The following is a 49712-nucleotide window of genomic DNA, read 5'->3' on the forward strand; positions in this document are numbered from 1 at the left end:
GCTGGTCGGCTCTTCCGGTGCGATCCTTTCCTACATCATGTGCAAGGCGATGAACCGCTCCTTTGTCAGCGTGATCCTGGGCGGCTTCGGCGGCACCTCCGGTCCGGCGATGGAGATCGACGGCGAGCAGATCGCCATCGACGCCGACGGCGTGGCGGCGGCGCTGGAGGAGGCCGACAGCGTGGTGATCATCCCCGGCTACGGCATGGCGGTGGCGCAGGCGCAGCAGAACGTGGCCGAACTGACCCGCCGCCTGCGCGCGAAAGGCAAGACTGTGCGCTTTGCGATCCACCCGGTCGCAGGCCGCCTGCCGGGCCACATGAACGTGCTCTTGGCGGAGGCCAAGGTGCCCTACGACATCGTGCTGGAAATGGACGAGATCAACGAGGATTTCCCGGACACGGATGTGGCCATCGTGATCGGCTCCAACGACATCGTGAACCCTGCGGCGCAGGAGGACCCCAACTCCCCGATCGCGGGCATGCCGGTGCTGGAATGCTGGAAGGCGAAACAGGTCTTCGTCTCCAAACGCGGCCAGGGCACCGGCTATTCCGGCATCGAGAACCCGCTGTTCTTCAAGGAAAACACCCGCATGTTCTATGGCGATGCAAAGCAGAGCCTCGATACGCTGCTAAACCTCGTTGCGGCCTGAACACTCGAACGAAAAGGACTTGGACATGGATAATCAACTGAAGCGGCCGAACGCCATGGATGCCTACTGGATGCCGTTTACGGCCAACCGGCAATTCAAGCAGTCGCCGCGCATGGTCGCTGCCGCGGAGGGCATGTATTACACCACCACCGACGGGCGCAAGGTGATGGATGGCACCGCGGGCCTGTGGTGCGTCAACGCGGGCCACGCTGCGCCGCGCATCACCGAGGCGGTGCAGAAACAGGTGATCGAACTGGACTATGCGCCCGCCTTTCAGATGGGCCACCCCAAGGCGTTTGAGCTGGCCGCGCGGCTGGCGGAGCTGGCGCCGGGCGATCTGAACCATGTGTTCTTCACCAACTCCGGCTCGGAATCGGTGGAGACCGCACTGAAAATCGCGCTGGCCTATCACAAGGCCAAGGGCGAGCAGGGCCGCACCCGGCTGATCGGGCGCGAGAAGGGCTACCACGGGGTGAACTTCGGCGGCATCTCGGTCGGCGGCATCGTCAACAACCGCCGCCATTTCGGCAGCCTGCTGACGGGCGTCGACCACCTGCGCCACACCCATGATCCGGAGCGTAACGCCTTTACCAGGGGCCAGCCGGAGCATGGCGCGGAGCTGGCAGAGGACCTGGTGCGGCTGATCGAGCTGCACGGGGCGGAGACCATCGCCGCGGTGATCGTCGAGCCGATGGCAGGTTCCGCCGGGGTGATCCTGCCGCCCAAGGGCTACCTGCAGCGGCTGCGCGAGATCACCCGCGAGCATGGCATCCTCTTGATCTTCGACGAGGTGATCACCGCCTATGGCCGCCTGGGCCGGGCCTTTGGCGCGGATTACTACGGCGTCGAGCCGGATATGATCACCACCGCCAAGGGGCTGACCAACGGGGTGATCCCGATGGGCGCGGTGATGATCAGCAGCGCCATCCACGATGCCTTCATGACCGGCCCGGAGCATATGATCGAGCTGTTCCACGGCTATACCTACTCCGGCAACCCGGTGGCCTGCGCCGCGGCGCTGGCGGCGCTGGACACCTACCGCGAGGAGGAGCTGTTCGAGCGTGCGGCGGCGCTGGAGGACTATTGGTCCGATGCCCTGTTCAGCCTCCAGGGGATGCCGCATGTGAAGGATATCCGCTGCTCCGGCCTGGTCGGCGCGGTGGAGCTGGAGCCGGTTGCGGGGGTGCCCACCAAGCGCGCCTTCGACACCTACCTGCGCGCCTGGGACAAGGGGGCGCATCTGCGCACCACCGGCGACATCATCGCCATGTCGCCGCCGCTGATCATCGAAAAGACGGAAATCGACGAGCTGATCGGCATTCTGGCCGAATCGCTGGTCGCGTGAGGACCTGCCCCAGCCTTGCGCTCGAATGGCGCGCGGGGCAGGGGCGGCAAAGGGAGAGAGACATGAAAGACGTGCAAAGCAACGCCCGCATCAACGGCAGCCGCCTGTGGGACACGCTGATGGAGATGGCGCAGAAAGGCCCCGGCCTGCGCGGCGGATGCAACCGCCAGACGCTGACCGATGCCGACAAGGAAGGCCGCGACCTGTTCAAGCGCTGGTGCGAAGAATCCGGCATGACCGTCGGCGTCGACAGCATGGGCAATATGTTTGCCCGCCTGGAAGGCACCAATCCGGATCTGGATCCGGTGATGATGGGCAGCCATCTGGACACCCAGCCCACGGGCGGCAAATACGACGGTGTCCTCGGCGTGCTGGCAGGGCTTGAGGTGGTGCGCTCGATCCGCGATCAGGGCATCCGGACCCGCCGCCCCATTGTGGTGGTGAACTGGACCAATGAGGAAGGCACGCGGTTTGCCCCCGCGATGCTGTCCTCCGGCGTTTTTGCGGGCGTTCACACCCAGGACTGGGCCTATGCGCGCGAGGATGCGGACGGCAAGAAGTTCGGCGAGGAACTGGCCCGCATCGGCTACGCGGGCGACGAGCCGGTGGGCAACCGCAAGATGCACGCGATGTTCGAGCTGCACATCGAGCAGGGCCCCATTCTGGAGGCCGAGGGCAAGGATATCGGCGTCGTCACCCACGGCCAGGGCCTGAATTGGCTGCAGGTCACGCTGACGGGCCAGGAGGCGCACACCGGCTCCACCCCGATGCCGATGCGCCGCAATGCGGGCCTGGGGGCTGCGCGGATCACGACCCTGGTGCATGAGATCGCGATGAGCCACCAGCCGGATGCGGTCGGTGCCGTGGGCCACTGCGACTACTACCCCAACAGCCGCAACATCGTGCCGGGCAAGGTGGTCTTCACCATCGACTTCCGCTCGCCCAGCTTCGACACCCAGGCGGATATGGAGCGCCGCCTGCGCGAGGGTGCCGCGAAAATCGCCGAGGAGCTGGAACTGGGCCTGGAGATCGAGCAGGTCGGCCATTTCGACCCGGTGACATTCGACGAAAACTGCGTCTCCGCCGTGCGCCGCGCGGCTGAGCAGCTGGGCTATTCGCACCGCAACATCATCTCCGGCGCCGGCCATGATGCCTGCTGGATCAACAAGGTGGCGCCGACCGCCATGGTGATGTGCCCCTGTGTCGATGGCCTCAGCCATAACGAGGATGAGGAAATCAGCCGCGAATGGGCTGCGGCGGGAACGGATGTGCTCTTGCACGCCGTGCTGGAAACCGCAGAAGTCGTGGAGTGAAGACTATGACGACAAGAACCGTGATCAAGGGCGGCACCATCGTTGCCGCCGACCGCAGCTATGCCGCCGATGTCGCCATCGAGGATGGCAAGATCGTGCAGATCGGCACCAATCTGAATGGCGACAAGGTGCTGGACGCCGAGGGCTGCTATGTCATGCCCGGCGGCATCGACCCGCATGTGCATCTGGAGATGCCCTTTATGGGCACCCATTCGGCGGATGATTTTGAATCCGGCACCCGCGCGGGCCTTGCCGGCGGCACCACCATGGTGGTGGACTTCTGCCTGCCCACCCCCGGCCAGTCGATGCTGGAGGCGCTGGAGGCCTGGCACGCCAAGTCCAAACGCGCCTGCGCGGATTACTCCTTCCACATGGCAGTGACCTGGTGGAGCGAGCAAGTGTTTGACGAGATGCAGAAGGTCGTCGATCTGGGCATCAACTCCTTCAAGCACTTCATGGCCTACAAGGGCGCGCTGATGGTGGATGATGACGAGCTGTTTGACAGCTTCCGCCGCTGCGCCGCCCTTGGCGCGCTGCCGATGGTCCATGCGGAAAACGGCGACGTGGTGGCCACAATGCAGCAGAAGCTGCTGGCAGACGGCATCCGCGGCCCCGAAGGCCACGGGCTGTCGCGCCCGCCGGAGGTCGAGGGCGAAGCCACCAACCGCGCCATCATGATCGCAGACATGGCCGGCGTGCCGCTTTATGTCGTGCATACCTCCTGCGAGCAGGCGCATGAGGCGATCCGCCGGGCGCGCCAGAAAGGCATGCGCGTCTATGGCGAGCCGCTGATCCAGCATCTGGTGCTGGACGAAAGCGAATACCGCCACCCCAACTGGGACCACGCCGCGCAGCGGGTGATGTCGCCGCCGTTCCGCGACAAGGCGCATCAGGACAGCCTGTGGGCGGGTCTGCAGGCAGGTTCGCTGCAGGTGGTGGCGACCGACCACTGCGCCTTTACCGTGGATCAGAAACGCACCGGTATCGACGATTTCACCAAGATCCCGAACGGCACCGGCGGGCTGGAAGACCGGATGCCGGTGGTGTGGAGCGAGGGGGTGAACACCGGGCGGCTGACACCGAACGAGTTTGTGGCCGTGACCTCGACCAATATCGCGCGTATCCTCAACATATACCCGCGCAAAGGGGCGATCGTGGAAGGCTCCGACGCCGATCTGGTGGTGTGGGATCCGAAGAAATCCAAGGTGATCTCGCCCGAAACCCAGCAGTCGGTGGTGGAATACAACGTCTTCGCGGGCCGCGAGGTGACCGGCCTGCCGCGCTATACCCTCAGCCGCGGCGAACTGGCGGTGGACGACGGCACCGTCTGCGCCACCCCGGGACACGGGCGGTTCGTCGAGCGGCACGCGTTCCCCGAGGTCAACAAGGCGCTGTCCAAGTGGAAACAGCTCACCGCGCCGCGCCAGGTTGTGCGCTCGGCCGAGAACATGCCGGCCTGCGTCTGATCATGGTCCCCGGCGCAGGCCGGGGACTTTTGCATGTGCTGCCTGCCGCAGAAGCGGGCCGCAACAAAGCCAAATAACAGGGAGGAAACTCAAAATGGCTGATGTAACCAGCGGGTATTCCGCGTCCGGCGCCGACGCGCCGCCGCGGGTGGATCTGACCGGGATCGACCCCGAACTTTACAACGAGGACCAGCTGCCGACGACGGCGGCGGAACGCACCTGGGACTGGCTGGCAATTGCCGCGCTCTGGGTGGGCATGGTGGTCTGTATTCCGACCTACCTGCTGGCGTCCTACCTGATCGGCTCCGGCATGAGCTGGGATCAGGCGGTTATGACCATTCTGGCCGCCAACGCCATCGTGCTGATCCCGATGGTGCTGGTGGGCCATGCCGGCACCAAATACGGCATCCCCTTCCCGGTGCTCTTGCGCTCCTCCTTCGGGCCGACCGGCGCCAAGATCCCGGCCGTGGCCCGCGGTATCGTCGCCTGCGGCTGGTTCGGCATCCAGACCTGGGTCGGCGGCTCCGCGATCTTTGTGATCCTCAACACCCTGACCGGCGGTGCGCTGGCGGGCGAGGCGCTGCCGGTGCTGGGCATCAGCGCGGGCGAGTTCATCTGCTTCCTGGCCTTCTGGGCGCTGCATCTCTACTTCATCGCCAACGGCACCGAGTCGATCCGCTGGCTGGAGACCTATGCGGCCCCCTTCCTGCTGGCGATGGGCCTGGCGCTCCTGGCCTGGGCCTATGTCAACGCCGGCGGCTTCGGCGAGATGCTGTCCACCCCCAGCGCCTTTGATCCGGGCCAGCCGCAAGAGGGCCAGTTTTGGGTCGTCTTCTGGCCGAGCCTCACCGGCATGATCGGCTTCTGGGCGACGCTGGCGCTGAACATCCCCGACTTCACCCGCCACGCCAAAAGCCAAAAAGACCAGCTGGTGGGCCAATTGGTCGGCCTGCCGATCCCGATGGCGCTGTTTGCCTTCATCGCCTCCGCCGTGACCTCGGCCACCGTGGTGATCTATGGCGAGGCGATCTGGGATCCGATCCAGCTGTCTGAGAAGATGGGCGGGTTCTCGGTGATCATCGCGCTGTTTGCGCTGATCGTGGCGACCCTGACCACCAACCTGGCGGCCAACGTGGTGGCGCCTGCGCACGGGTTCTCGAACCTGGCGCCGAGCAAGATCAACCTCAAGCGCGGCGGCTATATCACCGCAGGTATCGGCATTGCCATGTTCCCCTGGGTTCTGGTGAACCACATCATCGGCTGGCTGATCGCCTATTCGGCGCTCTTGGGTCCGATCGCGGGCGTGATGCTGGCGGACTACTACCTGCTGCGCAAGACCAAGCTGGAAGTGGCTGACCTGTTCAAGATGAACGGCATCTATTCCGGCAGCAACGGCACCAACTGGGCCGGTGTCTGGGCGCTGGTGATCGGCATCCTGCCGAACCTGCCGGGCTTCCTGGCCGGTGTCGGCATCACTGCGGGCACCTCCGACTTCTTTGCCACGATCTACACCTACGCCTGGTTCGTGGGCCTGTTCGTGGCCGGCGCCGCCTATCTGGTGCTGTCGAAGATCCTGAACAAGTGACCTTTGGCCGGGGCGGTGCCTGCCGCCCCGGTTCCCCTTTCAGACAAGCGGAGCCCGCATGCCCAAAGCCTATTGGATTGCCCATGTCACCGTGACCGATCCGGATCCCTACAAACTCTACGCCGAAGGCGCGACGGAGGCGTTCAAGACATTCGGCGCCCGCGTTCTGGCCCGCGGCGGCGCCTGCGAGCAGATGGAGGGCGACGGCCATCCGCGTAACGTGGTGATCGAGTTCGACTCGATGGAGGCGGCGCTGAGCTGCTACAACTCGCCGCAATACCAGGCCGCCAAAGCGCACCGTGAGGGCGCGGGGCTGGCCAATATCGTGATCGTCGAAGGCGCGCCCGGCTAACCGGGCGTGCGCTTGCACCGGCTGCTTGCCGCCCTGCGTGACAGGGCGGGCAGGCCGCCGGTCAAGCCATTGTTTTCCTGATTAAATCCAGCTGCCCGGCTGTGCGCTGCTATGATCGCCCGGAAAAATTGTCAGCTGACAATGCCGTCAGCCCGGTTTGCGCCATGGCGATGCTCAGCTCTTCGCTCAGGGCCGCCCACAGCTGTTCCAGCCCTGCCTCCCCCCGTGCCGCAATGGCAAACTGCAAAATCCGCCCCAGGAAGGTGAAGTCCGCCCCGGCCGACAGCGCCTTCAGCACGTCCTCGCCCGACCGGAGGCCGCTGTCGTAGAACACCGGGAATTCCGGCCCCAGCGCGGCCCGGATTTTCGCGAGCATCTCTATCGGGGCCGGTGCCGCCTCCAGCTGCCGGGCGCCGTGGCTGGAGACCTGGATCGCGTCCACGCCCGCCGCCGCAAGGGCGCGCGCGTCCTCAACGTCCAGCACGCCCTTGATCACCAGCTTGCCGGGCCAGAGGTCGCGCAGCCGTGCCAGCGTGTCCCAGGTGGCGCGCGCCCGGCTTTCGGTGCGGTCGAAGTCATAGCCTTCCATCTGGAAATTCGCCATCACCGGCTTGCCCTTCAGCAGCGCCGTCAGCGACCAGCGCGGGTGCAGGGCAAAGTCGAGGAACTGCCGCGGGCCGATGCGGAACGGCATCTTGAAGCCATGGCGCAGCTCGCGCGGGCGGCGGCCGACCTCGGGCACGTCCACCGTCAGCACCAGGGTTTGATAGCCGGCCGCGCGGGCGCGCTCCGCCAGTTTGAAGGTGCCGCTGCCGTCGCCGCTGAAATAGAGCTGGAACCAGGCATAGCCCTCTGCCGCCTCCAGGATGGTCTCCAAAGGGGTCGAGGCAACGGTCGAGACCCCATGCGGCACCCGGTGGCGGGCGGCCAGCCGGGCCAGCATCAGGTCGGCGCCGGGGGCGGCGAGGTTGCACATGCCCATGGGGGCAATCCCGAAGGGGCGGTCCGCCTCGGCGCCGAAGACGCGGACCGCCAGCGAGCGGCGGCTGACATCGCGCAGGATGCGGGGCCGCAGGGTGATGGCATCCAGGGCCGCACGGTTGCGCGCCGCCCCGGTTTCCTGCCCGGCGGCCCCGTCGATATAGTCAAACACCATCCAGGGCAGCCGCCGCCGGGCCAGGCGGCGGGCGTCTTCGGCCGAATGGATGGCGCCTGCACCCATCAGCCGGCCACGGCCTTCATGAAGCGGTCGCGGATCACCACCGGGTCCATCGTGATCACCGGCATCTTGGCGTTGCCGCTGTCGCATTTGACCACCAGAACCGTCGCCTCGCCGCTGGCCAAAGCCTCCTCCAGCGCAGGGCCGGTGTCCTTGTCCTGCACCTCCACCACCCGGGCGCAGCCGGCGGCGCGGGCCATGCCGGCCAGATCGGTGCGCTGGCTGGTATAGGTCGGCTGATCGCCGGTGGAGCCATAGGAGCCGTTGTCGATGATCATCAGGATGTAGTTGCCGGGCGCGTTGTTGCCGATGGTGGGCAAGGTGCCGAGGTTGGTCAGGATCGAGCCGTCACCGTCGATCACGATCACCGGTTTCGGCTGCGCCAGCGCCAGCCCCAAGCCGATGGAGGACGCCAGCCCCATGGTGCCCAGCATGTAGAAATTGCTGGGCTGGTCGTCGATAGCGTGCAGCTCTTGCGACGGAATGCCGATGTTGCAGACCACCAGCTCGTTGCGCAGGATCGGCGCGATCTCTTTCAGGATTTCGGAACGGATCATTGGTCGCCATAGCCTCCCCAGAAATTGGCGTCGGTCAGGATGGCAACGGGCTTGTTGCACATGAAGGTGTATTTCAGGATGTTGTCGAACTCCTCGACATCTTTCTGCCAGTGAAAGTGGTAGGCGGGGATGTTGAGCTGCGCCAGGAGCGCCTTGGTATGCACCGCCATTTCGACCTGGCAGGCCACCGGCTCGCGCAGCTCGCCGCGGTAGGAGATCAGCATCGGCAGCGGCATCCGGTAGTACTGGATCAGCGTCGCCAGTGTGTTGATGGTCACTCCGATGGCAGTGTTCTGCATGATGATGGCCGGGCGCTTGCCGCCCATCCAGGCGCCGGCGCACAGCCCCATGCCCTCGTCCTCCTTGTTGGAGGGGATATGGAAGATGTCGTCGCGCTGGTCGATCTCCTCGATCACGCCGGCCAGCTGCTTGCAGGGCACGGTGGTGACGAAGGAGACGCCGTTGGCCGCCAGATCGTCAGCGATCCTCTTGTCGATATTCATGGTTGGTTGCCTTTGCTTCGGGTGTCTTGTTTCTCGGGGTCAGGAGGTGCGGCAGACATGCACGGCGCAGGGCGCGTGGCGGACCACGCGGGCGGCAGTCGAGCCGAGGAAAAAGTCGCTGAGGCCCGGTTTGTGGGAGCCGACGACGATGCAGTCCATGCCGTGCTGCTGCGCGTATTCGACGATGGCGCGGTAGGACCGGCCCTTGACGATCTCCGCCGTGACATTGGCGTGGCCTGCGGTTTTCAGGGCCAGCGCCTCGCGGGCCTTGTCAAAGCCGTCGCGCACGGTGTCTTCGTCCAGGTAGGCGGTGACCGAACTGTGCGGCGGCTCATAGACATGCAGCGCGGTGATCTGCCCGCCGGGGTTGCACAGGGTGGCGGCGGCCTTGAGCGTTGTTCCGGACACCCCGTGATCCAGGGCCATGGGAACCAGGATATTGTCATACATCGTTGCTCTCCGTTTGTTAGGGGCGCGGGCTCAGGCCCAGGGGTCGAGGATGATCTTGGGTGCCGCCACCGCGCCGCTGCGCAGGTCGCGGAAGGCAGCGGCGCCGTCCGACAGCGGCCGTGTTTCGGGCCAGTCCAGCGGGCCGAGGCGGCCGTCAAAGATGGCCTGCGCGGTGTCGCGGAAATCCTGCGCGGTGTAGGTGTAGGTGCCGATAAAGGTGATCTCCTGCAGGGTCATGCGGCGGATGTCCAAGCCGCCCGCATCCTCGCCCAGCCCGGCATGGGCTATCACCCCGCCGGGCGCGGCAGCGGCAGAGGCGGCGGCGCGGGTGGCGGCATAGCCCACTGCGTCCACCACCAGCGGCACCATGCCCTGAAACTCCGCCACCGCCTGCTGACTGCAGCGGTCCGCCAGAAAGGCCCGGCGCGCGGCGTTGGGTTCCTGGACCGTGACGTCCTCCACCCCCATCGCGCGCAGCGCCAGCGCCGCCGCCAGCCCGATGGCACCGCCGCCGATCACCAGCGCGCGGCGTTCGGTGTCCGGGTGCAGCGCCTCCAGCGCCAGCCGGGCGGCGTGCCAGCTGACCGCCAGCGGCTCGGCCAGCGCGGCCTTTGCCAGCGGTACCGCGTCCGGCACGGTGACAAGATTGCGCTCCGGCATTGCCACGAACTGGGCGAAGGCGCCCTCGCGCGGGGGCATGGAGATGATTTGGCGGCTGGCGCAGAGGTTTTCGCGCCCCGACGCGCAGGCCGGACAGCTGCCGCAGGTCACCAGCGGGTTGATGGTCACCCGGCGGCCTGCCTGCGGCCCGTCCTCTACCACCCCCGCGGCCTCATGCCCCAGGATCAGTGGCGCGGGCCGGCGGTTGTCATGGCCCAGATAGGCGTGCATGTCGGAGCCGCAGATGCCGGAGGCATGAATGCGGATCAGCTGCTCGCCCGGCCGGCCCGCGGCCATCGGCACATCGCGGACCGAAAGCGTCTCAACCCCTTCATAAACCAAGGCTTTCATTTCGCGGTGAACCCCCCGTCAACCATCAGGATTTGCCCGGTAACATAGGCCGAAGCCTCGGAGCACAGGAACAGAAGCGGCCCGTCGAGATCCTCCAGCCGGCCGTTGCGGCCGATGCAGGTCTGCGCGGCGTTGCGGGCGGCGCGGGCGTCATCCTCGAACACCGCCTGGGTCAGTTCGGTCGGGAAGAACCCCGGGCCGATCGCGTTGGCGGTGATGCCGTGGGGCGACCAGGCCTCTGCCATGGCGCGGGTCAGCTGGCCGATCCCGCCCTTGCTGGCGCCATAGGCGATGCCGCCGGGAAAGGCGCGGGTAGTCTGGAGCGAGGCGAAATTGACGATCCGCCCCCAGCCCCTCGCCTTCATCGCAGGCACCAGCGCCTGGCTGAGGAAGAAGGGCGCCGAGAGGTTCAGCGCCAGGGTGCGGTCCCAGCCTTCCGTGGTCACCTCATCCGCAGGCTGCCGCGTGTTGACGCCGGCCGCGTGGATCAGGATGTCCGGCGCGCCGAAGGGGGCCGCGACGGTGTCCCGCAGTGCCTCCATCGCGCTGCGGTCCGCCACATCCGCGACTGCGTAAGCCGCGCTTGGTCCGATTTCTGCACAAAGGCTTTCCAGCGCCTCCGCCCGGCGCGCCACCGCAACCACCTGCGCCCCGGCGGCGGCCAGCGCGATGGCCGCGCGCCGCCCCAGCCCGGAGCTGGCGCCGGTGATGCAGGCGGTGCGGCCCGTCAGATCGAACAGGGCGCGCGGGTCAGCCATTGGCGGTCAGGTCAAAGGTTTCGTCCGGGAAATACTTGGCCAGCCGCACATCGGCGGCGCGGGCGTGGCCCTCCATCCCTTCCAGCCGGGCGATCCGGGCGGTGGCCTCCGCCACCGGTTTCGAGCCTTCGCGGGTGGCGCGCTGCCAGGTGACGATCTTCATGTATTTGTGAACGCTGAGGCCGCCAGTATAGCTGGCTGCGCGTGAGGTCGGCAGCACGTGGTTGGTGCCCGCCGCCTTGTCCCCGTAAGAGACCGTGGTCTCCTCGCCCAGAAACAGCGAGCCGTAGCAGGTCAGCTGCTCCAGCCACCAGTTCAGATCCTCTGCCTGGACGGTCAGATGCTCGGGCGCGTATTCGTCGGAACAGGCCGCCATATCCTCGCGGTCTTTGCACAGGATCACTTCGGCATAGTCGCGCCAGGCGGCGGCGGCGTTCTCGCGGTTCACCTCAGGCAGGTCGTCGATCAGCCCCGGCACCAGCCGCATGACTTCCTCGGCCAGGGCGCGATCATCGGTCACCAGCCAGACCGGCGAGTTATAGCCATGCTCGGCCTGGCTTACCAGATCGGTGGCGACGATATGGGCGTCGGCGGTGCTGTCGGCCAGGATCAGGCTGTCGGTCGGGCCTGCGATCATGTCGATGCCGACGCGGCCGAACAGGATGCGCTTGGCCTCCGCCACGAACTGGTTGCCGGGGCCGACCAGGATATTGGCCTTGGGCAGGCCGAAGAGGCCGAATGTCATGGCCGCAACCCCCTGCACGCCGCCCATCGCCATGATCTGGTCCGCGCCGCAGATATGGGCGGCATAGACGATGGCGGGGGCCACGCCGGTGCCCGGGCGCGGCGGCGAGCACGCGGTGATGTGCTTGCAGCCCGCCACCTTGGCGGTGGTCACGGTCATTATGGCGCTGGCGATATGGCTGTAGCGCCCGCCCGGCACATAGCAGCCCGCCGCATCCACCGGGATCACCTTCTGCCCGGTGATGAAGCCGGGGCAGATTTCGGTTTCCACGTTCTGCATCGTGCTCTTCTGCAGTTCGGCAAAGCGGCGCACATTGTCATGGGAAAACCGGATATCGGCCTTGAGCTTCTCCGGCACCAGGGCGCAGGCGGCTTCGATCTCCTCTGCCGTCAGCAGCACGTTGCCCTCGTAGCGGTCAAACTTGGCCGCGTATTCCAGCGCCTTGGCGTCGCCGCCGGCCTCGATGTCGTCCAGGATGCCCTGCACGGTCTTGTGGGTCTCAGACGCATCCGACTTGGGGGTCAGGGCAGCCTTTTTCAGGTATTCACGGGTCATTTTCAGGGGGTCCTACTTGTAGATGTCAGGAAGCAGCGTGGTCGAGATCGGCGGGATGTAGGCGATCAGCAGCACCACGATCAGCATGGTCAGAACAAAGGGGATGGCACGGGCGGCGATCTTGAGGATGGACTCGCCGGTGATGCCGGAGACGACGAACAGGTTCAGGCCCAGCGGCGGGGTGATGAAGCCGACCCCCAGCGCGGTGATCATCATGATGCAGAACTGGATTTCGTTCATGCCGATGTTGTCGGCGAGCGGCTTCAGGATCGGTGCCAGGATCACGATATTGGGGGTCGTTTCCATCACGCAGCCGGCGGCGATCAGGATGCAGATCATCAGCAGGATCAGCACCGAGGGGTCATCGGTCAGCCCGGTCACCGCGGCCACAAACCCCTGCGGCACGCCCATGATCGCCAGCGCCTCGGCCAGCGGCGCGGAGAAGGCGATGATCGGCAGGATCACCCCGTTCACCTTGGCAGAGCTGACCAGCATCGCCGGGAAATCCGAGAGCTTGAGGGTGCCCAGGATGAAGCCCATCAGGATGGTGACGACCACCGCCGTGGCGCCGGCCTCTGTCGGGGTCAGGCGGCCGGAGAAGATGCCGTAGAAGATGATCCCCGGCACGATGAAGGCATACCAGCCGGATTTCAGCGAATGCCCCAGGTTGCCCAGCCATTCACCGAACCCCATGTTGCCGCCGGTCTCATAAGTATAAAGCCGGTTCATGATGATATTGGTGACCAGGATCGACACCAGAATGGCAATCCCCGGGATCAGCGCGGCCAGGAACAGGGTGGAGGCGGAAATGCCCAGCACCAGGCCGATGATGATATAGGCGATGGAGGGCGGGATCAGGATGCCGGTGCAGGCACCCGCCGCGACCAGCGCGCAGGCATAGGGGCGGGGGTAGCCGCTTTCGACCAGCCGGGCGATGGTCATCCGCCCGACGGCGGCAGCGCCGGCGGCGTCAGAGCCGGAGATCGCCGCGAACATGCCGCAGACCAGCACCGTGGCAGAGCCGAAGCCGCCCCGCGTCCAGCAGGTCAGCGCCTCTGCCACATCGAGGAATTTCTTGCTGAGGCCGGTGCGCACCAGCACGTCGCCGGTCAGGATGAACAAGGGCACCGCGGTCAGCGCAAAGGCGTCGATGCCGGTGAACAGGCTTTCGCCGATGGCGCTGAGCGGCAGGTCGCCCGACATCACCAGCATGGTGATCGCCGCCGCCCCGATTGCGGCCCAGACCGGCACCGCCAGCGCAATCAGCGCCACGAACATGATTACCGGCAGGTAGAAATCCCAGCCCAGTTCGACCGTTTGGTTGAGTGTGTTCCACAGCATCGCTTAAGGCCCCTCAATCAAACAGCTTGTCGCCTTCGAAGACGGGAGTGCCGTCACGAAGGCTGCGCCAGTCGCGCAGGAAGGATTGCAGCAGGCGCCAGACCATCAGGGTGAACCCGGCGGGCACCGCCATCAGGAACCACACCATCGAAACCCGCAGCCCGTGGCTGACCGATCCGAATTTGGCGGAGACCAGAACCGTCTCGAACGACCAGTAGAGCGCGACCAGGGCCACGATGAACATCACCAGATCGCCGAAGATGTAGAGCAGCGCCTTGGGCCGGGGGCCGAGGTAGTGCATCAGCACATCAATGCGGATATGCGCGCGCTCCTTGACCGCGGCGGCGGCACCGATCCAGGCCAGGTAGATGAAGGAATAGCGGACGATCTCCTCGCCCCAGATCGAGGAGAAGGCAAACAGCTCGCGCCGGATCACCTCGATCGCCATGGTGATGACCAGCATCACGTAGAACACCAGGAGCAGCCAGCGCTCCGCGTTCTTGTCTATCGTTCGCAGGATCTTCATCGCTGTTCCCGGGGTTCAGGCACGCCCCCGCAGCCAGCCCGGCGGGCTGCTGCAGAAGCGGCGGTTTCGGTGGCGGGCGGCGGCCGGTGTCCGGCGCGCGCCCCTGCAGCGGTCAGGCGTCGTGGACGAAGTATTTGCCCTGGGTGCCTGCGGCCTCCTCCAGCTTGGCGAAATTGTCCATCGACCCGGCCAGCTCTGTCTTGAAGGAATCCCATTCGCTGCGCTGGTAGCCGCCGGCCTCCTTCCACTCCGCCAGCTGGTCATCGCTGAGCGAATGAAACTCGACGCCTGCCTTGGTCAGTTCCGCCATTGCATAGGCGCGGGCGGAGGGCACCTTGGACAGGTTCTGATGCGCGGTCATCTCCGACCCCCAGATCACGCCCTCCTGCACATTGGCGGGCAATGAGTTGAACCATTCCAGATTGCAGGAATAGACCTGGCTGTCCGGCACCGCCTGGGTGAAGGTCACATGGCTGAGGATGTCCTTGAAACCAAAGACATAGAGCGCCCCGACCGAGGGGTCGAGCGCATCCGCCACCCCCTGCTTGATCGCTGAGGGTGTTTCGCCCCAGGCCACCGGTGTCGGGTTGGCGCCGACCATGCGGTAATACTGCTGCAGCATTTTCGAGCCCGGCACCCGGAATTTCACCCCCGACATGTCGCCGGGTGACATCACCGCGTTGCCGCCCTTGCGCACCGCCACCACACGGGGGTCGATGTTCACATAAAACAGCGCCTTGAAGCCGGCGGCCTCGACCTTGGGGTGGACTTCGGCAGCCCAGAAGTCAGAGTTCACCAGATTGGTGAAACGCTGGTTGGAGCCGCAGAGATAGGGCATGTTGATCAGGTCAACGGTGGAGGCGAAGGGCGCGAAGTTCGACAGCGAATGCTGCGCCGCCTGGATGGTGCCGCCCTGCACCTTCTGCACCAATGCGCCGCCCGCGCCGAGCTGGCCGCCGGGGGCGAGCTTGACGTAGATCTTGCCGTTGGTGGCGTTCTGGATGTTTTCCTTCAGGTCCAGCTGCATGATCGGATAGCTGCGGGAGGCGCCGAGCACATAAGCGGTCGCCACGGTCATGATATGCTCCGCCGCGCGCTCGCGCTCTTTCTCTTCCTTGGCAGTCTGCGCGGCGGCCTCCGATGACCACAGAACGCCGCCCGCACCCGCCACCAGCGCCGCGGTGAAGGAGCCGGTTGAGGCCAGTTTCAGAAAATTGCGGCGCTCCGCAGATTTGGGGCCATCCTTGTCAGTCGTCATTGTCTTCCTCCCTTGGAAATCCGTCAGCTGCCGTTGTTTTTCTTGTGGTCAGCCTCGCGCTTGAGGATCGCGGCCACGAACAGGACCGAGGCCGCAAACAGGACCAGCATCTCTCCCACGTCGTTCAGAAACCCGCCGCCGCCAAACGCGCCCAGGGCGACATTGGCAAAGAACACGGCAAAGACGGCAACGGCAGCGAGGAGAAACATCGTTTAATCCCGTTTTTTGATCCCAACACCATTTGTAAGCGCTTACATCATTAATGCAAGCGCTTACATGAGCGGATGGCAATGGCTGCGATTTGTGCTAAGACAGGGGCCAATGGAATGGCAGGCATGATATGGGAAAAACCCGCTCAGCTCCGACACTTACCGATGTTGCACGGGAGGCCGGCGTCTCGACCGCGACGGTGTCGCGCTGCCTGAACACGCCGGAACGGGTGATCGAATCGACCCGCCAGCGGGTCCTGCAGGCGGTCGAATCACTGGGCTATACCCCGAATTTTGCGGCCCGGGTGATGGCGGCCAAGCGCAGCTTTACCATCGGGGCGATCATCCCCACCATGGACAATGCGATCTTTGCCCGCGGCCTGCAGGCCTTTCAGGACGAGCTGCGGGAGCGCGGCTATACGCTGCTGGTGTCCAGCTCGGCCTATGATCCGGAGGCCGAACGCGAGCAGATCCGCACCCTGGTTGCGCGCGGTGCGGACGGGCTGCTGCTGATCGGGCACGCGCGCGACCCGCAGATTTACGAATACCTCGACCGGCATCAGGTGCCGTCGCTGGTCGCCTGGTCCTATGTGCCGGAGGCCAGGCGGCCCTCGGTCGGGTTCAGCAATGCCTGCGCCATGCGCGCGCTGGCGGAGAGCGTTCTGGCGGCGGGCCACCGGCGGATTGCGATGATTTCAGGCCTGACGGAGGGCAACGACCGGGCGCTGAGCCGGGTGGAGGGTGTCAGGCAGGCATTGCAGGCGGCCGGCCTGGGGGAGGGGGCGTTGACCCTGATCGAAACCCCGTATGAAATCGACAAGGGGGCAGAGGCGTTCCGCCAGCTGATGGCGCTGGAGCCGCGCCCGACGGTGGTGATGTGCGGCAACGACGTGCTGGCGGCGGGCGCCTTGCGCGAGGCGAAAGGGATGGGCATCGCGGTGCCGGAGCAGGTCTCCGTCACCGGGTTCGACGACATCGAATTGGCGGCAATTGTCAGCCCGGCGCTGACCACGGTGCATGTTCCGCACCGCGAAATGGGCCGCAAGGCCGCGCGGGAGCTGGTGGCGATGGTTGAAGGCACATCGGCAGGGCAGCCGGAGTGCATCAGCACGCATGTCGTGACGCGGCAGTCGCTGGCTGCGCCGCCTGACCCGTCGTGAAAACGGTCAAAATCAGCGGTTGAACAGGATAACCGCGCGCAGCGGGCGCTGTCCGGGCACATGTGGACACCGGCAAGCGGGCCTGCCGGTGTCCTTTGCATGTCTGGGGCTTGCCGCCCGCGCTTACTCCGCCGCGATTGCGCGGTTGCCGCGGTCTTCCGGCTGGAACGGCGACCATTCAAGTTCGCCGTCATAGCGCCAGGCCAGCTTGCCTTCGCTGTCCATCGCAATCAGCGACAGCCAGCGGTTGTCGAACAGCGCCCTGACATTGGCGTGCCGTTTCAGCACATCGGTCATCGCCTCGCGCGGGGCTTCGATGATGACGGTCAGGCGCAGCGGGTCATGCTGGAAGCCGTCGCCGTCATGCACCGACTGCCAGGGCAGCCCGGGGCGCAGGGCGCCGCCGTTGCCTTCCAGCACGCCGATGCCGCCCGCCACATTGTGCAGCAGCTTGTTGCCGCCGCCGAACAGCTCCGGCGCCACGGTGGAGCCGTAGTACTGCAGACTGATCCAGCTCGCGACCTGCACCGGGGCGGTCATGATCAGCTCCAGCACGCCAAAGCCCGCGTCGGCCTGCCAGTCGTAGTTGTGCAGGAAGGTGTTGCCGGACAGGTCCGCGCCCTCGGTCCGCTGGCGCGGGGCGGCGATCAGCGCCTGGCAGCCGGCCAGACCCCATTCCGGGCGCAGCTCGGCCCAGTCGCTGGCCCGGCGGGCGATGTCCGCCTCCCCCTTGGCGCGGGGCAGCCTGGCGGCGCGTTCGCTGCGGGCCAGCCGCCCGGCGCCGTCCAGCCAGCGCTTCAGCCGGGCGACATCCGCCTTCCACTCCTGCCCCGGCAGATCCTGCTCATACAGTGTGACCGCATCGGTGGTGGTATGGTGCAGCGCCGGCAGGAACAGCGTATCGGCGGGGATGCTGATGCCTTCGCCCCGCAGCCCCTCGCGCACCTGGGCGTCATTCAGCAGCCCGGCCAGCAGGCGCGCGTTCACATCGCCGGCATGGCCGCCGCAGGCGCCGCACTGCAGGGCGCTTTCGTGCGGGTTGTTGATGACGTCAGCGCCGTGGCCTGCCAGCATCACGATCCGCGCGAAATTCTCTGTCAGGGACATCGCGGCCAGCACGGATTTGGCCATGCCGATGCGGGCGTCCAGGCCGATTGCAGGGTCAAGCTGCGGGGCGGGTTCGGACTTGGCGCCAGCCGGGCGGCCAAGCGAGTCCCGCAGCAGCTTGCTGACATACAGCGGGCCGGTGGCCTCGACAAAGGCAAAGGAGGAGACCGCCGCCAGTTTGAACCGGCCCCAGGCGCGCTTGGCCCGCGCCGCATAGCGCCGCTTCCGGTCGATGTCGTCCGCTTCGGCGGCCTGCGAGGTTACACCGGGCTGCAGCAGGACCGGGCCGCGGATCTCGGTCACGTCCGAACCGGCGGCGCGGTGCGCGCTGGCAAGGCCGAAGAAGCCCGCGAAGCCGATGGTTTCGATCCCGGCGTCCTGGGCTTCCAGCATCCGGCGGAACACCTCGGAGCGCACGTCGATGCAGAAGGCGGCCTGCACCGCAGGGCGTCCCTCAGTCCGGCGCGGCTGGCGGGAGGCCAGGACAGTGGAAAGCTTGCGCTGCTGCGCCCGCTCGGCGGCGTCCTGTAGCACCGCGTCGATCACCAGATCCCGGCTGGGGGTCACCGGCATTTCGTGCTGTGCGGCAACCTCCGACCAACGCTCGGCACTCTCGTCCTTGTAGAGGTGGAACAGCGCCTCGTCGAACACCATCCGGATCGCCAACAGCTCAGCCGCGGTGTTGTCCGCCTGGCCGTCCAGTTCCGCCTGCCACAGCAGATAGCGGGCATACTGCGCCCAGCCGCCCAGTGTGATCAGCCACCTGTGGTAGGCGGTCTCAGCGGCCTCGGCCGACACGCCGAGAGTTTCGGAGGCGCGCCCGATTGCCCGCCAGTGGGACCGATTGGTGGCGGCAACAAAGGCGCCAAAGCCCTTGAGGCCGTGGATTTCCGGGGTCAGATCGCGGGAGGCGAATTCGCGCCAGGCGCTGAAGGCGCCGCCGGTGCGGTTGGGCTGCCACAGGGCCTGGCCCTGATCAAAATGGCTGCACGCCCAGGCGCCGATCCGCTCCTCAATCAGGCCCGGCCAGTCGATGCCGGACACATCCGCCGCCAGCTCCGCCACTGTGGGCAGGGCGCGCAGCGGGGCGCTTTCGGTCCGGAGCGCGGCCTTGACGGTGTCCAGATCCGGCAGGCCAAAGCGGCTTTCGGCACTGGCCAGGGCCGCGCGCAGATCGTCCACTCCGATCTCTCCGGCGTCGAATTTGGTCGCCCAATGGGCGCGCTCCGGCGTGATCCGGGCGCCCGCGACGCGCGCCATGCGCGCCGCCGCCACCGCCAAGGGTTCACCGGTCTGGCCAAGGAAAGGGTTGACCGCAACGCTGGAGGAGAGCGGGAACAGCGGCGGGACCGCTTTCACCGCCTTGTTCGCCTCGGCGACAAATTCCAGAAGGGCCGCAGGGTAGGTTTCGTGCTTGGTAAACATGTCTCGCTCCGTTTCAGGCGGTTTTCCGGTTCGACCAGCCGTCCAGCAGCCGGTCGAAGATCGCGTTTGCGTAAAGCCCGCTGGACAGATGCACGCGCAGGCCGGCGGCGGCCGGATGGGTGGCCCAGAGCGGGAAGGTGGCCTGGGCCACGGCGACCGCGCCAAAGCTGATCAGCGCCAGAACGATCAGCGCCCATTCCAGCGGGCCCGGTGCGGGGGCCGGCGGCAGGGTGCCTGCGGTCATGTGCAGGGCCAGCGATTGCAGCAGGAAGTAGCTCACCGAGGTTGCCGAGGCATAGATCACGGTGCGGCGGGTCAGCGCGCCGGGGGCCGCATCGGCAAGGCCCTGCGCCAGGATGTAGGCCACGCCGAAGATCAGGATCACGCCCAAGGCGATGGCCTGCACCGACTTGCCGTCAAAGCCGAAGACCGCCCCGATCAGCCCGTACATCACGATGCCGATAGCAAAGGCCTGCAGCACGTTGCGGGCGCTTGGTACCGCGATGGGGCCGGGACGGCGGGTGGCGGCCACATTGCGGACCGCTTCGCCCGCGCTGAGGAAGGCATGCGCCTTGTACAGCGAATGCGCCACGATGTGCAGCAGCGCCAGCGGGAACAGCGCCAGACCGCACTGCATGACCATAAAGCCCATCTGCGCAATCGTGGACCACGCCAGCGAGGTCTTGACCGCGGCCTGCGTCAGCATCACCAGCCCGCCGAACAGCGCCGTGAAACCGCCCAGCATCACCAGCAGCGCCATCACCCCCGGCGCGGCCAGCATCACATCGGCGAACCGGATCAGCAGGAAGCCGCCCGCATTGATGACGCCCGCATGCAGCAGCGCCGACACCGGGGTGGGGGCCTCCATCACCTCGGTCAGCCAGCCGTGGGCCGGAAACTGCGCCGAGGCCAGCACTGCCGCCAGGGCGATCAGCATTGCGGCGGCAATCGTCGCCGGGCCCGCCTGCGCGGCGGCCAGGATGGCGGAGATATCGGTTGTGCCATAGCTCAGCACCAGCAGCAGCACCGCCCCTGCCAGCGCCAGCTCGCTTGCCCGGGCCACAACGGCCTTCTTGCGCGCGGCGCGCCGGGCGGTGGTGCGCTCCGGGTAGAACAGGAGCAGCCGGTTCAGCAGCAGGCTGGTTGCCACCCAGGCTGCCAAAAGCTGGATGAGGTTGCCCGACATCACCAGCAGCAGAACCGCGGCCAGGGTCGCTGACATCCAGCCCGCAAAGGCGCCCTGGCGCGCTTCGCCGTCCATGTAGGTGGCCGCGTAGCGCATGACGATCCAGCCGATAAAGCTCACCAGCACCAGCATGGTGGCGCTGACCGCATCCAGCCGCACCGAGATCCCAACGCCCCACAGGCCGATCAGCGCGGAGGTTCCCGGGCCGTGAAGCAGCAGCAGGACGGCCGAGGCGGCCGCGGCCGCAAAGGCGGCAAGCGCGGCCCACTCGGCCGCCTTGGGCAGCAGGCCAGGGCGGCGGCCGGGTGTCCGGCGCGCAAAGGCTGCGGCGGCGAGCAGGATGAGCGGGCTTAGAAGTGGCAGAAACAGGTGACTCATGGTTTAAATTCCTCGGTCTCAGCAGGCGGAATCGCGCTTGATACCGAGATAGGGCAGGTTTCTAGATATAAAAAATTCATTGTTTACTAGGTTTGGTTCTAATAAATAGAACGGTATGCCGCTGAACTATCACCACCTCCGCTATTTCTGGGCGGTTGCGCATGACGGGAACCTGACCCGGACGGCGCAGCAGCTGAACCTGTCGCAATCTGCCCTGTCCGTGCAGATCAAGCAGCTGGAAGAGCGGCTGGGCCATGCGCTGTTTGAGCGCCGCGGGCGGCAATTGCATCTGACCGAGGCGGGCCGGATCGCCTTGGACCACGCCGATGCGATTTTCGCCGCCGGGCAGGAGCTGGTCGCCACCTTGCAGGAGACAGGCCGCAGCCGTCAGGCGCTGCGCGTGGGGGCGCTGGCCACCTTGTCCCGCAATTTCCAGATCGGGTTCCTGCGCCCGATCCTGGCGCGGAACGATGTTGAGGTGATCCTGCGCTCCGGCAGCCCGGCGGAGCTGCTGGAGGGGCTGGGCACGCTCAATCTGGATTTGGTGCTGATGAACCGGGAGCCGCCGGACGACAGCCTGGCGCCTTATGAAACCCATCAGATTGCCGAACAGGCCGTCAGCATCGTCGGCTCCCCGGAACGGTTCGATCCGGACCGTCCCATCCGCGAGCTGCTGGGCGCGCATCCGTTCATCCTGCCCACCACCGACAACACCCTGCGCACCGCCTTCGATGCCATGGCCAGCCGGCTGTCGGTGCGCCCGCAGGTGGCCGCAGAGGTGGATGATATGGCGATGATGCGCCTGCTGGCGCGGGAAAACATCGGTCTGGCCCTGGTGGCGCCGATCGTGGTGCAGGATGAATTGTCGTCGGGGCGGCTGGTGGAAGCCAGGGAGCACCCGCGGATCAGAGAGACGTTTTACGCCATCACCCTGCGGCGCCGGTTTCCCAACCCGGTTGTGCAGGAGCTGCTGGCAAGCAGTTATGATCCGGCGCCGCTGACCTGAGCATCTGGCCGCTCAGGGCCGCTGCCAGGGCCGCTGCGTGGATTCGTCACGTTTGAAAAAAGGCTTCACTCTGGCACTTCCCTGCCGGATGCGGGCACGTGGGGCAACTTGACACTCACCGCCATATTGCCAAGCCGGATCTTTTCGTATACCGCGGCATACAAACCGCGCTCCCGGGTTCGCAGGCTGCTGCCGAGGCCCGGGATGCACGCCCTTCTAACGCTTACTCGCCGGGACAGCCATGAGCCTTTACACAGATTACCTGAATGAGATCGAAACCCGCAAAGAGCAGGGTCTGAACCCCAAGCCCATCGACGATGGCGCGCTGGTTGAAGAGCTGATCGCGCAGATCAGGGACACCGGGAACGCGCACCGCGACGACTCCCTGAACTATCTGATCTACAACACTCTTCCCGGCACCACGAGCGCGGCGGGCGTCAAGGCGAAGTTCCTGAAAGAGATCATCCTGGGCCAGGCCGAGGTTCCGGAAATCTCCACCGGTTTCGCGTTCGAGCTGCTGTCCCACATGAAAGGCGGCCCGTCGGTGGAGGTGCTGCTGGACCTGGCGCTTGGCGAGGATGCCGCGGTGGCGGGGCAGGCGGCCGAGGTGCTGAAGACGCAGGTCTTCCTGTATGAGGCGGACACCGATCGCCTGAAGCAGGCCTATGCAGCCGGCAGCGGCATCGCCAAGGACATTCTGGAAAGCTATGCAAAGGCAGAGTTTTTCACCAAGCTGCCGGATATCGAAGACAAGATCGAAGTCGTCACATATGTCGCTGCCGAGGGTGATATCTCCACCGATCTGCTGTCGCCGGGCAACCAGGCGCACAGCCGCTCGGACCGCGAGCTGCACGGCAAATGCCTGATCTCCGAAAAGGCGCAGCAGGAAATCGAGGCGCTGAAACTGCAGCACCCGGGCAAGCGCGTGATGCTGGTCGCCGAAAAGGGCACGATGGGGGTCGGATCCTCCCGCATGTCCGGCGTGAACAACGTCGCCCTGTGGACCGGCAAGCAGGCCAGCCCCTATGTGCCGTTCGTGAACATCGCGCCGGTTGTTGCGGGCACCAATGGCATCTCCCCCATCTTCCTGACCACCGTGGGCGTGACTGGCGGCATCGGGCTGGACCTGAAGAACTGGGTCAAGAAAACGGACACCGATGGCAACCCGATCCTGAACAACGACGGCAACCCGATCCTGGAGCAGAAATACTCTGTCGAAACGGGCACCGTGCTTGCCATCGACACCAAGTCTAAAAAGCTCTGCAGTGCTGAAACCGGCGAAGAGCTGGCGGATGTCTCCTCTGCCTTCACGCCGCAAAAGGTCGAATTCATGAAGGCCGGCGGCTCCTATGCCATCGTGTTCGGCAAAAAGCTGCAGACCTTTGCAGCCGAGACCCTGGGCGTCGAGCCGGTGACGGTCTTTGCGCCCTCCAAAGTGGTGTCGCATGAGGGCCAGGGCCTGACCGCGGTGGAGAAGATCTTTAACAAGAACGCCGTCGGCGTGGCCGGGGACACGGTGCTGCACGCGGGCTCGGATGCGCGCGTCAAGGTGAACATCGTCGGCTCGCAGGACACCACCGGCCTGATGACCGCGCAAGAGCTGGAATCGATGGCCGCGACCGTCATTTCGCCGACGGTGGACGGCGCCTATCAGTCCGGCTGCCACACCGCCTCGGTCTGGGATCTGAAGGCCCAGGCCAACATTCCCAAGCTCATGACATTCATGAACAAGTTCGGCCTGATCACGGCGCGGGACCCGAAGGGCGTCTACCATTCGATGACCGACGTGATCCACAAGGTGCTGAACGACCTCACCGTGGATGACTGGGACATCACCATCGGCGGCGACAGCCACACCCGGATGTCCAAGGGCGTGGCCTTTGGGGCCGACTCCGGCACCGTGGCGCTGGCGCTGGCAACCGGGGAGGCCACCATGCCGATCCCCGAGTCCGTCAAAGTGACGTTCAAGGGCCGCATGAAGGACCACATGGACTTCCGCGACGTGGTGCATGCCACCCAGGCGCAGATGCTGCAGCAGCATGGCGACAACGTCTTCCAGGGCCGCGTGATCGAAGTGCACATCGGCACCCTCTTGGCCGACCAGGCGTTCACCTTCACCGATTGGACCGCGGAGATGAAGGCGAAGGCCTCGATCTGCATCTCCAACGACGAGACGCTGATCGGTTCGCTGGAATTGGCAAAGTCGCGCATCCAGGTGATGATCGACAAGGGCATGGACAATGAGGCGGCCACCCTGCAGGGGCTGATCGACAAGGCCGACAAGCGCATCGCCGAAATCAAGTCCGGCGAAAACCCGGCCCTGGCGCCGGATGATACCGCCAAGTACTTCGCCGAAGTCGTCGTTGACCTCGACGCGATTGACGAGCCGATGATTGCGGACCCCGATGTGAACAACGCGGATGTGTCCAAGCGCTACACCCACGACACCATCCGCCCCGTGTCCTATTACGGCGGCGAAAAGAAGGTCGACCTGGGCTTTGTCGGTTCCTGCATGGTGCATAAGGGCGACATGAAAATCGTCGCGCAGATGCTGAAGAACCTGGAGAAAAAATCCGGCAAGGTCGCGTTCAACGCGCCCCTGGTTGTTGCGGCGCCGACCTACAACATCATCGACGAGCTGAAGGAAGAGGGCGACTGGGAAATCCTGCAGCGCTACTCGGGCTTTGAATTCGATGACCTGATGCCGAAAAGCGAGGCGCGCACCGAATACGAGAACATCCTGTATCTGGAGCGTCCGGGCTGCAACCTCTGCATGGGCAACCAGGAGAAGGCCGCCAAGGGCGACACGGTTCTGGCCACCTCCACGCGCCTGTTCCAGGGCCGCGTTGTGGAAGACTCGGCAGACAAGAAGGGCGAGTCGCTGCTGGCCTCGACCCCGGTTGTTGTCCTGTCGGCGATCCTGGGCAGAACCCCCAGCATGGACGAGTACAAGTCCGCGGTGGAGGGGATTGACCTGACCAAATTCGCGCCGCCGCTGGAAAAACCCGCTGGGGCGCGGTCGGTTCATTTCTGACGCCAGCTGATGCGTCCCGCCGCCGTGCCGCCCCTGCGGGCAAGGGCGCATGGCGGCTGCAAATCCTGGTGCCGCCGGGCAGGTGCAAAGCCTTGCCCGGCGGCCCGTCAGACCTGGAACCGCCCGGCTGCGGCCTCCGCCCGGGACGGCTGCCAGCGCCCGTAATTCTGATTATGTTATTTCATTCCTGAAGAACCGCAGGCGCGGCCGTTTTGGGCTACGGCAGGTGCCCGGCCTCCCAGCGGCACCGGCCATAGCGTATGGCAGGCGCATAAGCAGCCGATATCGTTCACTTTATTACCACATGCGGCGCTGGCTCCTGCCAGCCGGCCCTCACGCCGGGGTGTCAAAAAGTAATACACGCTAAACGGTAATTGCTTTTTCACACTCTTCTTATAGGGTGTTAAGGGTCCAACGAGGTACAGCTCATGAACCTTTCTCTCTCCCGATTCTTTGAAAGCACCCCGGCGACCAATCTCGACACCTGCGACCGTGAGCCGGTTCACATGATCGGTATGATCCAGAAGGGCACCGGCCTGCTGGTGCTGGATCCTGCCGATGGCCGCATCGTCGGCGTGTCGGAGAACCTGCATGAAATCCTGGGCAAGCCAGCTGACGCGTTGCTTGGCGCGGGTATCGGGGTTCTGTCGGAGGATATTGCCGAGCAGCTGGCCGAACTGGCGGACAGCCCGCATATTTCTCACGAAATCCTCGACGCGCAGTTCGAGGCGGACGGCGCAATTTACGATGTCGTCACCCACGCCCACGCGGGCCGCCGGTTTGTCGAATTCATCCGCAACGAAGCGCCGTCGGCGTCCCTGGTGCGCAAACGGATGCGGCGCTGCGGGTCGGCCTGTTCGCAGATCATGGGCGCGTTGACCTTCGAGGAGGCGATGCAGGTCGCCGCCAATGCGGTGCGCGATCTGACGGGCATGTCCCGGGTCAAGATCTACCGGTTCCTGCCCGACTGGTCAGGCGCGACAATTGCTGAATCGCGGGACGACCGGATGGTGCCGATGCTGGGAATGCATTTCCCCGATACCGATATCCCCAAGCAGGTCCGGGAACTGATGATCATTGTGCCCTACCGCTTCGTGGGGTCGGTGCAGGACGAAAACGTGCCGATCCGCGCGCTGGCCGGTCAGGCTGGCGAGCTGGATATGACATGGTCGATGGGGCGCGCGGTCTCCGTGATGCACACCGCCTATCTGCGCAACATCGGGGCGTCCTCGTCGTTTTCCTGCAGCCTGATGGACAAGGGAAAGCTGTGGGGCCTGATTGCCTGCCACCACGTCGAGGAAGCGATTGTGCCCTCGGACAGCTGGGCGCTGGCGCAGGAAATCGGCACCGCGCTGATGCTGCGCTACGATCAGGCGCAACGCACGGAAACCGCGGACATGATCTCGCATCTGCGGCGGATCGAGAGCAACTTTGCGGCCGAACTGCGCCAGACCGGCGACGTCGAGGACGTGATCAAAACGCTTGTCCCGGTGCTGCAGAAATTCCTGCGCGCCGACGGGTTCGCCTTTCAGTACGGGCTTAACCTTCACACATCGGGTGAAACGCCGCCGCCGGAGTTCATCCGCGATCTGATCCGGTGGACCAAGGACAACCTGACCGGCGAAGATCAGTTTCAGACGATCTCGCTGCAGTCCATCTATCCGGACTCGGTGCCCTATAAGGACGTCGCCTGCGGGGTGCTGGTGCAGCCGATTGTCGTGCACCGGGTCTGCCAGCTGATATGGTTCCGCGGGCCGATCACGCAAAAGGTGGCCTGGGCCGGGCGCCCGGATGCCAAGATGGTGGCAGACGAAAAGACGGGTGTCACCCTGGGGCCGCGGACGTCGTTCGACAAATGGGTCAATGAACACAACGACCAAAGCCTGCCCTGGGAGGAGGCTGAGCTGCAGGCCGCGCGCGAGATCTTCCAGGAGTTTCTGGACATTATCTCCTCGCAGCTTCTGCTGAAGGAGGAGAATTCCTCGCTGCGCCGCTTTGCGCATATGGCGGCGCATGACCTGAAGGCGCCGCTGCGGGGCATTAGCTCGGCGCTGCAGTGGATGGAAGAGGATGAGGCCGACCCCGCAAGCGTCGAAGAGCACCGCCACCTGGCGGCGCAGCAGGCGAAGAAGCTGCAGCGCCTGACCGAAAGCCTGCTGGAACTGGCCGTCCTGCAGGAGCAGAAGGCGAAGATGGAGAATGCCGACCTTGGCCAGCTGGCGCAGCAGGCGGTTGAGCTGCTGGGGCATGACATCGCGGCGGCCGGCGCCGACGTGCAGATAGGCGGCCTGCCGTCCTGCGTCGCGGCGCCTGACCTGCTGATCCGGGTGTTCCTGAACCTGATCGGAAACGCGCTCAAATACGGCCGCTCTGCGGACCGGGCGCTTCGGATTGCGGTCACCTCCGAGGAGGACGGCAGCTGGCACCGCATCGTGATCGAGGACAACGGCCCCGGCATCCCGCCGCAATTTGCGGAGCAGATTTTCGAGCCGTCGCAGCGGCTGGTGACAGATGACAAGGCCGAAGGAAGCGGGTTCGGCCTGTCGATCTGCGCCGAGATCGCCAAGCTGCACTATGGCCGCATCTTTGCCGACAAGACGTTTGAAGCCGGCGCACGGTTTGTTCTGGAACTGCCGAAAGCCCAGCCGCAATGACGCGCCCGCAGGACGCCGCCCGGCGGCCCGCACGCCTGTGGCTGCGCGAGGCCACGCACCGGCTGCATCTGGACCTGCATGAGCATCCGCTTTACCGGCGCCTGACGGAGCCGGACCTGACCTATCAGGAACTGAGGGCAACCGCGGCAGTGACATATGCCGCGGCCTCGGCGGTGGAGGCGGACCGTGCCAGGCGGCAACTCTGGCCGGAAATTTCCTTGTCGGACCACCTGACGGCGCTGGAACGCGATCTGGGCGAGGAGCCGTGCCCGGCGCCGCAGCCCGGGCAGGCGTATCTGAACTCAGACGCGGGCCTTCTTGGCGCGCTCTACGTCATCCACGGGTCCGCCTTCGGGGCTGCCTCGCTTGCCAAGACGATCTGGCGCGCCGTGCCTTCTGCCCCCCGGTCCTTTGTCGTGCCGCGCGACACCGGGGCCTGGCGGTCCCTGTGCCAGCTGCTGGATGCGGTCCCGGAGGCCGATCTGGCGGAGCTTGCCGAGGGCGCACAGGAAGTGTTCCGCACTTACAAACGGCTGGCCGACCTGCAATTGGCGGGGCTGCAGGCCTCCCTCCCCCCCGATGCCGCCAGGAGTATTCCGCCCGCGCGCGGTTCCGCCTGGCAAGCAGCCTCCCGCTAAGGGCCCGCTCCGGCGGGCCGGGCAAGGCGGCCCTCAGGATCAGGCGCTGAGCCGCTGCGGGACAGCGTGGAGGGGTGCAGGGCCCCTGCCGCCCAGATCGAAGCTGCCGACGATTTCTGTCAGGCTGTGCGATTCATTCTGCAACAGCTGGCTGGCCGCCGCAGCTTCCTCCGACATGGCCGCGTTCTGCTGGGTCATGCTGTCGAGCTGGTGCATGGCGCCATCAATCTTCTCCAGCCCGCGGGACTGGGCGCGCACACCGTCAGCAATGTCGGTGACCAGGCCGGACACAGCCGACACCTGCTCAATGATGCTGGTCAGCGCATCCCCGGCGCGGCCGACCATCGAGACCCCGTTGGCCACGTGTTCTTCGCTGGCGCTGGTCAGGCCCTTGATCTGCCCGGCCGCATTGGAGGCCCGCTGCGCCAGGGCGCGCACTTCTGAGGCAACCACGGCAAAGCCAGCGCCTGCGGGGCCGGCCCGTGCGGCCTCTACCCCAGCGTTCAGCGCCAGCAGGTTGGTCTGAAAGGCGATGTCGTCGATCATATTGATAATCTTGGAAATTTCCGACGAGGCTTCCTGAATCTGGTCCATCGCCTCCACCGCGGAGGTCACAACCCCGGTGCTTTGCTCCGCTTCGCTGCGGGCGCCGCGCATGGTCTCGTCCATCTTGCCCGCCTGCTCCGCGGTGGAGCGGATGCCGTCCGTCAGCTCGCGGATGGCGCCTGCGGTTTCTTCCAGCGTCGCCGCCTGGCTTTCGGTCCGGTGCGCCATTTCGGTGGCGGCGCTGCGCTGCTCCTCCGAGAAGCGCCCGACATTCTCTGCGGCGCCGACGACCTGGGCCATCGAACTGCGCAGTTTCTCAAGGCTGCGGTTGAAATTCTCCCGCAGCGCTTCGTACTGGCCTGCAAACGGGGCCTGGATGTCGCAGGCCAGGTTGCCGCGCTGCAGTTCAGAAAGCGCCGCGCTCATGCTGTCGACCACCGCCGCGGTATGGCGCGCCGCCTCCACCTCCCGCGCTGCAGCCGCGTCGGCGTCCTTCAGCTTGCCGCGGAAACTGTCGAGGCTTCGGGCCAGGTCGCCCAGTTCGTCGCCGCGGTCGCGGCCGTCGATTGCGGTACCGTAGTTGCTGTCCGCCAGCGCATTGGTGGCTTCGCGCAGGGCGTGGATCGGCCGGGTGACGCTACGCGCCGCCAGCCAGGACACGCCGACCGCCGCCAGCAGCGCCGCGCCGATTAGGGCGGCTGCGGTCAGACGGATCCGCTCAACCACGGCAAACGCGGTATGTTCATCCGTTTCCAGCACCAGGGACCAGTCAAATCCCGGCAGGTCCAGCGGCATCACCAGGGCAATGGCCCGTTCGCCGAGCGAGGAGGCCACAGCCTCGAACTGGCCGGCCTCGCGGGCCTTGGCGGCCAGGATCTGCGGTGTGTCCGGCAGGGCCGTGAGCACCGGGAACAGCCCTTCAGCCGACGACGGGCTGCGGGCCAGGCCATCGCTGCTGACCACAAAAATGTTCTGATGGGTGCCGCCCGACAGGTTGCTGGTCAGCGCGCTGACGACGCCCGCTGTGCCCAGCCGCACCGCGATCACCCCGGCCACCTCCTGGCGTTTGGAGAACACCGGGGCGGCCATGAAGGCGGCGACGCCATCGGCGCTGTGGCTGTAGGCGGCAAAATCCGCGGCCACCACGGTGCCGGCCTCGGCCTGCAGGGCGGCCTGAAATACCTGCGCCAGCCCGCCGCTGGAACCGGGCTGAATATCGGTCAGGAAATCGCCCTGCTTTTTCACGGAATACACCACCTGCCCCTTGGCGCTGATAAGGTAGAGGTCCTGATAGCCGTTCAGGTGCAGGCTTTGCAGAAAGGTGGGGTGATAGGTGACATGCGACTGGTTGTAATAGCTGCCGTCGCCTGCGTCGGTCAGCTCCTCCCGCTGGTCGGCGGGATGCGGATTTGCGTCTGCATAGGTCTGTTTCAGATAGGCGACGGGGTCGGCTTCCTCGACCATGCCGATCACCCGCTCGAAATTGCCGATCGCCCGGAACACCGCCGGCTGGCCCGCCAGGCTTGATACATCGGAGCGCGCCGCCTTGATCAGGAACTCCAGCGCCTGGGCGCCTGACTTGGCTTCGATTTTCTGCGCGGCAAAGGCGTTGTCCCGGATGCTGCGTTCCGCCATCGAATAGACCAGCAGCGACACGGTGACGAGAAACGCGCCTGTCAGCGCCACCATAATCATCGGCAGTTTCAGTTTCAGCGGCAGTTTCGTGGTCCGGGGCATTGGCGAAAATCTCCTGCAATCGGCGGCACGCCCCGGTTTGCGAGGGGCGCATACAGAAGTGTTAATCGGCAAAGTCCTGAAAAAGTGTGTACCGCAAGGGCACCGCAAATGAAGTTTTCCGGAATTCATGGAATTTTATGCCGCAAATTTGAAGTGCGGCAAAACGCGCAGAAAAGCAGAGGATCCGCTTTGTTATTACCAGCATTCCGCCTGTATCTTTTCTGAACGACCGGTTTTCTGTGACGCAAACCGGCCAGTCCTGTCATATTCAGATTTGATGATCTTGCAGGCGCGGCCCTGCGCCGGCGGGCGCGGCGGGCGGTTTGCCGGGGGCGGATAGAACCGGGTCCGGTGCAAGCCTGCCTGCCGTTTCGGGTTTAAAAATCCTGCCAGAGATTACGGGCGGCCGCTGCTGCCGCCGCGGGAGCCGGGCTGGCCTCGATCTGCCAGGTGTCCTCCCCATGCGCCGTTGGCGGCGGCGGGGCTGCCGGTGCCGCGGCAGGGGCCGCCTGGCCGTCTGCGGCCTGGAAGCCCGCCACCAGTTCTGCCAGCTTGGCGGCATCGGAGTTCAGCATGTGGCCGGCCGCGGTGGCCTGTTCCACCATCGCGGCATTCTGCTGGGTCACCTGATCAAGCTGGGTGACGCCGGCGTTGATCTCACTCAGCCCGGTCGATTGTTCCGCCGCGCCCTGGGCAATGCCGGAGACCAGCTGGGAAATCTGGGTCACCCGCTCGACAATGCTTTGCAGCGCGCCGCCGGCCTTGCCGACCAGATCGACCCCCTGCTGCACATGGCTGGAGCTGTCGCCGATCAATGTCTTGATCTCAGTGGCGGCATCGGCAGAGCGCTGTGCCAGCGCCCGCACTTCGGCGGCGACCACGGCAAAGCCCTTGCCCGCCTCGCCTGCGCGCGCCGCCTCGACGCCAGCGTTGAGCGCCAGCAGGCTGGTCTGAAAGGCGATGTCGTCGATCACGCCGAGGATCTTGGAAATCCGGTTTGAGCTCTGTTCGATTTCTGCCATTGCGGCCACGGCGTCCTGCACAACCTCGTGGTTGCCCTCGGCTTCGGTGCGGGCCTCTTCCATCGTGGCCTCGACACTGCGGGCGCCTTCGGCGGCGGATTTGACCGATGCCGTCAGCTGATCCAGCGCCGCGGCGGTCTGCTCCAGCGTCGCAGCCTGGCTTTCGGTGCGGTGCGACAGGTCGTCGGAGGCCTGGCTGATTTCAGCGGCGCCGCTGCGGATGCTTCTGGACGCTTCGACAACCTGGGCCACGGTGGAGCTCAGCGTGCTGGCGGTCAGGTTGAAGTCCTTGCGCAGCCCGTCATGCTCTGCCGGGAAGGAGTCCGTGATCTGATAGCTGAAATCCCCCCTGGACAGGCGGGACAGCCCGGTGCGCAGGGCATCGACCACTTCCTGCTGCTGCGCCTGCTGCACCTGCGCCCCGTTGCGGTCCTCTTGTGCAGAGCGGGCGGCCTTCAGGCTCTCTTGCATCTCCGCGATGGCGCGCCCGATGGCGCCGATCTCGTCCTTGCGGCCTGTCTGCCCGATGTCCCGGTCCAGATCGCCCGCGTTGACGGCTTGGAGGCCCGCGCCGATCTGCCGGAGAGAAAGGATGGCCGAGCGCGCCGCAACGGCGAGCGCAGCCAGCAGGACCGCGCCTGCGAGTGTCAGAGCGGCGAGGATCTGATGCGCAAGGTCTGCAGAGGCCGTCAGCGGGCCGGTGATGGTCTGCCGGAGTTCGATAACAACGGGCGCACTGCCACCCTCTGCCGCGATCCGGCCGGCCGCCGCGGCCCGCACCAAGGTTTTCCCGTCCCGCGCCTCGGTGCGGACGTAGGAACCGCCGTGATTGCTGCTCAGGTAATCCCGGGCTGCCTGCATGAACTCATCCGTGTTCGGGCCGGAACTGGCGCTGTAGACGAACAAGGCGCCCGGATCGCCGCCGGTTACGGCGCCTGAGGCGATTGCGCCCCCGCTGCCAATACGGGGGCTATTTTCCAAAAGCGGTTTGATCTGGTCGAGCGCTTGGACCGCAGCCGTTGATGCGGCCGCAACAGCGTTGCGTTCGACCGCCCGCGGAATAACCAGCCAGCCGGCCGCGAGGCACAGCGTCAGAACCGCAGCGACCGGGATGGTCAGCCTGAACAGGAGGGACTTGGAACCGGTACCCATAAAACACTCCGCAACAACCGCTAACCACTGTTTGCGCCGCACAGGACCGGCACCCGGCCCGCGCCGGAAAGCCGGGCACCTGCCCGTTGACGGGACAAGTGTTCCGCGGATGCCCTAAGGATCCGGTAACAAAGACCGGACCGGGGTGCCGGATCGCGTTAAAAGAGCGAAAAATCCGCCCGCACAAGCAAAAGCTTACGTCAATTGGGTGCCCGGCCGCCTCTTGCGTCGGCTCCGGCAGACGGCGCGGCGGGGCACAGTTGCGGGGAAATTGACGAAACAGGTTGTCAAATCCGCCGCGCCGGACAAAAACTCGGCCATGGATGACAAAGACCACGACATTCTGCGGCTGATCCAGTCCAACGCGCAGCTGACCGCTGAGGCCATCAGCCATGAGGTTGGCCTGTCCGCGCCCGCGGTGCAGAAACGGCTGAAGAAGCTGCGCGACACCGGGGTGATCGAAAGGGAAATCGCCATCCTCTCCCCGGCGCGGCTGGGACGGGAGATGACCGTGATCGTGCAGGTGGTGCTGGAGCGGGAAAGCCGGATGCACCTGGATGCCTTCAAACGCAAGATGCGCAAGGCGCCGCAGGTGCAGCAGTGCTATTACACCACCGGCGAAGCGGACTTTATCCTGATGGTCATCGTCAGGGACATCAAGGAATACGAGGCCTTCACGCAGGAGTATTTCTTTGATGAATCCAATGTCAGCCGCTTCACCTCTTCGGTGGTGATGGACCGGGTCAAGGTCTCGCTGGACATCATCTGACCCGGCGCCTTTGCGTCAGCTGCCGGGGGCCGGGGCTGCGTGGGCTGCAACCAAAGTGCCGAGGAACAGCTTGGTGATCCGGGTCATCGCCGGGCGCTTGCGGGTAACGGCGGCGAACTGGCTGCGGTAGAAGATTTGCTCCGGCAGCACCTTGCGCATCATGCCGGCACGGACAAATTCATCTGCCAGATGGTCGGGCAGAAACCCCAGGTAGCTGCCAGACATGACGAGGATCGCCAGCGCCTGTTCGTTCTGCACCTTGGCGGCGCGGCGGAACCCGAGGGTCTGGCCGACATGCAGGTTGGGGGAGTTCACCCGGATGCCGGCGTAATTCGCCGCCTGCACATCCGCAAGGCTGAGGCTGGCGTGGTCGCAATCCATGAACGGATGGCCCTTGCCGCAGTACAGGAACATGTTTTCGCCATAGAGCGGCGCGTAGTCCAGGCTGGGGGACGGGCGGTGCAGCGCCAGGATGCCGACATCGATCCCGCCGCCGATCACATTGGTTTCAATCACGTTGGGCGGCTCCAGCGACAGGTCGATCTCAACTGCGGGCGCGGTCTTGTTGAAGGCGCGGATGGCACCGGAGACATAGGCCTCCGGGTTGGAGGCGCATTGATCGAACAGCGCGATGCGCAGGGTGCCGGCCAGCTGCTGCTTGATTTCGTTCACTTCGGCCCGGAAACCGGAGACCGAGGCCAGCAGACCCTCCGCCGACTTCAGAACCTTGCTGCCTTCATCGGTCAGCGAAAACCCGGCCGGGCCGCGGTTGCACAGTTTCAGATCCAGCCGCAGCTCCAGATCCGCGATGTATTTTGAAATTGTGGATTTGCCGATGTTCAGTTCGGTTTCCGCCGCCGCCAGACCGCCGCTTTCGGCCACCGCCTTGAACACCCTCAGCAATTTGAGATCGGCATCGGCAACATGTTTGAGGTGGGATTTGCGGCTCATCCGGTTGTTCGTGATTTGTGAAACTTTGCGCTCAAAAGTTTACATCCAAGAAACAAAGAACGCAATGTAGCGTCCTGCGGACCAAGGACGGATCGGACTGGCAGCACCGCAGTGGAGGGCGGGCCAGCGCGCGCCTTGCGACCCAGGATGACAATACGGGAGGAAGCCATGTCATTTCTCAAGAAGGTCTGCACGCTGACCGCAGCCGTTTCTGCCGCCGCGATGCTGACCGCCGGTGCGGTATCCGCCAAGAATTTCAAGATCGCCGTGGGCGACGGTGCCGGCAGCTCGCAGGAAGGCACCGGCAAGTTTTTCATCGAGGCGCTGGAGGAGAAGTCCGGCGGCAAACATACCGCGACGATGTTCCTGAATGGCCAGCTGGGGTCTGAGCAGGACACTGTGAACGAGGCCGCCATCGGCACCCTGGACATGTCGCTGCTGGCAATCAACAACGTCACCCCGTTTTCGCCCACCGTGGGCGTGTTCACCCTGCCCTATGTGATCCTGTCGCTGGAGGATGCGGAAAAGCTGACCCAAGGCCCGATCGGGCAGGAGCTGACCGAAAACACCATCCGCGATGCCGGCGTGCGCATCCTGGCCTGGACCTACACCGGCTTCCGCCGTCTGACCAACTCCAAGAAACCGGTCACCACGGTGGCGGATCTGCAGGATCTGGTCATCCGCGTTCCCAAGAACGAAATCATGATCGCAACCTACAAGGCCTGGGGCATCAACCCGACCCCGATGGCCTGGTCCGAGACCTTTACCGGCCTGCAGACCAAGGTGGTGGACGGCCAGGACAACCCCTACACCACCATCAACTCGATGAAGTTCTACGAGGTGCAGGAATATGTGACCAACCTGCGCTACATCTTCTCGATCGAGCCGCTGATCGTGTCCGAGGCGGTGTTCCGGGATCTGCCCGAAGAGGACCAGCAGATCCTGATCGAAGCGGGCAAGGAGGCCACCGTGAAATCGGCCCAGTACCTGCGTGATATCGAGGCCCAGATCAAGGATGAGCTGGTCGCCAAGGGCATGCAGATCGACGATCCGGCAAATGATGAGGCCGAGTTTATCAAACTTGCGACCGAAGCGGTCTGGCCCAAGTTTTACGACTCCATCGGCGGTGTCGAGAAGCTGAACACCGTGCTGACCACCATCGGCCGCGAGCCTGTCCAGTAAACCTCTGGCCTGACGGAACCACACAACGGAGCAGCGCTGCCGGCGCTGCTCCGCTCAGGGGAGGAGTGCATCATGGTCTGGAAATTCCTGGACAACATCGAAAGCTATATCTGCCGCCTGCTGCTGTCCGGCTTTGTCATTCTGCTGTTTGTGCAGATTGTCTCGCGCGAGGTGTTCGGCCATTCGTTTTCCTGGATCGAGGAACTGTCGGTCTACATGTTCGTCTGGTTCGTCTATTTCGGCGCCTCTTATGCAGCGCTGAAGGGCGCGCACAACCGCGTCACCTTCCAGTTCAAATTCCTGCCTGCGGGCGCGATCAAGTATATCGAGGCCTTTGCCGACCTCTTCTGGCTGTTCTTCAACTGCTATTTCCTGTGGCTGGCCACCGATTTCGTCTTCAACAAGATGAACAAGTTCTGGAAGTCGCAGACCTTGGGCATCGAGATGAAGTACATCTACATGGTGCTGCCCATCGCCTTTGCCCTGATGACGATCCGCATTCTGCAGGTGAATTACCGCAAGCTGATCCGCGGCGAAGATATCCACGATCCCGACCAGATCGACCTTGACGAGATCAAGGCAGCTGCTGGCGCGGACCGCCGCACGTAACCGGGAAGGACAGGACTTATGGAAACCGAAATCGTCACGATCCTGTTCGGATCCTTTCTGCTGCTGCTGCTTCTGGGGGCGCCGATCACCGTCGCACTGGGGGTGTCGTCGCTGATCTCGTTCCTCTACCTGGACGAAAACCCGATCAAATTCGTACAGATCGCCTTTACCTCTGTCGGGTCATTTCCGCTGATGGCGCTGCCCGCCTTCATTCTGGCCGGCGCGCTGATGGAGGCCGCCGGGATTTCCAAGCGCCTGATCAACGTGGCCGAAAGCCTGGCCGGGCCGTTCACCGGCGGTATTTCCGCCGCCACGGTGATGGCCTGCCTGTTCTTCGGCGCGATCTCCGGCTCCGGCCCGGCCACCACTGCGGCTGTGGGCATGCTGATGATCCCGGCGATGATCAAGCGCGGCTATGAAAAGGGCTATGCTTCTGCCGTCACCGCCTCCTCCGGCGGCCTGGGCATTATCATTCCGCCGTCGATCCCGATGGTGATCTTCGGCATCGCGGCACTTGGCATGGCGCCGCCGCCGGAAGCGGTCGAGAAATTCGGCACCTTCCAGTCGGTCTCTATCTCGAAGCTGTTCATCGCCGGGTTCATGCCCGCCTTTCTGATCGCCACCAGCCTCTTGATCATGAACTTCGTGATGTCCAAGAAGCGCGGCTACAAGGGCTCTGCTGAGGGCTGGTCGGTGCGCAACGTGATGTGCGAGATGTACCGCGGGTTCTGGTCGCTGATGGCGCCTTTGGTGATCCTGGGCGGCATCTACACCGGCTTCTTCACCCCGACCGAGGCGGCCATCGTGGCGATCTTCTATACGCTCGTCATCGGCGTCTTCATCTACCGCGAGCTGACCTGGTCGTCGCTGTTCCAGTCGCTGGAGGCGACCACCTGGCTGACCGGCAGGGTGCTGCTGATCCTGTTCACCGCTACCGTGTTCGGCCGCCTGCTGGTGGAAAACCAGATCCCGGCGATGATCGCGGAATCGATGCTGAGCTTCACCCAGAACCTCTATGTCATCTGGGCGCTGATCATCTTCTTCCTGCTGTTTGTCGGCATGTTCATGGAGACGCTGGCGACGATCCTGATCCTGGTGCCGGTGATGCTGCCGGTGGCCTATTCCGTCGGCATCGACCCGATCCATTTCGGGGTGGTGATGGTCTGCACCCTTGGCATCGGCTTCCAGACGCCGCCCTTGGGGGAGAACCTGTTCATCGCCTCGGGCATCTCGAACATCTCGATCGAGACGATCTCGCTGCGGGCCCTGCCCTTTGCCGCGGTGAACACGATTGCGATTTTCATCATCGCCTTCTTCCCGGAAATCTCGCTGTGGCTGCCGCGGCTGTTTGGCTATTGACCTGAAAGGGGACCGGCATGAAACCGATGATCACCAGCATCCTGTTTGCCACCGATCTGTCGCACAACTCCACCCTGGCGCTGCGCCATGCCGCCAGCCTGGCCCATGCGACCGGGGCGGAGATCCATGTGCTGCATGTGAATGAGCCGATTTCCGAGGATGCGCGCATCACGTTCGAGATGTTCGTGCTGAACGAAGAGACCCGCAAATCTGCGGCCAAACGGCGGCGTGAGATGGTCAAGCAGATCCTGGCAGAGCGGCAGGCGCGGTTTTGGGCATCCTTTGAAGGCGACGAAGCCAAGATCCGCGATCAGGTCACCTCCGTTGAGGTGACCGACGGCCACCCGGCGGAGGTGATCCTGCGCCGCTCGGCCGAGCTGGGCTGCGACCTGATCGTGCTGGGGGCCCATGACCACGGGTTTTCCCACACGTTTCTGGGCACGGTGGCCAAGCGTGTCTTGCGCCGCTCGCAAATCCCGACGCTGGTGGTGCCTTATCATAACGGCGAAGGCGAGGATTGATCCCTCCCCGCAGGCGGCCTTCCCCTTGGCTGCCTGCAAAGACCACCCCTGCAACAGGCGTCAGCTCCTTGCAGGGGTGGTTCTGACGTCCGGGTGCAGGTTATTGTAGGGGAAGGTTCCCAGATCACAGGGAAACACGCCGGGAGCAGCCACCGGATAGACGGCGCTGGCAATCGGTTCGAAATCGGCGCGGAAATGGGCGGTGCTTTTCACGCAGATCGTGCTGTAGGCCGCCGGGTCCAGTCCGATATGGGTGAAATGCGCCAAGTCCAGGCATTGGTTGCGGAGGCTGGTCACCACCAGCGTAATGTCCGCCCCGGTCCCCATCAGCCGCAGCACCGCCGTCGGGCCAAGCGCCGCGACCCCGCCGCCGTACATCTCCCCGCTATAGCGGCAGCGGCCATCGCCAAGCGCGAGAACCTGAAACTCGGCCTCAAACGGCTGGTCGCCCGCCGCGCCCGAGCGTCCGCCAAGCGCTGCGCGAAAGAGGCCGCCCTGCCCGGCTTCATGCGCCGCCGCGGCCGCCGCCGGATCATGGAACAGCCCCATCAGCACGCCCTGTGCGCCAGCCTGTGCCAGTGCCGCCAGCAGCCCGGTGGTGTCGGACGTGCCGCCCGCGCCCGGATTGTCCTGAACATCCGCCAGCACCACCGGCTTGCCCGTGCGCGGCTGGCAGGCGATCTCTGCCGCTTGCTCCGGCGTCAGCATCGGGTGGTGCGCATGGGGTTCCAGCCTGGCAAACAGCTTGGCGATGTGATCGGCCGCCTGCGCTGCGGCCCCCGGGGTCCCCGCATAGGCCACGCAGGAGGGCCGGGTGTCCGGGTAATCCGCCGCGGTGAACCCCAGCGCGATATCCGCCAGCACGCCGGCCTGCGCCAGTGGCGGCAGCGCGGCATACAGCTCCCGCCCCGGGGTGGCACCGGTGTATTGCGCGTGCAGCGGGATCAGGCAGTCCATCTGCCGGAATGCCTTGTGCAGCCTGCCGCCTGCCAGCAGGTGCTGCAGCACCGGCACGCAGCGCCCGCCGGTTTCGGCCATGTCGAGATGCGGATAGGTGCGGTAGATCGCGATATAGTCCGCAAGCTCCACCAAAGCCGCAGAGATATTGGCGTGCAGGTCCAGGCTGACCGCGATGGGCAGCCCCGGCCCGGCCCAGGCGCGCAGCCGCCGCAGGATCTCCCCCTCGCCGTCGGGGTGGCTTTCTGTCACCATTGCGCCGTGCAGGTCGAGGAAGATGCCATCGAGCGGCCCGGCTGTGCGCAGCCCGTCCAGGATCATGCCGCATATGGTGTCAAAGGCGTGATCCGTCACATGCGCCGAAGGTTCTGCCGCGCACCACAGGACCGGGGCCAGTTCCATCCCGGCGTCCTCCGCCGCCTTGGCAAAGCCCGCGATGGGCAGGTTCATGCCGCGGGTCTCGGCGATCACCTCCGCCCCACGCAGCATGGCTGGCCAGGAATCCGCCATCTCAAACTCTGCCAGCCCGGCCTTGGTGGTGCCGAAGCAGTTGGTCTCGTGCTGAAAGCCCGCAATGGCGATCCGCGGTTTGCTTTGCCTCATGGCTGAACCTGCATCCAGACAGTCCGCCCGCGGCGGATGGTGCGGGTGACTTTGGTGGTCTCGATACGGTCCGGATCCTCCAGCGGATTGCGGTTCAGCACTGCCAGATCCGCCAGCTTGCCCGGTTCGATGGAGCCGCGGGTGCCTTCCTGAAACACCTGCCAGGCGGCGTCGATGGTCTGGGCGCGCAGGGCCGACAGGGCGCTGATCCGTTGCGCCTCACCCAGACGGCGGCCGCTGGCGGTCAGCCGGTTCACCGCGCAATGGGCCAGGTGAATGGGCCGCGTCGGCGTTACCGAGGCGTCGTTGTGGATGGTGTAGCGAACGCCATAGCGTTCAGCCGAGGCGCAGGGGGAAATCCGCTCTGCCCGCTCCGGTCCCAGAAAGGTGTCGTAATGGCGGTCGCCCCAGAAATGCACATGCGCCGGGAAGAAGCTGACGGTGATGCCGAGCTTGGCCATCTGCTGCAGTTGGCTGTCGCGCAAGGCCTGGCCGTGGATGATGGTGTGGCGGTGATCGGCGCGCGGATTTGCCTTCAGCGCGGCGGCCACCGCGTCGATGAACATCTGCGCCCCGGCGTCGCCGTTGCAATGGCAGTGGATCTGAAAGCCCAGATCATGCAGCTTTTTTACCTCTGCGCGATGCGCTGCGGCCTCCGCATAGGGCATGCCGCAGGGATGCGCCGGGTCCAGAGGTTTGTGGTAGGGCGCGCTGAGGTAGGCGGTCTGCAACTGGAACGCCCCATCGGTGAACAGTTTGCGCGGGCCAAGGGTGAAATGCGGGTTGCCGGGCCAGTCGAGCGCCTCGGGGCCGTGGCTGAGCGCCGGCTCCAGCTCTCCGATCGGCAGCAGCATCAGGTCATAGCCCGGGTCCCGGTCGGCGGGCAGCGAGGCGAAATGCTCCAGCATCTGCCGCGTGGCCCAGGCGTTCTGGGCGTAGGTGACGCCATACGCCAAGTACTCGTCGCGGCAGCTGTTGAACCCGGCCCAGAAGCGGTCGCGGCCGATCAGGAAGTCTGTATCGCCCATCTCTCCCATCGCCGAGAGACCCTCGATCAGCCCGGTCAGCGCGCCGGTCTCCGGGTCGCGGCCGAAGCGGCCGCCAAGGGGATCGGGCGTGTCGCGGTTCACACCGTGGCGTTCCAATGCCAGTGAGTTTGCCGCGCCGTTGTGGCCGGAGGCGTGGATCACCCAGACGGGATGTTCGGTCGAGACACTATCAAGCTCGATACGTGTGGGCATCCTGCCCTCGGCGATGGCGGTGTTGTCAAACAGCACGCCCATCACCCATTCCCCCGCAGGCGTCTCCGCCGCTTTGGCCCGCAACCGGTCCAGCGCGGTGGGGATGTCCGGGCAGTCGCCGCTGGGGGCAGAGGCCAGATTGACCCGGAACAGCCGGATGAAGCCGGGATCGGGGAAATGCCCGTGCGGGTCGATGAAGGCGGGGATCAGGGTCTGGCCCTGCAAATCCACCTCATCCGTGCCCGCGGGCATCTGCGCGCGCAGGTCGGCCTCCGGGCCAGCGGCGCGGATGGTTTCGCCCTCGGTCAGCACCGCCTGGGCGCAGGTATTGGCCGCGTCCATCGTCAGGACAACGCCGTTGAAATACAATGTGCTGGTCATGGTCTTTCAGATGTTGAGGGGTTTCAGCCGAGAGGGGCGAGGCAGCGCAGGCCGTGGCCGTTTTCGATCTCCCATTGCGGGGTTTGACTGCAGACCTCCTGCGCAAACGGGCAGCGCTCGCGGAACTCGCAGCCCTTGGGGCGGCGCAGCAGGCTGGGCGGCTCGCCTTTGAGCGCGATGCGTTCCAGCCGGGCGTCGGGGTCGGGTTCCGGGTTGGCCGACAAGAGGCAGCGGGTGTAGGGGTGGCGCGGGTGCTTGAAGATCGCCTCTGTCGTGCCTTCTTCGACCAGGCGGCCCAAATACATGATGCCCATCCGGTCCGCGACATGGCGCACGACGTTGAGGTTGTGGGTGATGATAACCATCGCCAGCCCCAGCCGTTCGCGCAGGTCGTTCATCAGGTTCAGCAGTTCGCCTTGCACCGACACGTCCAAACCTGCGGTGGGTTCGTCCGCGAGGATCAGCTTGGGCTCCAGCGCCAGCGCGCGGGCGACGCCCACCCGCCGCGCCTGCCCGCCCGACAACTGGTAGGGATAGCGGTCTGCGAAATGCGCAGGCAGGTTCACCATCTCCAAGAGGCGCTTGGCCTCGGCGTCCAGATCGCGGTCCTTCATGCCCTGGATGCGGTAGGGTTCGGTAATCAGGCTCCGGATCGTGAGGCGCGGCGACAGCGAGCCGACCGGGTCCTGGAACATCATCGCGATGTCCTTGCGCAAGGGGCGCATTTCCCGCTCCGAGGCGCCGCGGATTTCCCGCCCCTCGAATTTGACGGAACCCTCCTGCGCCGGCGCCAGACCGGCAATCGCGCGGATCACCGTGGTCTTGCCGGAGCCGCTCTCACCCACCAGCGCATAAGTTTCGCCCGGCTCAACGGTGAAACTGACTCCGGCCAGCACATTGACCTGGCCATAACTGGTCCTGAGGTCTTTGACGTCCAGCAGGCTCATTCTGCGGCCTCCTTGTGGTTCAGCCAGCAGGCGGCGTGGTGGCCGTTTTTCAGCTGTGTCAGCGGCGGCACCTCAGCGGCGCAGCGCGGCATCGCTTGGTTGCAGCGGTCGCGGAAGATGCAGCCGCCGGGCAGGTTGGCCAGATCCGGCACCTCGCCCGGGATGGTGGGCAGGACGCGGGCGCGTTCCTTGATGTGGCCCGGGTCGCAGTCGATCAGGCGGCGGGTGTAAGGGTGTTTGGGATCGTGGAAGATCTCGCGCACGTCGCCGCTCTCGACCACGGCGCCCGCATACATCACCACCACCCGGTCGCAAAGCTCGGCAATCACCCCCAGATGGTGCGAGATGAACAGGATGGCGCAGTTGAATTCCCGCTGCAGCTCCTGCAGGCGCTCGATGATCTGCACCTCCAGCGTCGCATCCAGCGCCGTGGTCGGTTCATCCGCAATCAGCAGGTCGGGTTCGGACATCAGCGCCATGGCGATGGCGATGCGCTGGCGCATACCGCCGGAAAACTCATGCGGGAACTGGTCGAGACGCGCCTCAGGGTCCGGGATGCCGACGGCACCCAGCATCTGCGCAGCGCGGGCGCGCTTTTCGGCCCTGGACGCCTTGGAGCGGTGCTGGATGTCCAGCATCTGCTGGCCGATAGACAGCACCGGGTTGTGGGTCTGCATCGGGTCCTGGAACACGATGGAAATATCGGCGCCGCGCAAGGCCCGCATCCTGCGCTCGGGCAGTTGCAGCAGGTCTTCGCCCTTGAAGCGCACCTCGCCCTGGCGGAACCGGGTGTTCGGCGCGGTCAGCCGCAGAATGGACGAGATCAGGGTGGACTTGCCGCAGCCCGATTCACCGACGATCCCGACAATCTCGCCCTTGCGGACGTCAAAGGAGATATCGCGTAAAGCGCGCAGGTCGCCGCGGGCGGTCTCATAGTCGACGCTGAGGCGGTCGATTTCCAGCAGGGTGTCGCTCATCGCTGTTTCCTCAGTTTCGGGTCAACCACGTCGCGCAAGGACTCGCCCAGGAAGGTGAAACCCAGCGTTGCCAGGATGATCGGCAGCCCGCCGCCCACCACCAGCCAGGGGGTCTGGCGGATTAGCGAATAGCCGTCTTTCAGCAGCGCGCCCCAGCTGGGAGTGGGCGGTTTCACCCCGAGGCCGAGGAAGGACAGCCCGGCCTCCAGCGCGATCACGGTGGGAATGTCCATCGCCGCCAGCACCGCCAGCACGCCGATGATATTAGGCAGCATGTGCACGCCCAGGATACGCGCCATGCTGGCCCCCATGGAGCGTTCGGCCAGAATGAACTCTGAATTGCGCAGGGTGAGTGTCTGGGTCCGCGCCACCCGGCCATATGTCGGGATTGAGGTTGCCATCACCACGAACACCACCGTCTGCAGGCTCGGCCCCACCAGCGCCACCACCGCAAGCGCGAACATCACGGTCGGGAAGGAGCGTATGGTGTCAAAGAGGAGCATCAGGACGTTGTCGAGCCATTTCGGCCCGTAGCCCGCGATCATGCCCAGCGTCAGGCCGATGGCCATGGCGCCGAAAACCGCGGGCAGCGCCACTTTCAGCGCCACCTGGCCGCCCATGATGACGCGCGAGAAGGTATCGCGGCCCAGCTGGTCGGTGCCCAGCAAGTACGTTGCGGACGGCTCTTGCAGGCGGTCCTTGATGTTCATCGCCACCGGATCGTAAGGAACAATCCAGACGGCAAAGACGGCACAGAAAACGATGGCGCCGACAATGATCAGACCCATCAGCCCCAGCGGGTCGCGGGCGACACCATGGATGATCTGGCCCAGTTCGGAACGGGATTTTGCCATATCTCACGCCCTCCTTAAGTGGCTGTGCGGGCGCGGGGATCGAGCCAGGCGTTGATCAGATCGGCCAGCGCGGTGGACGCCACGAACAGGCCGGTCGAGATCAGCACCGATCCCATCACGATCGGGTAGTTGCGGGTGGTGATGCTGTCGATCACCAGCTTGCCCAGGCCGGGGCGGGCAAAGACGATCTCGGCAAAGACGGCGGAGCTGAGCAGGAACCCCATGCCGACACCGATCACCGTGACCACCGGCAGGATGGCGATGCGCAGCGCATAGACCATCACCACCCGGCGCTCGCTGATGCCAAAGGCGCGGGCGGTGCGGATGTGGCTTTCGCCCATCACCTCCAGCATCGAGGCGCGCACCAGCCGGGCGATATAGCCGACCCAGCTGAGGCCGATGGCAAAAGCGGGCAATACCAGATGGTCAAGGCGGCCCCAGAAGCCTTCGCCCGCGCCGATGGCCGGGAACCACTGCAGGTGCACCGCAAAGATCAAAAGGGACAGCAGCGCGACCACAAAGGCGGGCGCAGCCACGAAACTGACAGAGATGGCGGCGGCGATGCGGTCGATCAGCGTGTTGGGATGCGCCGCGGCATAGGCGCCCAGGCCAATGCCCAGCAGCGCCGACCACAGGATCGAGGCAAAGATCAGCGCCAGCGTGTGCGGCAGCTGATCGAACACAATCGCCGTCACCGAGCGGCCCGAGAACACGTCGATCCCCAGATCGCCCCGCATCAGGTTGCCATAGAAGATCAGCAGCTGTTTCCAGATAGGCTGGTCCAGCGCCAGTTCCGCCGTCAGCCGCGCCTGCAGCTCTGGCGTGGCGCGCGGGCCCAGCATGATCTGGACCGGATCGCCGGGCACGGCGCGGATCATCAGGAACATGACGGTGACCGCCACGATCAGGATCAGCAGTGCCAGCCCGAACCGCCGGATTGCATAGAGTAACATGGCCGCATAGCTCCCTTGGTTTCGCGGTGCGGAGGAAAACGGCACGGCTGCGCCGCATATTGCAGCCGTGCCGGATCAGGCCCGGGGGGAGGACCGGGCCTGAGGGGAGGGTCAGGCCTTGCCGAAATAGCGCAGCAGCGCCAGCCCGTCGGGCCGCAGCGCCGGCACCACTCCTGCCGAATGGACCACCGGCGTCGCCTCATGGGTCAGGAAGCGGTAGGCGCCGCTTTCCTCCATCAGGTCCTGTGCGCGCCGGTACATCTCATCCCGCTTGGCCGGATCGGTCAGCTGCGCGGCCTCGGCGTGGATCTTGTCGAATTCCGGGCTGCTGAACTGTTCCCAATTCCAGTGGCCGACCTGTTCGGTGGTGAACCAGGAGGTCGCGTAGTAGGGATCCGGCGTCATCGAGTAGCGGTTCAGCACCAGCTGCAGGTCCTCATTGTCGGCACTGGCCCAGAAGGCCCCGGATTCCAGCACGTTGACTTCCACCGTGATGCCGATTTGCGCCAGCGTCGCCTGGATCACCTGCGCCGCGGTGGTGAAGGTGGTCTTGTTCAGCGTGTCGAGCTTCAGGGTGACGCTGGTTTCACCCGATTGCGCCAGCAGGTCCGCGGCTTTGGCGAAATCCGCCTGCGGCGGCACCAGCGATTGCGGACGGTGGCCCGCCAGGCCCGGCGCGATGATCCCGGTCGAGGGCTCAGCGGCGCCGAAATAGGCGGCTTCCAGAACCGAGGGCACGTCAATCGCGTGCTGGATCGCCTGGCGCAGTTTCGGGTTCTGCAGCTTGGGGTGATCCAGGTTCATGCCCAGCCAGGTGTAATACAGCGACGGGTATTCCAGCAGCGTGCCGCCGTTCGGCACTCCGTCGCGGTAACGCTGAACCGAGCCGAGCGACACGCGGGTAAAGTCCAGCTCTCCGGCTTCAAAGGCGATCTCGGCGGTATTCTCATCGTCGATCGGCAGGATCTCGATGGTGTCCCAGGCGGGGGCCTCGCCCTTCCAGTCCGGGTTGCGCTTCAGGACGGTCTTTTCCTTGGGCGACCAGCTTGCGCGCAGGTAAGGGCCGGATTCCGCCAGCGGATCGGTGGTTGCCTTGCCGCCCGCAGCCTCCCAGGCCTTTTTCGACACGATGTTGCCGGTGATATAGGGCAGCGCGATGGACCACAGCGGCGCAAACGGTTCCTTCAGCACAATGGTGCCTTCGCGCTCGCCGGTCACCTCGACATGGCTCAGCGGGCCCATGTCGGGTTTGTTGGGGCTGTCGGTGGCCTCATCCACGATCCGCTCAAAGCTGAACTTCACGTCCTCGGCGGTCATTGCACCGAAGCCGCCCGTAAAGCCAATGTCGTCGCGCAGCGCGAATTTGATGTGGGTCTCGTCGCCCTGCTCGATCATCGCGGCGGCATCCATCTGCCAGTCCCATTCGCGGCCCGGCTTGTACTGGATCAGCTTGTTGTAGATCGCGGCGTGGATCTCCTCGTCGATCACGCCCTTGGAAAACGCCGGGTCGATGCTTTGCATGTCGCCGTAGGAGCGCACCCGCAGGGTGCCGCCCTCCGCCGCCAGCGCGCGGCTGCCCAGTCCGGCCGGCAAGACGGCTGCCGCCCCCAGCGCCGTGGCCCCTTTCAGAAATCCGCGGCGCCCCAGTGCCGTCTTGGTCCATTCGATCTTCATGGTGTCCTCCCTTGGATCAGATCTTTGAAGCCCGCCGGCAGGGGGCTTCCCCGGCCGCTCTGTCTGCCGCCTGCCCGCTCCAGCCCTCCCGGTCGGCCAAGCGGTTTTCCAAACCCGTGCGGCTTGCTTTCAGAAACGCCGGTTTCGCCGGATTCAAAACTGTGCAAACATGCGCGGATTGACGCGGAATGATCTGCACCCGCGTCAGAACGCGAAGGAAACTGACCCTTGTCCGGCAATTTTTCTGAAAACCTGCGCTCACTCTGCGCCGAGCATGGCAGCATCGCGCAGATCTGCCGCGAGATCGGCCTCAACCGCCAGCAATTCAACCGCTACCTCAGCGGCAGCAGCCTGCCCTCCGCGCACAACCTGCGCCGGATCGCCCGCTACTTTGCGATCCCGGAATCGCAGCTGTTCGCCGCCAGCGCGGATTTCGAGGCCCGCCTTGCCGAAGCCGCCGGTCCCGTCCCGCACAGCCCGGGCGAGGAATTCCTGGCTCCCTTTCGCGGCCAGCAGCGCAATTTGAAACGCTACCTGGGCTTCTACCACGCCTATTTCCACACCCCCTCCTGGGGTGAAGGCATCTTTTGCGCGCTGGCCCGGTTCATTGAAAAGGACGGGCTGATCCTGTCCCGCTCCCTGGAAGTCGCTCATGATCCGGAACAGAGCATCCGGCAGATCTCGCGCTACCGGGGGCTGGTGGCGATGCGCGGCAACCGTCTGTTCATCACTGAGCACGAGCGCGCCCATGAGGGCAGCGTGGCGCAGACCATCCTGTTCTCGGCCCACCGCCAGCAGCTGAAGTACCTGCGCGGCATGACCATGGGGCTGGCCTGGCGGCCGTTTCCCCGCCCCTATGCGGCGCGGACAATCTGGAAGCGGCTGGACGAACGGGTCTCGGCGCGCGAGGCGATTGCGGCCTGCGGCGTTTACCCGGTGCGCAGCCCGCGGATCGACCCGACCGTGCGGAACTATCTGGAAACCCCGGACAAGGAGGATCTTCCGGATTTGTCCGGCAGCGTGCTGCTCTGATCAGACCCTTCCCGCAGGTGGGCTGCGGGCCGGGCAAAACTTTTGCGCAAAGATTTTGGCACATTCTTTGGACAGGGAATATGGCCTGCGTCAGGTCAGCGGCTTGTTTCCTCCATGGCGTCATCTTCCGGCCGCATCTCCTCGATCAGCCGCGTCTCCAGCAGCTGGCCGTTTCGGTAGAGCACCGGATAGGCCACCGCGGCGATGTGGCTGTTGAACTCGCGCAGGGCGCGCAGGGTCTCCAGGTGGATGTCGGAGGTGTCGAAACTCTCCCGCCCGCCGCTCTGCAGCCGCCGCAGGTGGCGCTTGCGGCTGTCGCGCTCCATCCGCTTCAGCTCGGTCTTCTCCAGGCTCAGAAGCCGCGCGCTCTCCAGGTCATCGGAAATCAGCACGTTGGAGGCCAGCTGCAGATTGGCCAGGATCGCCTCATGCATGCGGGTGATCTCCAGCCAGCCGTCGCGGGAAAACCGCAGCTCCTTCTTGCGCATCTCCTCGGCCAGCACCGTCAGGCGGCGGGCCACCACATCGCCCGCGGTCTCCAGCCGGATGGCGTATTCCATCAGGCTGCGGGCGGTCTTCAGCTGGTCCTTGCTGAACGCCTCCGCCGGGATCGCCGCGACATACTGGCGGATGCCGGCGAGGCAGGCGTTCACCTCCGTGTCCATCTGCTGCACCGCGCGGATCTGCTCCTTGCTGCCGCTCTCGTACAGTTCCAGCACCGGGCGGAACATGGCGCCGGCCAGATCGGCCATCCGCAACAGCTCGCGGGTGAGGTTGGCCACCGCCTGCGCGGGCGCGCCGTAGCTGCCCTGCTTCAGCGCGCTGACCGGCCGCCCCGGCGGCTGCGCCGGGGGCGCCGCCGGATCCGGGAACAGCCGCGCAAAGACACCGCCCAGCGGCGTGCAGAGCGGCAGCGCCAGCAACAGCAGCGCGGCGTTGAAGGCGAGATGCGCACTGACCAGCATCTGGCCGCCCTGCGGATCGCCGAGCCAGCCCTGGCGCAGCGCCAGATTGGCGCCGAACAGGCAGATCACCGCCCAGGTGCCGCGCAGGGCGAGGTTGGCATAGGGAATGCGCCGCGCCTGCAGGTCCATGCCGCGGCTGAGCCAGACCGGAATGAAGGCGGAGCCGAAATTCGCCCCCAGGACCAGCGACAGCCCGGCGGCAAAGGGGAGCGCGCCGATCTGCACCAGGGTAACGCACATCAGGATCGCCGCAACGCTGGAATGCATCACAAAGGCCAGCGCGCCGCCCGCCAGGAAGGCGGTGATATAGTCGCGCGCCAGATAGCCTGCGATGGCGGGCAGAAAGGCGCTGTCGCGGATCGGATCCATCGCCTCGCGCAGAAACCTGAGCGATATCAGGATGAAGGCCACCCCCATCAGGATCCGCCCCAGCTGGCGCGCCTTCTTGGCCTCGGTCTTGACGAACAGGTAGCCGCCCGCCGCCAGCAGCATGGGCACCAGCCAGTCGAGCTTGAACGACAGGATCTGGATGATCAGCGCCGAGCCGAGATCGCCGCCCAGCACAATCGCCAGCCCGGTGGGGAAGGCGAGGTAGCCGCTGGCCGCAAAACCCGACGCAAGCAGCGCCACCGCCGCCGAGCTTTGCAGCACGATCGCGAGGGTCAGCCCCATCATGCCGGCCTGCAGATGGCTCTGCCGCCCGGTCAGCAGCCGCTGGAACGAGGCGCCATAGCTGCGCTCGATCCCGGTGCGCACCATCCGCACCGCGTAAAGCAGCAGCATCGTCGCGCCCGCGAGGCTGATCAGAAAGGTCAGGATCGCCATTACGTTACTCTTTGACCTGCGC

The 49712-nt window shown here is 65.3% G+C and carries 41 protein-coding genes; 17 read left to right on the forward strand and 24 right to left on the reverse strand.

Features of this window, described 5'->3' with window-relative positions:
• From PHA8399_RS13420 to PHA8399_RS13445, 6 genes are all read left to right on the forward strand, one after another.
• Positions 1-652 (forward strand): NAD(P)(+) transhydrogenase (Re/Si-specific) subunit beta (locus PHA8399_RS13420; RefSeq protein WP_145977041.1); only part of this gene is annotated, 652 nt, incomplete at its 5' end.
• A gap of 25 nt (positions 653-677) precedes the next feature.
• Complete coding sequence (gene aptA, locus PHA8399_RS13425; protein WP_058286644.1) at positions 678-1997, forward strand: omega-aminotransferase AptA; 1320 nt, start codon at positions 678-680, stop codon at positions 1995-1997.
• A 62-nt stretch (positions 1998-2059) separates the two neighbouring features.
• Positions 2060-3310: a Zn-dependent hydrolase gene (locus PHA8399_RS13430; protein ID WP_058286645.1), complete on the forward strand. Its 1251-nt coding sequence runs from the start codon at positions 2060-2062 to the stop codon at positions 3308-3310.
• A gap of 5 nt (positions 3311-3315) precedes the next feature.
• Positions 3316-4776 (forward strand): dihydropyrimidinase, encoded by a 1461-nt coding sequence (hydA, locus tag PHA8399_RS13435; RefSeq protein WP_058286646.1) that lies wholly within the window; start codon positions 3316-3318, stop codon positions 4774-4776.
• Between the two features lie 94 nt (positions 4777-4870).
• The gene (locus PHA8399_RS13440; RefSeq protein WP_058286647.1) at positions 4871-6361 is read left to right on the forward strand and encodes an NCS1 family nucleobase:cation symporter-1; all 1491 of its coding nucleotides are present in this window, start codon (positions 4871-4873) and stop codon (positions 6359-6361) included.
• Positions 6362-6419: 58 nt separating this feature from the next.
• Complete coding sequence (locus tag PHA8399_RS13445; protein WP_058286648.1) at positions 6420-6713, forward strand: DUF1330 domain-containing protein; 294 nt, start codon at positions 6420-6422, stop codon at positions 6711-6713.
• 109 nt (positions 6714-6822) lie between these two features.
• On the opposite strand, the gene PHA8399_RS13450 is transcribed toward PHA8399_RS13445, so the two are convergent.
• From PHA8399_RS13450 to PHA8399_RS13500, 11 genes are all read right to left on the reverse strand, one after another.
• Positions 6823-7935, reverse strand: a complete 1113-nt coding sequence (locus PHA8399_RS13450; protein WP_058286649.1) for an alpha-hydroxy acid oxidase — start codon at positions 7933-7935, stop codon at positions 6823-6825.
• Positions 7935-8489: a sulfopyruvate decarboxylase subunit beta gene (gene comE / locus PHA8399_RS13455; protein ID WP_058286650.1), complete on the reverse strand. Its 555-nt coding sequence runs from the start codon at positions 8487-8489 to the stop codon at positions 7935-7937. The genes PHA8399_RS13450 and comE overlap by 1 nt, the downstream gene beginning before the upstream one ends.
• On the reverse strand, positions 8486-8992 hold the full coding sequence (comD, locus tag PHA8399_RS13460) for a sulfopyruvate decarboxylase subunit alpha (RefSeq protein ID WP_058286651.1): 507 nt from the start codon (positions 8990-8992) through the stop codon (positions 8486-8488). The genes comE and comD overlap by 4 nt, the downstream gene beginning before the upstream one ends.
• Before the next feature lie 39 nt (positions 8993-9031).
• Positions 9032-9442: a universal stress protein gene (locus PHA8399_RS13465; protein WP_058286652.1), complete on the reverse strand. Its 411-nt coding sequence runs from the start codon at positions 9440-9442 to the stop codon at positions 9032-9034.
• Positions 9443-9472: 30 nt separating this feature from the next.
• Positions 9473-10453: an alcohol dehydrogenase catalytic domain-containing protein gene (locus tag PHA8399_RS13470; protein WP_058286653.1), complete on the reverse strand. Its 981-nt coding sequence runs from the start codon at positions 10451-10453 to the stop codon at positions 9473-9475.
• Positions 10450-11211 carry an SDR family NAD(P)-dependent oxidoreductase gene (locus PHA8399_RS13475; protein ID WP_058286654.1) on the reverse strand — a complete coding sequence of 254 codons (762 nt, stop codon included), beginning with the start codon at positions 11209-11211 and terminating at the stop codon, positions 10450-10452. Before PHA8399_RS13475 ends, PHA8399_RS13470 begins: the two co-directional genes overlap by 4 nt.
• A complete protein-coding gene (gene hisD / locus PHA8399_RS13480; RefSeq protein WP_058286655.1) occupies positions 11204-12511 on the reverse strand; it encodes a histidinol dehydrogenase in 1308 nt (435 codons plus the stop codon). Before hisD ends, PHA8399_RS13475 begins: the two co-directional genes overlap by 8 nt.
• A 12-nt stretch (positions 12512-12523) precedes the next feature.
• Positions 12524-13852: a TRAP transporter large permease gene (locus tag PHA8399_RS13485; RefSeq protein ID WP_058286656.1), complete on the reverse strand. Its 1329-nt coding sequence runs from the start codon at positions 13850-13852 to the stop codon at positions 12524-12526.
• A 13-nt stretch (positions 13853-13865) separates the two neighbouring features.
• Entirely contained in the window at positions 13866-14378 is a 513-nt protein-coding gene (locus PHA8399_RS13490) for a TRAP transporter small permease (RefSeq protein WP_058286657.1), read from the reverse strand.
• Between the two features lie 112 nt (positions 14379-14490).
• Entirely contained in the window at positions 14491-15636 is a 1146-nt protein-coding gene (locus tag PHA8399_RS13495; protein WP_058286658.1) for a TRAP transporter substrate-binding protein, read from the reverse strand.
• 23 nt (positions 15637-15659) lie between these two features.
• Positions 15660-15845 carry a hypothetical protein gene (locus PHA8399_RS13500; protein ID WP_027234045.1) on the reverse strand — a complete coding sequence of 62 codons (186 nt, stop codon included), beginning with the start codon at positions 15843-15845 and terminating at the stop codon, positions 15660-15662.
• 131 nt (positions 15846-15976) lie between these two features.
• Here PHA8399_RS13500 and PHA8399_RS13505 point away from each other — a divergent pair, with 131 nt between their 5' ends.
• A complete protein-coding gene (locus PHA8399_RS13505) occupies positions 15977-17005 on the forward strand; it encodes a LacI family DNA-binding transcriptional regulator (protein ID WP_058286659.1) in 1029 nt (342 codons plus the stop codon).
• Between the two features lie 123 nt (positions 17006-17128).
• Here PHA8399_RS13505 and PHA8399_RS13510 read toward each other — a convergent pair whose 3' ends face one another.
• Positions 17129-19537, reverse strand: a complete 2409-nt coding sequence (locus tag PHA8399_RS13510; protein WP_058286660.1) for a YbcC family protein — start codon at positions 19535-19537, stop codon at positions 17129-17131.
• Between the two features lie 13 nt (positions 19538-19550).
• The gene (locus tag PHA8399_RS13515) at positions 19551-21101 is read right to left on the reverse strand and encodes a proton-conducting transporter transmembrane domain-containing protein (RefSeq protein ID WP_058286661.1); all 1551 of its coding nucleotides are present in this window, start codon (positions 21099-21101) and stop codon (positions 19551-19553) included.
• A 115-nt stretch (positions 21102-21216) separates the two neighbouring features.
• Between PHA8399_RS13515 and PHA8399_RS13520 the strand changes: the two genes are divergently transcribed.
• The 4 genes from PHA8399_RS13520 to PHA8399_RS13535 all read left to right on the forward strand — a co-directional run bounded on the left by PHA8399_RS13520 (position 21217) and on the right by PHA8399_RS13535 (position 28433).
• Positions 21217-22107: a LysR family transcriptional regulator gene (locus PHA8399_RS13520; RefSeq protein WP_058286662.1), complete on the forward strand. Its 891-nt coding sequence runs from the start codon at positions 21217-21219 to the stop codon at positions 22105-22107.
• Between the two features lie 241 nt (positions 22108-22348).
• A complete protein-coding gene (locus PHA8399_RS13525) occupies positions 22349-25141 on the forward strand; it encodes a bifunctional aconitate hydratase 2/2-methylisocitrate dehydratase (RefSeq protein ID WP_058286663.1) in 2793 nt (930 codons plus the stop codon).
• A 428-nt stretch (positions 25142-25569) separates the two neighbouring features.
• A complete protein-coding gene (locus PHA8399_RS13530) occupies positions 25570-27795 on the forward strand; it encodes an ATP-binding protein (RefSeq protein ID WP_058286664.1) in 2226 nt (741 codons plus the stop codon).
• Positions 27792-28433 (forward strand): heme oxygenase-like domain-containing protein, encoded by a 642-nt coding sequence (locus PHA8399_RS13535; RefSeq protein ID WP_058286665.1) that lies wholly within the window; start codon positions 27792-27794, stop codon positions 28431-28433. The genes PHA8399_RS13530 and PHA8399_RS13535 overlap by 4 nt, the downstream gene beginning before the upstream one ends.
• A gap of 39 nt (positions 28434-28472) precedes the next feature.
• On the opposite strand, the gene PHA8399_RS13540 is transcribed toward PHA8399_RS13535, so the two are convergent.
• Entirely contained in the window at positions 28473-30716 is a 2244-nt protein-coding gene (locus tag PHA8399_RS13540) for a methyl-accepting chemotaxis protein (protein ID WP_058286666.1), read from the reverse strand.
• Between the two features lie 377 nt (positions 30717-31093).
• Complete coding sequence (locus tag PHA8399_RS13545; protein WP_082649548.1) at positions 31094-32890, reverse strand: methyl-accepting chemotaxis protein; 1797 nt, start codon at positions 32888-32890, stop codon at positions 31094-31096.
• A 319-nt stretch (positions 32891-33209) separates the two neighbouring features.
• On the opposite strand from PHA8399_RS13545, the gene PHA8399_RS13550 reads away from it, so the two are divergent.
• A complete protein-coding gene (locus PHA8399_RS13550) occupies positions 33210-33659 on the forward strand; it encodes an Lrp/AsnC family transcriptional regulator (RefSeq protein WP_058286681.1) in 450 nt (149 codons plus the stop codon).
• A 15-nt stretch (positions 33660-33674) separates the two neighbouring features.
• Here the strand turns inward: PHA8399_RS13550 and PHA8399_RS13555 are convergent, their stop codons facing one another.
• Positions 33675-34610, reverse strand: a complete 936-nt coding sequence (locus PHA8399_RS13555; RefSeq protein WP_058286667.1) for a LysR family transcriptional regulator — start codon at positions 34608-34610, stop codon at positions 33675-33677.
• A 168-nt stretch (positions 34611-34778) separates the two neighbouring features.
• Between PHA8399_RS13555 and PHA8399_RS13560 the strand changes: the two genes are divergently transcribed.
• From PHA8399_RS13560 to PHA8399_RS13575, 4 genes are all read left to right on the forward strand, one after another.
• Positions 34779-35792 carry a TRAP transporter substrate-binding protein gene (locus PHA8399_RS13560; RefSeq protein ID WP_058286668.1) on the forward strand — a complete coding sequence of 338 codons (1014 nt, stop codon included), beginning with the start codon at positions 34779-34781 and terminating at the stop codon, positions 35790-35792.
• A 72-nt stretch (positions 35793-35864) separates the two neighbouring features.
• Complete coding sequence (locus PHA8399_RS13565; protein ID WP_058286669.1) at positions 35865-36401, forward strand: TRAP transporter small permease; 537 nt, start codon at positions 35865-35867, stop codon at positions 36399-36401.
• Positions 36402-36419: 18 nt separating this feature from the next.
• The gene (locus PHA8399_RS13570; protein ID WP_058286670.1) at positions 36420-37760 is read left to right on the forward strand and encodes a TRAP transporter large permease; all 1341 of its coding nucleotides are present in this window, start codon (positions 36420-36422) and stop codon (positions 37758-37760) included.
• A gap of 17 nt (positions 37761-37777) precedes the next feature.
• Positions 37778-38281, forward strand: a complete 504-nt coding sequence (locus PHA8399_RS13575) for a universal stress protein (RefSeq protein WP_058286671.1) — start codon at positions 37778-37780, stop codon at positions 38279-38281.
• 60 nt (positions 38282-38341) lie between these two features.
• On the opposite strand, the gene PHA8399_RS13580 is transcribed toward PHA8399_RS13575, so the two are convergent.
• The 7 genes from PHA8399_RS13580 to PHA8399_RS13610 all read right to left on the reverse strand — a co-directional run bounded on the left by PHA8399_RS13580 (position 38342) and on the right by PHA8399_RS13610 (position 46868).
• Positions 38342-39841, reverse strand: a complete 1500-nt coding sequence (locus tag PHA8399_RS13580) for a M81 family metallopeptidase (protein WP_058286672.1) — start codon at positions 39839-39841, stop codon at positions 38342-38344.
• Positions 39838-41463 (reverse strand): amidohydrolase, encoded by a 1626-nt coding sequence (locus PHA8399_RS13585; protein ID WP_058286673.1) that lies wholly within the window; start codon positions 41461-41463, stop codon positions 39838-39840. The genes PHA8399_RS13580 and PHA8399_RS13585 overlap by 4 nt, the downstream gene beginning before the upstream one ends.
• 23 nt (positions 41464-41486) lie before the next feature.
• Positions 41487-42410: an ABC transporter ATP-binding protein gene (locus tag PHA8399_RS13590; RefSeq protein WP_058286674.1), complete on the reverse strand. Its 924-nt coding sequence runs from the start codon at positions 42408-42410 to the stop codon at positions 41487-41489.
• Positions 42407-43387: an ABC transporter ATP-binding protein gene (locus PHA8399_RS13595; RefSeq protein ID WP_058286675.1), complete on the reverse strand. Its 981-nt coding sequence runs from the start codon at positions 43385-43387 to the stop codon at positions 42407-42409. The genes PHA8399_RS13590 and PHA8399_RS13595 overlap by 4 nt, the downstream gene beginning before the upstream one ends.
• Positions 43384-44241, reverse strand: a complete 858-nt coding sequence (locus PHA8399_RS13600) for an ABC transporter permease (RefSeq protein ID WP_058286676.1) — start codon at positions 44239-44241, stop codon at positions 43384-43386. Before PHA8399_RS13600 ends, PHA8399_RS13595 begins: the two co-directional genes overlap by 4 nt.
• 14 nt (positions 44242-44255) lie before the next feature.
• The gene (locus PHA8399_RS13605; RefSeq protein ID WP_058286677.1) at positions 44256-45194 is read right to left on the reverse strand and encodes an ABC transporter permease; all 939 of its coding nucleotides are present in this window, start codon (positions 45192-45194) and stop codon (positions 44256-44258) included.
• Positions 45195-45305: 111 nt separating this feature from the next.
• Positions 45306-46868 (reverse strand): ABC transporter substrate-binding protein, encoded by a 1563-nt coding sequence (locus PHA8399_RS13610; protein ID WP_058286678.1) that lies wholly within the window; start codon positions 46866-46868, stop codon positions 45306-45308.
• 228 nt (positions 46869-47096) lie between these two features.
• On the opposite strand from PHA8399_RS13610, the gene PHA8399_RS13615 reads away from it, so the two are divergent.
• Entirely contained in the window at positions 47097-47900 is an 804-nt protein-coding gene (locus tag PHA8399_RS13615; RefSeq protein ID WP_058286679.1) for a helix-turn-helix transcriptional regulator, read from the forward strand.
• 95 nt (positions 47901-47995) lie between these two features.
• On the opposite strand, the gene PHA8399_RS13620 is transcribed toward PHA8399_RS13615, so the two are convergent.
• A complete protein-coding gene (locus PHA8399_RS13620) occupies positions 47996-49690 on the reverse strand; it encodes a Na/Pi cotransporter family protein (protein WP_058286680.1) in 1695 nt (564 codons plus the stop codon).
• Between the last annotated feature and the right edge of the window lie 22 nt (positions 49691-49712).

This window comes from Leisingera aquaemixtae, assembly GCF_001458395.1.
Classification (GTDB): Bacteria; Pseudomonadota; Alphaproteobacteria; order Rhodobacterales; family Rhodobacteraceae; genus Leisingera; species Leisingera aquaemixtae.

What these genes read in the sequence shown, in the direction of transcription:
- PHA8399_RS13450 (WP_058286649.1), bottom strand. Translation starts at nt 7,935, where the DNA reads ATGGGTGCAGGCGCCATCCATTCGGCCGAAGACGCCCGCCGCCTGGCC.
- PHA8399_RS13495 (WP_058286658.1), bottom strand. Translation starts at nt 15,636, where the DNA reads ATGACGACTGACAAGGATGGCCCCAAATCTGCGGAGCGCCGCAATTTT.
- PHA8399_RS13530 (WP_058286664.1), top strand. Translation starts at nt 25,570, where the DNA reads ATGAACCTTTCTCTCTCCCGATTCTTTGAAAGCACCCCGGCGACCAAT.
- PHA8399_RS13465 (WP_058286652.1), bottom strand. Translation starts at nt 9,442, where the DNA reads ATGTATGACAATATCCTGGTTCCCATGGCCCTGGATCACGGGGTGTCC.
- PHA8399_RS13600 (WP_058286676.1), bottom strand. Translation starts at nt 44,241, where the DNA reads ATGGCAAAATCCCGTTCCGAACTGGGCCAGATCATCCATGGTGTCGCC.
- PHA8399_RS13550 (WP_058286681.1), top strand. Translation starts at nt 33,210, where the DNA reads ATGGATGACAAAGACCACGACATTCTGCGGCTGATCCAGTCCAACGCG.
- PHA8399_RS13610 (WP_058286678.1), bottom strand. Translation starts at nt 46,868, where the DNA reads ATGAAGATCGAATGGACCAAGACGGCACTGGGGCGCCGCGGATTTCTG.
- PHA8399_RS13535 (WP_058286665.1), top strand. Translation starts at nt 27,792, where the DNA reads ATGACGCGCCCGCAGGACGCCGCCCGGCGGCCCGCACGCCTGTGGCTG.
- PHA8399_RS13555 (WP_058286667.1), bottom strand. Translation starts at nt 34,610, where the DNA reads ATGAGCCGCAAATCCCACCTCAAACATGTTGCCGATGCCGATCTCAAA.
- hisD (WP_058286655.1), bottom strand. Translation starts at nt 12,511, where the DNA reads ATGACCCGTGAATACCTGAAAAAGGCTGCCCTGACCCCCAAGTCGGAT.
- PHA8399_RS13590 (WP_058286674.1), bottom strand. Translation starts at nt 42,410, where the DNA reads ATGAGCCTGCTGGACGTCAAAGACCTCAGGACCAGTTATGGCCAGGTC.
- comE (WP_058286650.1), bottom strand. Translation starts at nt 8,489, where the DNA reads ATGATCCGTTCCGAAATCCTGAAAGAGATCGCGCCGATCCTGCGCAAC.
- PHA8399_RS13580 (WP_058286672.1), bottom strand. Translation starts at nt 39,841, where the DNA reads ATGAGGCAAAGCAAACCGCGGATCGCCATTGCGGGCTTTCAGCACGAG.
- PHA8399_RS13500 (WP_027234045.1), bottom strand. Translation starts at nt 15,845, where the DNA reads ATGTTTCTCCTCGCTGCCGTTGCCGTCTTTGCCGTGTTCTTTGCCAAT.
- PHA8399_RS13575 (WP_058286671.1), top strand. Translation starts at nt 37,778, where the DNA reads ATGAAACCGATGATCACCAGCATCCTGTTTGCCACCGATCTGTCGCAC.
- PHA8399_RS13570 (WP_058286670.1), top strand. Translation starts at nt 36,420, where the DNA reads ATGGAAACCGAAATCGTCACGATCCTGTTCGGATCCTTTCTGCTGCTG.
- PHA8399_RS13505 (WP_058286659.1), top strand. Translation starts at nt 15,977, where the DNA reads ATGGGAAAAACCCGCTCAGCTCCGACACTTACCGATGTTGCACGGGAG.
- PHA8399_RS13475 (WP_058286654.1), bottom strand. Translation starts at nt 11,211, where the DNA reads ATGGCTGACCCGCGCGCCCTGTTCGATCTGACGGGCCGCACCGCCTGC.
- PHA8399_RS13585 (WP_058286673.1), bottom strand. Translation starts at nt 41,463, where the DNA reads ATGACCAGCACATTGTATTTCAACGGCGTTGTCCTGACGATGGACGCG.
- PHA8399_RS13595 (WP_058286675.1), bottom strand. Translation starts at nt 43,387, where the DNA reads ATGAGCGACACCCTGCTGGAAATCGACCGCCTCAGCGTCGACTATGAG.
- aptA (WP_058286644.1), top strand. Translation starts at nt 678, where the DNA reads ATGGATAATCAACTGAAGCGGCCGAACGCCATGGATGCCTACTGGATG.
- PHA8399_RS13560 (WP_058286668.1), top strand. Translation starts at nt 34,779, where the DNA reads ATGTCATTTCTCAAGAAGGTCTGCACGCTGACCGCAGCCGTTTCTGCC.
- PHA8399_RS13430 (WP_058286645.1), top strand. Translation starts at nt 2,060, where the DNA reads ATGAAAGACGTGCAAAGCAACGCCCGCATCAACGGCAGCCGCCTGTGG.
- PHA8399_RS13520 (WP_058286662.1), top strand. Translation starts at nt 21,217, where the DNA reads ATGCCGCTGAACTATCACCACCTCCGCTATTTCTGGGCGGTTGCGCAT.
- PHA8399_RS13515 (WP_058286661.1), bottom strand. Translation starts at nt 21,101, where the DNA reads ATGAGTCACCTGTTTCTGCCACTTCTAAGCCCGCTCATCCTGCTCGCC.
- PHA8399_RS13525 (WP_058286663.1), top strand. Translation starts at nt 22,349, where the DNA reads ATGAGCCTTTACACAGATTACCTGAATGAGATCGAAACCCGCAAAGAG.
- PHA8399_RS13565 (WP_058286669.1), top strand. Translation starts at nt 35,865, where the DNA reads ATGGTCTGGAAATTCCTGGACAACATCGAAAGCTATATCTGCCGCCTG.
- PHA8399_RS13605 (WP_058286677.1), bottom strand. Translation starts at nt 45,194, where the DNA reads ATGTTACTCTATGCAATCCGGCGGTTCGGGCTGGCACTGCTGATCCTG.
- PHA8399_RS13540 (WP_058286666.1), bottom strand. Translation starts at nt 30,716, where the DNA reads ATGCCCCGGACCACGAAACTGCCGCTGAAACTGAAACTGCCGATGATT.
- PHA8399_RS13510 (WP_058286660.1), bottom strand. Translation starts at nt 19,537, where the DNA reads ATGTTTACCAAGCACGAAACCTACCCTGCGGCCCTTCTGGAATTTGTC.
- PHA8399_RS13485 (WP_058286656.1), bottom strand. Translation starts at nt 13,852, where the DNA reads ATGCTGTGGAACACACTCAACCAAACGGTCGAACTGGGCTGGGATTTC.
- PHA8399_RS13445 (WP_058286648.1), top strand. Translation starts at nt 6,420, where the DNA reads ATGCCCAAAGCCTATTGGATTGCCCATGTCACCGTGACCGATCCGGAT.
- PHA8399_RS13545 (WP_082649548.1), bottom strand. Translation starts at nt 32,890, where the DNA reads ATGGGTACCGGTTCCAAGTCCCTCCTGTTCAGGCTGACCATCCCGGTC.
- comD (WP_058286651.1), bottom strand. Translation starts at nt 8,992, where the DNA reads ATGAATATCGACAAGAGGATCGCTGACGATCTGGCGGCCAACGGCGTC.
- PHA8399_RS13440 (WP_058286647.1), top strand. Translation starts at nt 4,871, where the DNA reads ATGGCTGATGTAACCAGCGGGTATTCCGCGTCCGGCGCCGACGCGCCG.
- PHA8399_RS13620 (WP_058286680.1), bottom strand. Translation starts at nt 49,690, where the DNA reads ATGGCGATCCTGACCTTTCTGATCAGCCTCGCGGGCGCGACGATGCTG.
- PHA8399_RS13490 (WP_058286657.1), bottom strand. Translation starts at nt 14,378, where the DNA reads ATGAAGATCCTGCGAACGATAGACAAGAACGCGGAGCGCTGGCTGCTC.
- PHA8399_RS13470 (WP_058286653.1), bottom strand. Translation starts at nt 10,453, where the DNA reads ATGAAAGCCTTGGTTTATGAAGGGGTTGAGACGCTTTCGGTCCGCGAT.
- hydA (WP_058286646.1), top strand. Translation starts at nt 3,316, where the DNA reads ATGACGACAAGAACCGTGATCAAGGGCGGCACCATCGTTGCCGCCGAC.